The 57,671-nt window shown below is 27.7% G+C and carries 51 protein-coding genes (2 of these 51 cut by a window edge); 11 read left to right on the forward strand and 40 right to left on the reverse strand.

From position 1 onward, the window contains the following. The 4 genes from BRSU_RS08670 to BRSU_RS08685 form a co-directional block, all read right to left on the reverse strand. Window positions 1–1,241: the 5' portion of a methyl-accepting chemotaxis protein gene (locus BRSU_RS08670; RefSeq protein WP_048594942.1), read on the reverse strand. 709 nt of this gene lie to the left of the window's left edge; only the first 1,241 of its 1,950 coding nucleotides appear in the window; the start codon lies at window positions 1,239–1,241; the stop codon falls past the left edge of the window. Between the two features lie 186 nt (window positions 1,242–1,427). After that, window positions 1,428–3,380, reverse strand: a complete 1,953-nt coding sequence (locus BRSU_RS08675) for a methyl-accepting chemotaxis protein (protein ID WP_048594943.1) — start codon at window positions 3,378–3,380, stop codon at window positions 1,428–1,430. Between the two features lie 257 nt (window positions 3,381–3,637). Beyond that, the gene (locus BRSU_RS08680) at window positions 3,638–5,593 is read right to left on the reverse strand and encodes a methyl-accepting chemotaxis protein (RefSeq protein ID WP_048594944.1); all 1,956 of its coding nucleotides are present in this window, start codon (window positions 5,591–5,593) and stop codon (window positions 3,638–3,640) included. A gap of 317 nt (window positions 5,594–5,910) precedes the next feature. After that, window positions 5,911–7,314, reverse strand: a complete 1,404-nt coding sequence (locus BRSU_RS08685) for an MATE family efflux transporter (RefSeq protein ID WP_048594945.1) — start codon at window positions 7,312–7,314, stop codon at window positions 5,911–5,913. A 138-nt stretch (window positions 7,315–7,452) separates the two neighbouring features. Here BRSU_RS08685 and BRSU_RS08690 point away from each other — a divergent pair, with 138 nt between their 5' ends. Continuing rightward, window positions 7,453–8,973 (forward strand): bifunctional metallophosphatase/5'-nucleotidase, encoded by a 1,521-nt coding sequence (locus tag BRSU_RS08690; protein WP_048594946.1) that lies wholly within the window; start codon window positions 7,453–7,455, stop codon window positions 8,971–8,973. Window positions 8,974–9,034: 61 nt separating this feature from the next. On the opposite strand, the gene BRSU_RS08695 is transcribed toward BRSU_RS08690, so the two are convergent. The 6 genes from BRSU_RS08695 to BRSU_RS08720 all read right to left on the reverse strand — a co-directional run bounded on the left by BRSU_RS08695 (window position 9,035) and on the right by BRSU_RS08720 (window position 18,115). Then, complete coding sequence (locus BRSU_RS08695; protein WP_048594947.1) at window positions 9,035–9,466, reverse strand: rhodanese-like domain-containing protein; 432 nt, start codon at window positions 9,464–9,466, stop codon at window positions 9,035–9,037. Window positions 9,467–9,657: 191 nt separating this feature from the next. Next, window positions 9,658–11,673 carry an AAA family ATPase gene (locus tag BRSU_RS08700; RefSeq protein ID WP_048594948.1) on the reverse strand — a complete coding sequence of 672 codons (2,016 nt, stop codon included), beginning with the start codon at window positions 11,671–11,673 and terminating at the stop codon, window positions 9,658–9,660. 20 nt (window positions 11,674–11,693) lie between these two features. Next, window positions 11,694–12,197, reverse strand: a complete 504-nt coding sequence (locus BRSU_RS08705) for a helix-turn-helix transcriptional regulator (protein WP_048594949.1) — start codon at window positions 12,195–12,197, stop codon at window positions 11,694–11,696. A gap of 260 nt (window positions 12,198–12,457) precedes the next feature. Then, window positions 12,458–16,762: an acyl-CoA dehydratase activase gene (locus BRSU_RS08710; RefSeq protein ID WP_048594950.1), complete on the reverse strand. Its 4,305-nt coding sequence runs from the start codon at window positions 16,760–16,762 to the stop codon at window positions 12,458–12,460. A gap of 30 nt (window positions 16,763–16,792) precedes the next feature. Further along, entirely contained in the window at window positions 16,793–17,143 is a 351-nt protein-coding gene (locus BRSU_RS08715; protein WP_048594951.1) for an aspartate 1-decarboxylase, read from the reverse strand. 147 nt (window positions 17,144–17,290) lie between these two features. Beyond that, the gene (locus BRSU_RS08720) at window positions 17,291–18,115 is read right to left on the reverse strand and encodes a DUF2262 domain-containing protein (RefSeq protein WP_048594952.1); all 825 of its coding nucleotides are present in this window, start codon (window positions 18,113–18,115) and stop codon (window positions 17,291–17,293) included. A gap of 140 nt (window positions 18,116–18,255) precedes the next feature. Between BRSU_RS08720 and yedE the strand changes: the two genes are divergently transcribed. Together yedE and BRSU_RS08730 are read left to right on the forward strand one after the other, a co-directional pair. Continuing rightward, on the forward strand, window positions 18,256–19,341 hold the full coding sequence (yedE, locus tag BRSU_RS08725) for a YedE family putative selenium transporter (RefSeq protein ID WP_048594953.1): 1,086 nt from the start codon (window positions 18,256–18,258) through the stop codon (window positions 19,339–19,341). A 275-nt stretch (window positions 19,342–19,616) separates the two neighbouring features. Next, window positions 19,617–19,850, forward strand: coding sequence for a sulfurtransferase TusA family protein (locus tag BRSU_RS08730; RefSeq protein WP_014488491.1), 234 nt, complete (start codon window positions 19,617–19,619; stop codon window positions 19,848–19,850). A gap of 738 nt (window positions 19,851–20,588) precedes the next feature. Here BRSU_RS08730 and gatA read toward each other — a convergent pair. Both gatA and BRSU_RS08740 read right to left on the reverse strand, forming a co-directional pair. Further along, on the reverse strand, window positions 20,589–22,037 hold the full coding sequence (gene gatA / locus BRSU_RS08735; RefSeq protein ID WP_048594954.1) for an Asp-tRNA(Asn)/Glu-tRNA(Gln) amidotransferase subunit GatA: 1,449 nt from the start codon (window positions 22,035–22,037) through the stop codon (window positions 20,589–20,591). A gap of 170 nt (window positions 22,038–22,207) precedes the next feature. Beyond that, the gene (locus tag BRSU_RS08740; RefSeq protein WP_048594955.1) at window positions 22,208–23,104 is read right to left on the reverse strand and encodes a hypothetical protein; all 897 of its coding nucleotides are present in this window, start codon (window positions 23,102–23,104) and stop codon (window positions 22,208–22,210) included. A 236-nt stretch (window positions 23,105–23,340) separates the two neighbouring features. On the opposite strand from BRSU_RS08740, the gene rpsF reads away from it, so the two are divergent. The 4 genes from rpsF (at window position 23,341) to BRSU_RS08760 (ending at window position 26,408) form a co-directional block, all read left to right on the forward strand. Continuing rightward, entirely contained in the window at window positions 23,341–23,691 is a 351-nt protein-coding gene (rpsF, locus tag BRSU_RS08745; protein WP_014488495.1) for a 30S ribosomal protein S6, read from the forward strand. An 11-nt stretch (window positions 23,692–23,702) separates the two neighbouring features. Continuing rightward, window positions 23,703–24,134 carry a single-stranded DNA-binding protein gene (ssb, locus tag BRSU_RS08750; RefSeq protein ID WP_048594956.1) on the forward strand — a complete coding sequence of 144 codons (432 nt, stop codon included), beginning with the start codon at window positions 23,703–23,705 and terminating at the stop codon, window positions 24,132–24,134. Between the two features lie 36 nt (window positions 24,135–24,170). Next, window positions 24,171–24,509 carry a 30S ribosomal protein S18 gene (gene rpsR, locus BRSU_RS08755; protein WP_048594957.1) on the forward strand — a complete coding sequence of 113 codons (339 nt, stop codon included), beginning with the start codon at window positions 24,171–24,173 and terminating at the stop codon, window positions 24,507–24,509. A gap of 162 nt (window positions 24,510–24,671) precedes the next feature. Further along, complete coding sequence (locus BRSU_RS08760) at window positions 24,672–26,408, forward strand: protein-disulfide reductase DsbD family protein (RefSeq protein ID WP_048594958.1); 1,737 nt, start codon at window positions 24,672–24,674, stop codon at window positions 26,406–26,408. 339 nt (window positions 26,409–26,747) lie between these two features. On the opposite strand, the gene BRSU_RS08765 is transcribed toward BRSU_RS08760, so the two are convergent. The 3 genes from BRSU_RS08765 to BRSU_RS08775 all read right to left on the reverse strand — a co-directional run bounded on the left by BRSU_RS08765 (window position 26,748) and on the right by BRSU_RS08775 (window position 28,779). After that, the gene (locus BRSU_RS08765) at window positions 26,748–27,980 is read right to left on the reverse strand and encodes a hypothetical protein (protein WP_157031465.1); all 1,233 of its coding nucleotides are present in this window, start codon (window positions 27,978–27,980) and stop codon (window positions 26,748–26,750) included. A gap of 23 nt (window positions 27,981–28,003) precedes the next feature. Beyond that, window positions 28,004–28,255 carry a hypothetical protein gene (locus tag BRSU_RS08770; protein ID WP_048594960.1) on the reverse strand — a complete coding sequence of 84 codons (252 nt, stop codon included), beginning with the start codon at window positions 28,253–28,255 and terminating at the stop codon, window positions 28,004–28,006. Between the two features lie 62 nt (window positions 28,256–28,317). Further along, window positions 28,318–28,779, reverse strand: coding sequence for a P-loop NTPase fold protein (locus BRSU_RS08775; protein ID WP_048594961.1), 462 nt, complete (start codon window positions 28,777–28,779; stop codon window positions 28,318–28,320). Between the two features lie 571 nt (window positions 28,780–29,350). Here BRSU_RS08775 and BRSU_RS08780 point away from each other — a divergent pair. Then, window positions 29,351–30,931, forward strand: coding sequence for an ankyrin repeat domain-containing protein (locus tag BRSU_RS08780; protein ID WP_048594962.1), 1,581 nt, complete (start codon window positions 29,351–29,353; stop codon window positions 30,929–30,931). A gap of 70 nt (window positions 30,932–31,001) precedes the next feature. Here BRSU_RS08780 and rpiB read toward each other — a convergent pair whose 3' ends face one another. The 12 genes from rpiB to BRSU_RS14480 all read right to left on the reverse strand — a co-directional run bounded on the left by rpiB (window position 31,002) and on the right by BRSU_RS14480 (window position 42,330). After that, window positions 31,002–31,451, reverse strand: a complete 450-nt coding sequence (gene rpiB / locus BRSU_RS08785) for a ribose 5-phosphate isomerase B (RefSeq protein WP_048594963.1) — start codon at window positions 31,449–31,451, stop codon at window positions 31,002–31,004. Window positions 31,452–31,519: 68 nt separating this feature from the next. Then, window positions 31,520–32,227 carry an acyl-[acyl-carrier-protein] thioesterase gene (locus BRSU_RS08790; RefSeq protein WP_048594964.1) on the reverse strand — a complete coding sequence of 236 codons (708 nt, stop codon included), beginning with the start codon at window positions 32,225–32,227 and terminating at the stop codon, window positions 31,520–31,522. Window positions 32,228–32,770: 543 nt separating this feature from the next. Continuing rightward, a complete protein-coding gene (gene pgeF, locus BRSU_RS08795; protein WP_048594965.1) occupies window positions 32,771–33,484 on the reverse strand; it encodes a peptidoglycan editing factor PgeF in 714 nt (237 codons plus the stop codon). Then, window positions 33,477–33,713 carry a hypothetical protein gene (locus tag BRSU_RS08800; RefSeq protein WP_012670572.1) on the reverse strand — a complete coding sequence of 79 codons (237 nt, stop codon included), beginning with the start codon at window positions 33,711–33,713 and terminating at the stop codon, window positions 33,477–33,479. The genes pgeF and BRSU_RS08800 overlap by 8 nt, the downstream gene beginning before the upstream one ends. A gap of 147 nt (window positions 33,714–33,860) precedes the next feature. After that, on the reverse strand, window positions 33,861–34,949 hold the full coding sequence (leuB, locus tag BRSU_RS08805; RefSeq protein WP_048594966.1) for a 3-isopropylmalate dehydrogenase: 1,089 nt from the start codon (window positions 34,947–34,949) through the stop codon (window positions 33,861–33,863). Between the two features lie 5 nt (window positions 34,950–34,954). Beyond that, a complete protein-coding gene (leuD, locus tag BRSU_RS08810) occupies window positions 34,955–35,446 on the reverse strand; it encodes a 3-isopropylmalate dehydratase small subunit (RefSeq protein ID WP_041177399.1) in 492 nt (163 codons plus the stop codon). Between the two features lie 68 nt (window positions 35,447–35,514). After that, window positions 35,515–36,762: a 3-isopropylmalate dehydratase large subunit gene (gene leuC / locus BRSU_RS08815; protein WP_048594967.1), complete on the reverse strand. Its 1,248-nt coding sequence runs from the start codon at window positions 36,760–36,762 to the stop codon at window positions 35,515–35,517. A 148-nt stretch (window positions 36,763–36,910) separates the two neighbouring features. Continuing rightward, window positions 36,911–38,407 carry a 2-isopropylmalate synthase gene (locus tag BRSU_RS08820; protein ID WP_048594968.1) on the reverse strand — a complete coding sequence of 499 codons (1,497 nt, stop codon included), beginning with the start codon at window positions 38,405–38,407 and terminating at the stop codon, window positions 36,911–36,913. A gap of 413 nt (window positions 38,408–38,820) precedes the next feature. Further along, on the reverse strand, window positions 38,821–39,816 hold the full coding sequence (gene ilvC / locus BRSU_RS08825) for a ketol-acid reductoisomerase (RefSeq protein WP_012670577.1): 996 nt from the start codon (window positions 39,814–39,816) through the stop codon (window positions 38,821–38,823). 30 nt (window positions 39,817–39,846) lie between these two features. Next, the gene (gene ilvN / locus BRSU_RS08830) at window positions 39,847–40,374 is read right to left on the reverse strand and encodes an acetolactate synthase small subunit (protein ID WP_014488511.1); all 528 of its coding nucleotides are present in this window, start codon (window positions 40,372–40,374) and stop codon (window positions 39,847–39,849) included. An 18-nt stretch (window positions 40,375–40,392) separates the two neighbouring features. Next, window positions 40,393–42,066, reverse strand: coding sequence for a biosynthetic-type acetolactate synthase large subunit (ilvB, locus tag BRSU_RS08835; RefSeq protein ID WP_048594969.1), 1,674 nt, complete (start codon window positions 42,064–42,066; stop codon window positions 40,393–40,395). Window positions 42,067–42,189: 123 nt separating this feature from the next. Then, the gene (locus BRSU_RS14480; RefSeq protein ID WP_157031469.1) at window positions 42,190–42,330 is read right to left on the reverse strand and encodes a hypothetical protein; all 141 of its coding nucleotides are present in this window, start codon (window positions 42,328–42,330) and stop codon (window positions 42,190–42,192) included. A gap of 154 nt (window positions 42,331–42,484) precedes the next feature. On the opposite strand from BRSU_RS14480, the gene BRSU_RS08840 reads away from it, so the two are divergent. Both BRSU_RS08840 and BRSU_RS08845 read left to right on the forward strand, forming a co-directional pair. Continuing rightward, window positions 42,485–43,306, forward strand: coding sequence for a SanA/YdcF family protein (locus BRSU_RS08840; protein ID WP_048594970.1), 822 nt, complete (start codon window positions 42,485–42,487; stop codon window positions 43,304–43,306). 40 nt (window positions 43,307–43,346) lie between these two features. Further along, window positions 43,347–44,780 carry a sodium/glutamate symporter gene (locus BRSU_RS08845; protein WP_048594971.1) on the forward strand — a complete coding sequence of 478 codons (1,434 nt, stop codon included), beginning with the start codon at window positions 43,347–43,349 and terminating at the stop codon, window positions 44,778–44,780. Between the two features lie 83 nt (window positions 44,781–44,863). Here BRSU_RS08845 and BRSU_RS08850 read toward each other — a convergent pair whose 3' ends face one another. The 13 genes from BRSU_RS08850 to BRSU_RS08910 form a co-directional block, all read right to left on the reverse strand. Further along, window positions 44,864–45,355: a peptidylprolyl isomerase gene (locus BRSU_RS08850; RefSeq protein WP_048594972.1), complete on the reverse strand. Its 492-nt coding sequence runs from the start codon at window positions 45,353–45,355 to the stop codon at window positions 44,864–44,866. A gap of 34 nt (window positions 45,356–45,389) precedes the next feature. Next, window positions 45,390–45,965, reverse strand: coding sequence for a peptidylprolyl isomerase (locus BRSU_RS08855; protein ID WP_083997878.1), 576 nt, complete (start codon window positions 45,963–45,965; stop codon window positions 45,390–45,392). Window positions 45,966–46,044: 79 nt separating this feature from the next. Further along, complete coding sequence (locus tag BRSU_RS08860) at window positions 46,045–47,520, reverse strand: LysM peptidoglycan-binding domain-containing protein (protein WP_048594973.1); 1,476 nt, start codon at window positions 47,518–47,520, stop codon at window positions 46,045–46,047. Window positions 47,521–47,564: 44 nt separating this feature from the next. Further along, window positions 47,565–48,155 (reverse strand): hypothetical protein, encoded by a 591-nt coding sequence (locus tag BRSU_RS08865; RefSeq protein WP_048594974.1) that lies wholly within the window; start codon window positions 48,153–48,155, stop codon window positions 47,565–47,567. A 149-nt stretch (window positions 48,156–48,304) separates the two neighbouring features. Beyond that, on the reverse strand, window positions 48,305–48,796 hold the full coding sequence (locus BRSU_RS08870) for an META domain-containing protein (RefSeq protein WP_048594975.1): 492 nt from the start codon (window positions 48,794–48,796) through the stop codon (window positions 48,305–48,307). Window positions 48,797–48,934: 138 nt separating this feature from the next. Next, a complete protein-coding gene (locus BRSU_RS08875) occupies window positions 48,935–49,387 on the reverse strand; it encodes an ankyrin repeat domain-containing protein (protein ID WP_012670587.1) in 453 nt (150 codons plus the stop codon). Window positions 49,388–49,554: 167 nt separating this feature from the next. Continuing rightward, a complete protein-coding gene (locus BRSU_RS08880) occupies window positions 49,555–49,977 on the reverse strand; it encodes an ankyrin repeat domain-containing protein (RefSeq protein ID WP_048594976.1) in 423 nt (140 codons plus the stop codon). Window positions 49,978–50,023: 46 nt separating this feature from the next. After that, complete coding sequence (locus tag BRSU_RS08885) at window positions 50,024–50,404, reverse strand: ankyrin repeat domain-containing protein (RefSeq protein WP_048594977.1); 381 nt, start codon at window positions 50,402–50,404, stop codon at window positions 50,024–50,026. Between the two features lie 86 nt (window positions 50,405–50,490). Continuing rightward, window positions 50,491–50,946, reverse strand: coding sequence for an ankyrin repeat domain-containing protein (locus BRSU_RS08890; RefSeq protein ID WP_048594978.1), 456 nt, complete (start codon window positions 50,944–50,946; stop codon window positions 50,491–50,493). A 474-nt stretch (window positions 50,947–51,420) separates the two neighbouring features. Then, entirely contained in the window at window positions 51,421–51,585 is a 165-nt protein-coding gene (locus BRSU_RS08895; RefSeq protein ID WP_245158070.1) for an Imm17 family immunity protein, read from the reverse strand. Window positions 51,586–52,253: 668 nt separating this feature from the next. Next, window positions 52,254–53,357, reverse strand: coding sequence for a ribosome small subunit-dependent GTPase A (gene rsgA / locus BRSU_RS08900; protein ID WP_048594980.1), 1,104 nt, complete (start codon window positions 53,355–53,357; stop codon window positions 52,254–52,256). A 65-nt stretch (window positions 53,358–53,422) separates the two neighbouring features. Next, window positions 53,423–55,117: an alginate O-acetyltransferase AlgX-related protein gene (locus BRSU_RS08905; RefSeq protein WP_048594981.1), complete on the reverse strand. Its 1,695-nt coding sequence runs from the start codon at window positions 55,115–55,117 to the stop codon at window positions 53,423–53,425. Window positions 55,118–55,128: 11 nt separating this feature from the next. After that, on the reverse strand, window positions 55,129–56,541 hold the full coding sequence (locus tag BRSU_RS08910; protein ID WP_048594982.1) for an MBOAT family O-acyltransferase: 1,413 nt from the start codon (window positions 56,539–56,541) through the stop codon (window positions 55,129–55,131). Window positions 56,542–56,887: 346 nt separating this feature from the next. Between BRSU_RS08910 and BRSU_RS08915 the strand changes: the two genes are divergently transcribed. After that, a protein-coding gene (locus BRSU_RS08915) for an MFS transporter (protein WP_048594983.1) crosses the window boundary here: on the forward strand, window positions 56,888–57,671 show its 5' portion. The gene runs 377 nt beyond the window's last position; the window shows 784 of its 1,161 coding nt (coding positions 1–784); it begins with the start codon at window positions 56,888–56,890; its stop codon lies beyond the right edge, outside the window.

Genomic DNA, 57,671 nt, shown 5'->3' on the forward strand with positions numbered 1-57,671 from the left:
TGATTTGCTTCAGTAGAAACTTTTTCAGCAGCACTTTTTACCGTTCTAACAACTTTATTTAAATTATTAACTATATTATCTAAACTTTTAGCTATATCTCCCCACTCATCATTCATAGCAAGGAATTCTTTAGATATTCTAAATGATATATCTCCTTTAGAAATTTTCTGCATATCTTTAGATAAAGAAATTATTACATTCACAACTTTACTTCTAATTATAATTGGAATCATTATAGATGCTATAATAATAATAATAAAAGATATAATTATCATAACATTTCTTATAATATCACTTTCTTTGAAAATATCTTTACTTGAAGCCATTATTTCAAGTATCCAATATTGTCCATCTGACACCTCTAAAGGAACAAAATAATACGTTGCATCTCCTTTATAATAAGATGTATAATTTTCAAATGATACTGTACCACCGCTTGATACTTTCTCAAATACACTATAATCTTTGTAATGAGAATATAAATCATATATATTTTTACCTAAATTTTCTGTTTCTCCAGCATCATATAATACATTACCATAATGATCATATAATAATCCCTCTGAATTTACAAAAGGTTGTATATTTTTCATAGTAGGATTTAATGTTTCTATTTTTATATCAGCAGTTATAACACCTATAGGCTTATTTTGATACATTATAGGTATTGCCCAAGTATACATTTTTACTATATCATTGTTTCCAAGATCAAAGTCATATATACCAGATAAATACTCCCTAGCCTTTGATATAGGCTCTTTATAATAATCAGCATTTATATCACTAGCAGATAAAGCTCTTTCCTCAATATTATTTGCAGATGTTCTTGATATATAATAAGTTTGCTGCCCTTTTGTTAAAGGATAAATATTGCTATATGCCGCATCATTACCAACTATATTAGGTTCAAAAGCCAACATAACTCCGACTACAGTTTCAGGCAGAATGCTAAAAAAATTCTTAACTACAGCCTCATAAGAATTTCTATCTGTAATGCCAGAATTGTACATATTTTCTATTGTATATTTCAAACCAGTTATTTGATAAAGATCTTCTTTAACTACAGCAGTTAATTTATTTCCCTCTCCTTTAGCTACTTCCTCTAATATTTTATATGATAATTTACTGCTTGCATTTTGTACATAAATAATATTTACTATATTTGATATTGCTATCATTATTAATAATGGTATTAATATAATTAAACTAATCTTCACTTGAAGACTTACTCTTTTAAACATAAATAAACCTCTATAAAAATTAATTTTTTTTATTCACAAAATATAAAAAATATAATTTATCAACAATAATATTGACATAGTTAAACCAACTTCTATTAGGATTAAATAATCCCAATATTTTTATGCAAATATTATACATAATTTAGATATATATTTCAATTATAAATAATTTTTTTATAAGTTAAATTAATTTTTTAATTTAAAATACTCTATAGCCTTGATTAAATCTTTAGCCTCACTAAGTAGAGATTCGGAAGCAGAAGTAGCCTCAGATACTAAAGCTGCATTTTTTTGTACAGATGAATCCATATTATCAATAGCAGTATTAACTTGATCAATACCTTTTTCCTGCTCTTGTGATGCTGTATTAATCTTATCCATTATATTAGAAACATTATCCATCTTTTCTAATATTTCATTGAATATAGTTTGTGATTCTTGTACGCTGTTTGCTGCTAATTTTATCTTATCATTACTGTCTGTTATCAAAGAAGTAATGTTTTTTACTGATTCCTGAGTATTTTGAGCCAAATTTCTTACTTCGCTGGCTACCACAGCAAAACCTCTTCCCTGATCTCCAGCACGCGCTGCCTCTACTGAAGCATTAAGGGCAAGTATATTAGTTTGAAAAGCTATTCCTTCTATAAGTTTAGTAATATCCATTATTTTAGCACTTGATTCATAAACAGCATCCATTTTATTAACACTATCTTCTATTATTAGACCTGCTTTATTTACACATTCTTTAACATCCATTACCATAGATGTACTTTGTGATACGCCTTCTGCTGATTCTTTTATAGCACTAGCCATTTCATTCATAGACGCTGCTGTTTCTTCCAAACTAGAGGCTTGTGTTTCTGTCCTTTGAGATAAGTCATTATTTCCTATTAAAACCTCATTTGCAGCATTTGAAACTTGTTCTGCAGAATTTTTTACAATGGAAACTACATTTCCTAAATTTTTTAAAGTATTTTCTAATCCTCTTGCAATATCCCCCCATTCATCATTCAATTTTAAAAATCCATCTGAAATATGGAAAGATATATCTCCATTGGATATCCTAGTAATATCTCTTGCTGTATATCCTATTATTTTTGTTACTTTTTTCTTTATTATTAAAGGAACTATTATAGAACTTATTACAACTATTAATGCTGATATTATAAACATTATATTTCTTATAATATTAGAATCTTTTAATATAACATCATTAGGAGCAGTTATTTTCAATCCCCAATATTTTCCTTTAGATATTTCTACAGGAGTAAATGAGTATGTATAAAATTTTTTTAATGTTCCGCTAAAATTTTCAAATAATAAATTTTCGCCTCGTATTATTTTATTAAATACATCATGCTCTTTATAGTATGGATATATTTCATCAAGTGTTTTAGATATATAAGCAGCTTTATCACTATCATAAGCTATAGTTCCAACATTATCAAACAGCGTAATTGTTGATCCATCAAATGGATTTATTTTAGACAATAAATCATTAATGTAATTTACATTCACTTCCAAACATATTACTCCTATGACTCTATTTGATGTTTTTATTGGTACAGCCCAAGTATAGAATAAATCTTTATCATTGACAGGTGATTTATATACATCAGATATATATGTTTCTCCTGTGCTTAAAGTTTTTTTATATGTATCATTTTGAAAAATCTTTGTATCAAAATGTGAACTTCGAATTTTAGAGTTATCGTCTCTTGATAAATAATAATTAAAACGTCCATTTGCAGGACCATATTTTTCTGAATTTGTATAATCTGAATCATTGCCTATTGTATTAGGTTCAAATATTATAAGCAAACTATTAACTTTTTTAGGAAGTTCATCAAAAAAACTATATAAAAGTCTTTCATAAAATGCTCTGCTTAAAGTACCATCATTGTATAATCCTCTTATAACTCTTTCTAACCCAACAAGAGAATATAAATCTTCTTCCATATATGATAATAATTTAGCCGCTTCTCCTTTTGAACTTTCCTCTAATACCCTATAAGATAATTTTTTACTAGCTGATTTTACATAAGCGATATTTACCGCATTTGAAATAATAAGCATAATCAATAATGGTATCAATATAGCTAAACTAATTTTTATTTGAAGACTAAATTTCTTAACCATAAATTACACCTATAAATTTTTTTTACAAAATATATTATACATTTTTTATTTGCAATTTCAATAATAAAAAAAAATTATTTATCATTGTTCAAATTAAAAATATAGTTTACTGTATTTGAAGTTAAGATATTAAAATATTTTATACTATTAATTACAAAAAATTGATTTATAAACCAAATATAGAAATATGATTTTATCTTCATTTCAGTTCATTATTTATATAAAATTAATAATGAACTGGAAATCATATATTTTAATTAATCTTTTAAATTAAAATATGATATAGCTTTTAATAAATCATTAGCTTCACTTAATAAAGACTCTGATGCTGAAGTGGCTTCTGATACCAAAGCAGCATTTTTCTGTACAGAAGCATCCATATTACTGATTGCAATATTAACCTGATCTATTCCCTTCTCCTGTTCCTGAGCGGCAATATTGATTCTATCCATTATAGAAGAAGCTCTATCCATTTTTTCTAATATTTCATTGAATATACTTTGTGATTCTTGTACGCTGTTTGCTGCTAATTTTATTTTATCATTACTATCTGTAATTAACGAAGTAATGCTCTTTACAGACTCCTGAGTATTTTGAGCAAGATTTCTTACTTCACTGGCTACTACAGCAAACCCCCTTCCTTGATCTCCGGCACGTGCTGCCTCTACTGAAGCATTAAGTGCAAGTATATTAGTTTGAAAAGCTATTCCTTCTATAAGTTTAGTAATATCCATTATTTTAGAGCTAGATTCATAAACGTCATTCATTTTATTTACACTATCTTCTATTATCGTTCCAGCTTTATTCAAAGATTCCTTAGCATCTGATACCATAGAAGTGCTCTGGGCAACACTCTCAGCAGATTCCTTTATAGCACTAGCCATCTCATTCATAGATGCTGCTGTTTCTTCCAAACTAGAAGCTTGTGTTTCTGTTCTTTGGGATAAGTCATTATTTCCTATCAAAACTTCATTTGCTGCTGTAGAAACCTGCTCTGCCGAATGCTTTACTGTGTTTATTACATTATTAAAATTACTCATAGCTTTACCCCAGCCTCTTGCTATATCTCCCCATTCATCAGTTCTTTTTTCAAATCCTTTAGGTATTTCTATAGTTAAATCTCCGGTAGACATGGCAACTATATCTTTGGCTAAAAGTATTATTATATTTGACACTTTTTTCTTAATTATTATAGGTGTAATAATCAAAGAAACAATTAATATAAAAACTAATATTAATATCATTGTATTTCTAATATATCTTGTTTCTGCCTGTATAACTCTGCTTGGAGTAAGAATTTCTATACCCCAATTATATCCGTCAAGCATATTTATAGGAGATACAACATAAGTACCAACTTCATTAAACACTGTTGTAAAATGCTCAAAATTTAAAGATTCTCCAGAATGCACTTTTTCTATTATTCCTAAAGTCTTATACCATTCATAAACTTCATACCCATTTTTTCCTATACCATCAGATCTACCAGCATTATATACCAAATTACCTGCAGTATCAAAAAGTATTACTTTACTTTCTGCATAAGGTTTTATTTTTTCTATAGATTTGCCAAGACTTTGAGGTGTTACATCAGCAACAACAACTCCTATATTTTTTCCACTATTATCAAAAATAGGTACAGACCAAGTATATATATCAATATTATTTCCAGCTATATTATATGAATATAAAGGGGTTATATATGGTTTTAATGTAGTCTTAGCATTAACAAAATAATCAGCATTTAATTCAGAAGCAGCAAATTTCTGCTGTATTACATTACCATTATTTTTAGAAAGATATACTCCAAATTGTCCTTTTATATCCCTATAAAATTCATTATTAGTATAATCCGCATCATTATCTATCAAATCTTTATTAAATAGAAACCCCATAGCAATAATACTTGCTTCATCTTTTTTAACACAATTACTTACTACATTTAAGTAAGTATTTCTATCTCTTATACCTATATTATATAAATCTTCCAATGAAGATGCCAATTCATTTAAATAATTAAGTTCTATTTTTAATATATTTTGACCTCTGTAAGATTCTGCTTCCACTGATTTTTTAAGATAACTTAAAGATTTTGCTCTGTTAGCATTATTAACAAGAATTATATTTACAAGACTAGAGACTATAATCATAGCAAAAAAAATTGAAAGTATAAGCAAACTAATTCTAAATTGCAAACCAAATTTCTTAAACATAAAAATCTCCTAACAATTATTTAATATGTTTATATCAACTGAAATAATGATTACTGCACAATTATAATACTTTAATGATATTAAATATATTAACCCTAATTTATTAAAAGGCTACCATGAAAATAAAAAAAGTCAATATAATTAATTTAATTTATCATGAATAATTGTTAAATAAAAAATATTATTAATTTTAATTATTAATTTTTTAAATCACAAATGGACAGCTAATAACTAACAAATAAAAATGAAAAAATTGAATATATAGCAACAATTATATGTTCTAAACAAGATTTTTTATATACAAATAAAGTTATAAGCTATTTTGCATCGAGTTTGTCACTAGCAGTAGTAAGCAATTTTTTAAAAGAAATAGTAAATAATGTTACTGTTGTACAAACCGCCAAAAAATCAGCTATAGGCTCTGCTAAAAGCACTGCCATTACTTTATTCTCCATAAATATAGGCAATATAAATATAAGCGGTATCAATAATATTACCTTTCTTAATATGGCTAGGAATGCGGATATTTTAGCGTTCCCTAAAGCAACAAATGTTTGCTGACATGCAGTTTGTGCCCCAAATATTAATGAAGCTGCCATGTATATTTTTAAAGCCCAAATAGCATAATCTATTAATTCTTCATTGCTTGTAAATATTCTAACAAAAACATAAGGAAAAAATTCTGATATAAACCACATTAAAAAAGAAAAAGAAAGACAGCTTATTAAAAGTATCTTAAAAGCAGATTTTACCCTATTTAAATTATTTGCTCCATAATTATAACTTATAATAGGCTGAGCTCCTTGTGTGAGTCCCATTATAGGAAGAAAAGAAAACTGCATAATACTGCTTAATATTGTCATAGCACCAACAGCCAAATCACCGCCGTATTTCAAAAGTGAAGTGTTGAAAGATACAAATAAAATACTTTCTGTAAACTGCATTATAAATGGAGAAAATCCTAAAGCTAAGCATGGAAGTATTATATTAGGAGATATTTTTAAATTTTTTAATTTTAATTTTAATACAGTTCTTTTTGACGTCATAAAAGAAAGTATCCATAAGCATGATATAGCCTGAGATATAATGGTGGCAAGTGCCGCACCTCTAACATCCATATTAAATACAAATATAAATATAGGGTCTAATATTATATTAGTAATTGCTCCTATTAAAACAGTAAACATACTTGTTTTTGCCTTTCCCTGAGCAGTGATAAAAGCATTGAGTCCTAAAGCTAATTGAACAAATATAGTACCCATAGAATATATTCTTAAATATCTTAATGCATATATGATAGTATTTTCACTCGCACCGAAAACCATAAGAAGAGGTTTTGAAAATAATAATAATATTATAGTTAAAGTTACTGAAATAATTATTAATGTCATAGTACAGTTGCCTACTATCTCTTCTGCTTTATCATAATCCTGCTTTCCCATCATGATAGAAGCACGTGGAGAACCTCCCATACTGATAAGATATGCAAATGCAGACACAGCCATTATAACAGGCATTGTAACACCTACCCCTGTTAAAGCCTTTGCACCAATATCAGGAATATGTCCTATATACATTCTATCTACAACATTATATAGTACATTTATTATTTGTGCCGCTATTGCAGGAAGTGCCAACTGAAAAAGCAATTTTACTACAGGCTTATTTCCAAGCTCATTTGATTTTAAATTATTATTATCTAATACTGCTTCATTACTCATAATTATCTCATCTATTATTTTTTAATATACTTTACATTTTATATATCATAAACCTATTTATATTTTAGTCAAACTTTAAATTATTGACTTTAAAAGTTAATGTTATATCATTAAATTATTATATGTTAGGATGTTGAAATGAAAAACTTATATATATTATTAATTGTTTCTATTTTAATTTTATCATGTTCTAATAAAGCTAATGATCAAAAAGTATTTACAATAGTTCATATGAATGATACGCATTCAAAAGATAAAGAATTTATTACTGTTTCAAAAGAAGATGGAACTACAAACAGATACGGCGGTGCTGCCAGAAGAAAAACTTTTATTGATAATGTAAGAAAAGAAAATGAAAATGTTATAGTAATGCATGCAGGAGATACTATCACAGGAAGCGTATTTTCTATTGTTTATCAGGGTATGGATGAAACCGAACTTATGAATGATATGGGTATTGATGTATCAACACTTGGTAATCATGAATTTGATTTCGGAATAGAACAATTAAATAATATTATGAGCAATAGAAATTTCCCTACAATAGCATGCAATGTCAAAGTAAAAGCCACAGGTGAAAACTATGTTCCACCATATATAATAACAAATATTAAAGGCGTACATGTTGCTATAATAGGAGTTTTGCAAAGTGAAAAAATGAATATAATTCAGGGACTTGATTATATAGATATAGAAGAAGAGATATCATCTTTAAAAAATCTTTTAAAAGAAATACCATTAAATACCACAAATGATATAACAATTTTACTAAGTCATGCCGGATTCGACACTGACAAAAGAATAGCACAGGAAATACCAAATACTTTTAATATAATAGTAGGAGGACATACTCATACTCTATTAAAGAATCCTGTTATTATAGGAAAAACAACAATAGTTCAGGCAGGACAATACGGAGAGTATATAGGTACTATTGATGTAATATTCAAAAACGGTAAATATGCTTATCCTGAATATACACTCACTAGATTAGATGAAAATATAAAAGAAGATGAAACTATATTGGCAAAAATAGAAGAAATGCAGCTTGAAGTAGATAAAGAGTTTAATGTTGAAATAGCAAGACTTCCTTATGAATTAACTGATGAAAATGTTAGAAATAAATCCACTGCTTTAGGAAATTTCGTTTCTGATATAGTAGCTTCATCTCAAGATGGTATTGATATAGCATTAATAAATTCAGGTTCTTTAAGAGGACAGCTTCCAAGCGGAAAAGTAACATTGGGAAATATGTATGAGTTTTTCCCATTCGATAATTTAATAATACTTACAACTTTAAAAGGAAAAGATTTAAAAAATATATTAGAATTATCTGCTTCAAGAAAAGGAGAAGGTGCATTTTTACAAGTTTCAAAAGACTGCATTATTAATTTTGACAGCAATGGAAAACTTTTAGAATCATCTATCAAAGGAAGAACTATAAATGACAATGAAAAATATGTTGTTGCTGTTGCTGATTATATATTTAATGGAGGCGAAAAATATATTGATGAAAGTGGAAAGCCTTTATTTCAGTACGGAGAAAATACTATACATACAGGGCTTGATATAAGAGATTTAATAATAAAAACTTTGAAAGAATATCAAAATGTTCCTGAAAATGCTATTGAGAATACAGAACGTATAATATTTAAATGATTTTTTATATAAAAAAAGGGGCTGTAATAAACAGTCCCCATTTTTTAGTTTTAATTAATAGTTACTTTTTTAAAGCAGCATTTAATTCAGTATATCCTGCATCTTTAAGATAATTTACATTTTTAAATCCGTTATCAAGTAAATACTGAACTGTTTTTCCTGAACGTCCGCCGCTCTTACAATAGAAGAAATATTTTTTAGTTTTATCTAATGATAATATTTTTTTGCTGTAGCCTTTAGCTCTATAATCAATATTCATAGCACCTTTTATAGTTCCTGTTTCTTTAATTTCCTGAGGAGTTCTGACATCAACTAATATTATATTAGGATCAGCTTTCCATGATGATATAAAATCATTAAGAACTAGGCCGTTTTTATTAACAACTTTTACACTGTCAAGTTCGTACACAGCCTCATTAGTTTTTGCTGTTTGTGCATTACATACGATTGTTGTTAATAATAATGCGATAACAATAAAAAGATTTCTTTTCATAAGTATTACCCCTGTATAGTATTTATAATATTAGACGAATACAACATATAAAAGTTCCTTAAAATATAATTTTTTATTATTTTTTTAAGGAAAAATTTAATATTTTTGTATTTTTCATAGTTATTCAATGATTTAATAATAAAAAAAGGGCTGTAATGAACAGTCCCTTTATATTATAGCATCATTTTTTATTAATCTATTTCTCTAATAACCTTAAAGAAATTATCAATAGTTGATTGAGATATAAGTTTTTTTTCGTAATAGTCTATTATATTATTTTTGAACAAAGCAGAATCTAGAGCATCTTTATTATCTTTATCTATTTTATGAATTTGTTTATCATTATCATCGAATAAATCTTCTATTGTAATAAAATTAGAACTTATATCTTCAAGCTGAGTTATTCTTAAATTTGTTCCTTCTGCTAACTCTGTAAATTGATCTGCTGAGATATCGCTGTCAATTAATAGAATTGGTTTAGCAGAAAGCTTACATAATGAATCTATTATATCATTTTTCTTTCTTTCATCATTAGGTCTTCCAACGCCATTAATAGGCATGAATGCTGTATTTATTTCTCTATTTTCTATATGCTCCATTAATAATTTAAAAGCTGTAAGATAATTATAATCTGTAATACCCTCAACATATACTATTTTGGTATCCCTCATAATATCTATATGCTTAACTCCGAATGCATTGATAATTTTTTCTAATGTATCCACTTTACCGTAAGTAGCTGAGAAGTCATTTTCTATTTTTACGCCTATTCCATCTTGTTTTGGTTCTACTATTTTTAATTCATCTAAATAATGAATATCTGCAAAATAAGGAATTTGAGTAGATGTGATTATAGTAACACCATTATCTTTAGCAAACTCTTTTAAAAATTTTCTTAGCTCCTTTATTAAAGGAACTGATAAATGCTGTTCAGGCTCATCAATTATTATTATATCTCCTTTCTTTAATTCATTAGGATTTATTGTATTAAAAAATAAGCTGAAAAACCAATTGAATCCTTCTGATTCATTTTCTAAATTTGTAATACCATTTTTAGTTTCAAAGTATATTTTTATAAAGTATTCATCTAATGCTATTTTAAATTTATATTCATTATTTGATTTATATAATTCATTGAATTTTTTTGATACAGTGTTGTCGAAAAGTTTATTTATTTCATTTTCTGTCTGTTTTGCAAAAGCAACATCGGATAATATATTAGTATAGTTTTTTATTAAATTATTATACATCTCCATATTATCTGCGGCTTTGAATAATGAACGTAAAAAATGCGACTGAGTTATAATATTTCTAGTTTTATCATGATAATGTCCATTACTAGCATAACATCCTACAGTAAGTTCGCTGTTTTTTATATTTTCTCTATGAACATATATATTTATATTTACAGACTCGATTTCTGCTAAAATTTCTAATAAGTATTTTACATCATTTTTGTTAATCTGATTTTCATCAATATTGAATTCACGATATCCAGTATTTTTATTTTGTTCATATGATTCATCATCAAGCAAACTTATTAATAATTTTAATTTATCTATATTTTCATTTTCTTTGTATTTAGAAATTATATCCATTATTTTTGATACAGTATAATTTAATATATCTTCATAAGCATATTCTGTCTTTGATTTATTATCATATTTATAATTATATTCATAAACAAAGTATATACTACTGCCGTATTTTGAACTAACATTATTTGTAGAATTATATATATAATCCAGTATTTTTAATAAATAATTTTTACTTAAAATAATATCTGCATTGATTTTATTTTCTTCTAATTCCCATACAAGCTTATCTTTATATTCATCTTTTTCGCTATATCCAGTTTTTTTTATCCTAATAGTTTTACATTTACCTTTATATACAAGTCCACTGTCTGCTTCAATAAATATTTCTAACTCTGGCTTACAGCCTATAAAACCATCTATTTTAGGATTATCTTTTCTGCCGTTTATGCCGCCTTTAAATGATTTTTCTATTGCTGATAGTATATTACTTTTACCAGTGCCGTTTGCTCCTATTATGCTTATTAATGCCCCTTGCTCTATATCACCATTAAGATATAATCTGCCGTATTTTACTTCATCTTCTTTCTTTTCTGAATTATATTCTGCCTCCTTACTTACAATTACAGGATTAATGTTTCTGAAGTTTTTAATTGTTAAATATCTTTTCATAAGTTTTTCCCTAAATTTTATTACTTATCTTTATTTGATAATCTCATTCTAAAACCTTGAGATTTATATAAACTCATAAGAGGAGATATAAACTCATAATCTTCCTCAGATAATTTTTTATCCGGATCAGTAGAAAGTTTTTTGCATTTCATCAAATAATCTAATATAGGATCAAAAAAATTATCCTCTGTAAGCATATATATAAAATCCTCTTTTGTTTTATTTTCCGTCTTTAATAATGATTTTATCTTCATCCTTTTACCCTCCTCAGTATTATTTGTATTGCTGTTCTCAACAATATTATTCATTATATAATAAATAACATTATTATTTCCTATATTTTTACTGTTTTGTATATAATCAAAGAGATTTAATATTTTTGTGTCTATCGTACTTCTGTTGCCTTCTTCGTACATATCTATATATTTATATAAAGTAGGCCTTGATATTTTAAGATATTCTGCCAGATCAGATATTCTCAAATCTAAATCTCTTATTTTTTCTCTTAATAATTTGTTTTCCATTTTTATTTTTCTCTTTTATTTAATTAAAAATTAATATTCCATAGACATAATACAATTTTTCTGATAACTAAAATATAGTGTTCTTATAAAATCAATAATATATCTATAATATAAACTATTTACACAAAATGTCAATTATTAATTTACAAATAATGTAAAATATAAATTTACAAAAAGTGTAAATAACAAAAAGGTTCGCAAGAAGCATAAAACTAATTGCAAACCTTTTATATTTATTATTTTTTATTAATCACTAAAAATTATTTAGCATATTCTCCGATAGACTCTTTAACATAATTGATATTTGCTGCAGTATTCATACTATCTTTAGCAGAACGAACGAAGAACTCTAAACGATTTACAGTATTAACTTCGCTTGCTCCTGCATCCATATCTAAATAAAGAAGATTCAATTCAGGATATCTAGTTTTAAGTCTAGTTTCAATACCTCTAGCTATGATGTGATTAGCAATACAACCGAAAGGCTGAAGACAAAGTACATTGTTTACGCCCTCTTCAGCGAAAGTTGCTATTTCACCAGGTAAAAGCCAAGCCTCTCCAAACTGATTAGTCATAGCAGTAACTTTAGCAGCATTTTCAGCTATTTGTCTTATATGATGTGCAGGTCTAAATCCTTTGAATTTAGACATCATCTGATTTATAGAATCTATTCTCATATCAATAACTTTTTCGGATATTTTAGAACCGTAATATCCTAAGAATGATACATCTCTAGCATTAGTTTCTTTATTAACCTGTTCGCTTATAACTTTCTGTACAAAGAAATCAAATACAGGAGGAACTATAACCTCAACGCCTTTAGCCATAAGCCAATCGCAAACATCGCCATTAGCAAAGTTATTATATTTTACATAAATCTCACCTACTAATCCAGCTTTAGGAAGCATTAAATTATCATTAGTTTCAATAGCATTAAATTCTGCTATAGCCTGTTTTAATAATTTATCAGTAGGTTTAAGAGCGAAATCTTTAGGGTGTAATGCTATATATTTATTAGCAAGTGCCAAAGACTCACCTTTTTTAACCTCTCTAGCAGCACAGTAATAATACATTGTAGATATAGCATCAGCATAAGGCATAGCTATAATACCCTCTTTCATCAAGTCCATTTTTGAAAGCTCGAATCCAGGCTGATCATTTATAACTGTTAATCCAACTGTAACAACAGGAACATCAGGATAACCTGCATTTATTAATCCTCTTTTTATAAGAGAAGCATAATTACTAGCTCTGCATTGTCCGCCTGTTTGAGTAATGCCTGCAGCTATATTTTTAGGATCATATTTTCCGCTTTGAACTGCTCTTATAATATCACCTATTACTATTGTTGCAGGATAACATATATCTTGGTTTGCATATCTTAATCCTAATTCTACAGATTCAACATCAGGTTCAGGAAGTGGAATTGTATCATATCCGCTTCTTTGAAGTAAAGTTAAAATCATAGGATCATAGAAATGTCCGAATTTAGGTACAAGTATTGCACGTCTGTCATTTTTCTCATATCTTTTAATGATAGTTCTATTAGACTCTTCACTTGGTGCAAAGTCGCCTTTCATCTTCATACTTTCTATCATAGAACGTATTCTAAGTCTTATACTTCCAGGACTTGATATCTCATCTACTTTTACCAAAGTAGGACTCTTTCCATAAGCATTAAGTATAGATTTTATTTCATCTGAAGTAGTAGCATCAGGACCGCATCCGAAACTATTAATCTGAACTACTTCAAGCTTCATATCTTTTTGTTTGCAAGCCCATAAAGCAGCTTTAAACATTTTATTAGGGTAAGACCACTGAGTTAATACTTGAACATCAGCAAGAGATTCATCTATATCCAAACCATCTTCAGTAATAACATTAATACCAAATGAAGCAATAGTTTCAGGTATCTTATGATTGATTAATGGGTCAATATGATAAGGTCTGCTTACTATAAGTATAGTAGGAGTTTGAGTTTCTTTGGCATGTTCTATTATTTTTTTGCCTTCTGCTCTCAATTCCTCTTTAATTCTTACCTGCTCTTTTAAAGCCATTTTGAAAGCTCTGTCGAAATCTTTTTTATTTATTCCGAGAACTTTAACGAAATAAGCCTTACAGCCTTTATATAATAAATCTTCATTCAAGAAAGAAATTGTCGGAGCATCAAAAGGAATTCCATATTTAGTTAATGGACTTATAGAACTGTCTATTACATCAGGATATCCTGTAACTACCGGACAGTTATAACTATTAACACTTCCGTCATCTTCAGCTTTTTCTAATACTACAGATGGATAGAATATTCTGTCAACTTTAGACTCTATCAAATCATATATATGTCCATTAGCTATTTTAGCAGGGAAACATATATTGTCGCTCATAACAGTACCAGAACCTTTTTCAGCTATAGCCATGCTTGATGGTGAAGATAATTGTACTCTGTATCCGCATTCAACAAGTATAGTAGCCCAGAATGGGAAGTTTTGATACATATTAAGCACGCGAGGTATACCAATAGTACCTTTTATTTCATCTGAAGCAGGTGCTAAAGGTCTGTCGAATAATAAAGAAAGTTTTTTCTGAGTGATATCCATTCCGTAATTTCTTTCTTTATTTCCTTTATTAGTGAATATTCTTTCGCATTTATTGCCTGTGTAGAATGATTTATTATCTTTGAATTTTAATCTAGTAACAGTACAAAGGTTTTCGCAGCCTTTACAAGTAAGCTGTTTTCTTTCATAATCATTAGCTTCCTGTAAATTATCCAAACCTATAAATGTAGTATCTTCTTCTTTAGTATTGTATGTATCTAAAGCGAGTAATGCACAACCATAAGCTCCCATAAGTTCGGATATATCAGGACGAATAACTTTTTTATCTAAAAACTTTTCTACAGAACGAAGAACTGCAGCATTTTTGAAAGTACCGCCCTGAACAACTATATGATCGCCCAAAATAGAAGTATCAGTAATTTTTAATACTTTAGTAAAACAGTTTAAAGTAACACTCTTAGCAAGTCCTGCAGAAATATCAGCAACTGAAGAACCTTCTCTCAAAGACTGTTTTACTTTACTATTCATAAACACTGTACAGCGGCTTCCCAAATCGCAAGGTCTTGCAGATTCGCATGCAATATTAGCAAAGTCAGCAACTTTATAACCCATACCGCGTGCAAATGTTTCTATAAACGAACCGCATCCTGAAGAACAAGCCTCATTAATTTCAATATTTTCTATAATACCGTCTTTAATGAATATAGCTTTCATATCTTGTCCGCCTATATCAAGTATAAAGCTAACATCTTTATCGAAAGCCTTAGCACCTCTGTAATGTGCCATAGTTTCAACGATACCCTCGTCCATATTGAAAGCAGCTTTTATTAAATCTTCTCCGTAACCTGTAACTGCTGTTCTTGCTATATTGATTTTTATATTTTTCTCATCTAATTCTTTTTTAATCTCTGTAAGTCCTTCAGTAACAGCACCAACAGGATTACCATTATTATTTCTATAATGTCTTAATACTACTTGTCCGTCCTCATCAATAATAACGATTTTTGTAGTAGTAGAACCGGAGTCTATACCTAAGAATGTATTTTTACCATTAACAGTTGATACATCAGCAGATCTTACTTTATCTTTGCTATGCTCATCTGTCCATTCTTTGTATTCTTCCTGACTTGTAAATAAAGCTTCTCTTGTTTTTGAATTAGTGATTTTTACTTCTGCTGAAATATTTTCTACTAATTTATACAATTCAGAAACTTTTATTGTAGTTTGTTCTTCTTTTTCACCGAAAGCTGCACCTATTGCTGCAGTTAATTCAGGGTGATCAACTGTATACATATCGTCTTCCGAAGCATTAAGAAGAGCCAAGAATGTTTTTCTTAATTCAGGAAGGAATGTTAAAGGTCCGCCTGTAAATAATATTTTAGGCTTAATCTCGAAACCTTTAGCCAAAGTATTAACTGTTTGAACAGCAACAGCTTGGAATATACTTTTAGCAATATCAGCTTTAGGTATATCACGGCTTATAAGAGTTTGAACATCTGTTTTAGCAAATACTCCGCATCTGCTTGCCATAGGATATATAGAAGTAGATTTTTCAGCTAATACAGAAAGTTCTGAAGGCTGAACATTAAGAAGCGTAGCCATTTGATCTATGAATGCTCCTGTACCGCCTGCACAGTTACCATTCATTCTTATATCTGCTTTAAAGTTATCATCAAATACTATGATTTTAGCATCTTCTCCTCCTATATCTATCAAAGTTCTTCCATAAGGATAAATCTTTCTGATAGCTGTTGAAGAAGCGATTACCTCTTGAATAAAACTAATGCCTGTTTTCTCACAGACACCCATTCCTGCTGTACCTGTCATAGCAAGAGAAAGTTTTAAATCTCCATGCATAGCTTGTAAATTATCAAGTATAGACAATAATGTATCCTTTACATCAGCATTATGTCTGACATAAGTTTTGAATATCATATTGTCATTATCATATACAACCATCTTTGCGGTAGTTGAACCAATGTCAATACCTGCTTTGAAAATTTTTTCCATAATATCTCTCCTAAAAGTAAAACTATTTATTTATTCCAGTATCATATTGTACATATTAACAAATATTATTTTAGTTTTATGATTCTTTATATTTTCCTCCGGTATATGTCCGTAGGAAAGAACTATTATAGTATCATCTTTTTTAGCGTAGTGAACATTGTCGCCATTGATGCCTATAATACCAGTACCCCTTATTCCTTTAACAACTTCAGTTTCAAAGCGAATATCATTACTCAAATTAATAACAGATACCCTCTCCCCGTCCATTATATCCGATTTATCGAGCAAAGCTTCATCTATTGTTATTGAATCTCTAAAATTTAAATCTGTCCTTGTAACCGTAAGTCTATTTATCTTGGATTTTATGACACTTCTCATCATATATTAAAATCCATATAGTCTATTTTTTTACAAATATTTTACTTATTATATTAGAAAATGTCAATATTACAAATTTAAATATTTATTAATAATAGTTATTACATACGACAAGTATTTTTATAATAACAAAACATATTATACATATAATCAAAAAGGACTTATAAAAGCATTAAATAAATTTCCGCTCAAGTTTCCCTCTACAATTATATCCATTTTGAAAACATTTTTATTTCCTAATCTATAATTAACATAATCATCTTTTTCATGAACTATAATCTCTACAAAATCCATCTTGCTCATAAACTGTTTAATAAAAATTTCTTCATCAATAGTATTTCCTCCATTCTTAGAAGAAATATTATTACCCTCTCTTATAATTTTTCTTGCAGAATAATCTTTTACTTTTTTATCAAATTCTTCTTTGTTTAAAAATACATCTCTTAAAAATGAAACAGCCTTATTTTTATCGCTTTCATTAGAATCATCAAAGGCAGCAAGAATTTTTTTATTATTAACCCATTCAATATCTTTATCAAAAGAACCTACCATTCTATTATATAAGAAGCTTCCAAGAACTTCATCATTATAATAAATAGGAGTTAAATATTCTTTAAGCATTTTATTTAAATCTTCATCTTTATAATTATTATCTATAATATCTGCAAGCAAAAACTCGGCAAGCTCTTCACCCTGCTCTTTTTCGTATCTGACTTTTAATTTGACAATCGATTCTCTTTTTATTATCTTCTTATAATAATCTAATTCCTTTTCATAGATTTTCATTCTTACAACTATTTTTTTATTCTTTTCTATGTATCCTGTTTCAATATCCTTATATGCAATACACATAATAAGAACATTAATTTTATCATCATCTTCAGTTTTTGCCCCAAAAAAATCAGGAGAACCTATTATAAAAGCAACATCTTTATATTCTTCTGAAAACTCACTTTCTTTTTGCAAATAAAACATAATTAAAATCCATAATTGTATTATAAAATAATGATTTATTTTAAAACAAATAACAATTATTGTCAAAAAAAAATATACCATATTGATAATAAATATTTTTTATTATAAAATTACGCAAAAATATATTAAAGGAGTTGAAAATGAATAAAAACATTTTCACGAGCTCTATAGGAGTTATAATAGCTGGTGCTATTATAGGTGCTATAGCTGCTTGGCTCTCTGTAATGGGCAATCCTGCTAATATGGGTATATGTATTGCATGCTTTACCCGAGATTTAGCCGGAGCTGTCGGATTGCATAGAGCGGCTGCTGTACAATATATAAGGCCTGAATTAATAGGGCTTGTTATAGGTGCATCAGTTTCAGCAATACTCTCTAAAGAATTCGTTCCTAAGGGAGGAAGTTCGCCTATTATAAGATTCTGTTTGGGCTTCTTTGCTATGATCGGTGCTTTAGTTTTTCTAGGATGTCCTTGGAGAACTTTGCTTAGAGTAGCAGGCGGAGATATTAACGGAATATTTGGTTTAATAGGCATAATTATAGGCGGAGGAATCGGAGTTTTCTTTTGGAAACAAAATTTCTCTTTAGGTCAGCCAAAAGCTTATAAAAATAAGTTAGTAGGTTTCTTGCCTTTAGTTATATCAATAATGCTTTTGATTTTATTATTGAAACAAACTAAATTCTCTGAAGGCGGACCAATATTTTTCTCTGAATCAGGACCTGGAAGCATGAAAGCTCCTGTAATTGTGGGTTTAATAGCTTCAATAGTTATAGGCTTCATAGCTCAAAAATCAAGATTCTGTACTGTAGGCGGACTTAGAGACGGAATATTTATGAAAGATTTCCATATGACTAAAGGTGTTATAGCTTTTATAGTTGCTGCTTTTATAGTAAACATAATAACTAACAGATTTAGTTTTTCTATGGAAAATCAGCCAATAGCCCATACAAATATTTTATGGAATACTGTATCAATGATTCTTACAGGTTTAGCATTTACTTTAGGTACAGGATGCCCTGGAAGACAAATGATACAATCTGCGGAAGGTAATATGGACAGTTTTATATTCGTTATAGGTATGTTAGTTGGTGCTGGATTTGCTCATAACTTTAATTTAGCAAGTTCAACTTCAGGCCCTACTACTTATGGAATGGGAGCTGTTATTTTAGGTTTGGTATTTTGTATAATAATTGGTTTTACAATGAAAGAAAATACCGCTAATTGATATATTTCTTGTACAGCCGTGTGCTGCCGTAATATAAAGGGAAATATACCGCAACAAATTTTTGGAAGTAATATAATGAACTTTGCCTCTGCTTTGTATTCTTAAAACTTAATGAAGTTATGATAATACAAGGCAGAGGCAGAGATTCATAAAAAATTTAGATAAAAAATATAATGCTTATTATAATAATAAGAATTTTTCTAAATAAAACTTCCACAATTTTCAAAAAAACACTACAAATTACTCATTTTTTAATTAATCAAAAGGAAATTGCTATGCCGGATACTATAAAAGTAGATACTAGAGGAATGTCATGTTCTCAAGCCTCTTTTCAGGCTAAATGTGCCGCTATTAATAATACAGAATTAAATACTATTATAGAAGTTTTGGTAAGCGGACATTCAAGCTGTGAAAGCGTTATAAGAGGATGTAAAAAATACGGTTATGAAGGTACTTTCAAAAATATAGAAAATGAAGATATACTTGTAACCTTAACAAAAGTAAAGTAATATTTTAATTATAAATTATATATACCTAAACAAATATATTTTATAAATTTTATTGTTTGTGGGGCTTTGCCCACCATGAAGCGTACCCCAACTTCTTTTGTTGCCACAAAGAAGCAAAAAGGCTACATTTGGGTTTTAATTTAACAAATTATCTTACATGTAATACGATTTTAATATTATTTAGTACTAATTTTTTACACTTGCACTTTCACAAAGCGTATCAGAGTTTATCAAGGATATAGGTTCTTTGACGAAGTCCGCCTGTAGTGTGCGGCGGGAAAAAGTTGAATAAAAAAATTGACAAAGTGAAAAATTTTAGTATATACCTAAACAACTATATTTTATCAAAATAATTTTTTAAATTTAAAATATTTGCAGGGCTTTGCCCACCACTCTGTGTGCTTCGCAAGCACCCCACTTCTTTTGCGACGAAGGAAGTGCCTGTGGTATTGCCACAAAGAAGCTTATATCCTTGACAGGCTCGGATACGCTTTGCGAAAGGCTATATTTTATCTTAAATTTAATAAATTATCTTACATGTAAGACAATCTTAGTATGATTTTGTACTAATTTTATACTTGCACTTTTTGGTTCTTTTTGCGGCGGGAAAAAGAACAACATAAAAATTGACAAACTTAAGAATTTTTAGTATATACAAAAAATAGAACTTAAAAAATAATCGTATTAAATAAAAAAGGAGGCATTAAAGCCCCCTTTGTATTAAAAATGAAATTTCAATTATTTATTAGCTAATTCATGAGCATAAGCCATTCTAAACATATCAACTTCATTAAACTGTTTAGTAATGAATTGAATACCTATAGGCATATTATTTTTATCTGCTCCGCAAGGTATGCTCATAGCAGGAAGTCCTACCAAGTTAATATTAGAAACATAACTATCAGCCAAGAAACTTAAAGCACTGTCAGTTTGATCTCTTGTACCTAAAAGACCTGCAGTTACAGGAGAAGTAGGAGAAACAATAACATCAACATTTTTGAATGCATTATCGAAGTCCATTTGCATTAACTTTCTTACTTTTAATGCATGCTGATAATGGCTGTAGAAGAATCTTTTACCAGTCATTAAAGTACCGAATAATATTCTAGCTCTAGTTTCAAAAGCAAGTCCTACACTTCTTGAAGTATAGTAATATTCATCTAAATTGAAATCGCCTTTAGGGTGATATCCGTATCTTATACCGTCATATCTTCCCATATTAGAAGCTACTTCAACATCCATAACTGCTGTATAAACTCTTGAGCCATATTTTGCATTAGGTAAGCTAATCTCAACGATTTCAGCACCTTGATCTTTTAATTTGCCTATAGCATCCATAACATTTTCTTTAACATCATGAGATATTAAATCTGTGTCATAATACTCTTTAGCAAGTCCTATTTTCATTCCTTTAATATTACCGTCTAAAGCAGCAACATAATCAGGAACAGGTATATTTAAAGTAGTGGATTCTTTAGGATCGAAACCAGCTATAATTTTAGTCATTAAAGCAGCATCTTTAACATCTTTAGTTAATGGGCCAACTTGGTCTAAACTACTTGCCATAGCAATACATCCTAATCTAGGAACTCTTCCATAAGTAGGCTTAACACCAACTATGCCACAGAAAGAAGCTGGCTGTCTTATAGAACCGCCTGTATCACTTCCCAAAGCACCGAAAGCAAAATTAGCAGCAACCGCAGCAGCAGAACCGCCTGAAGAACCTCCAGGAACATGAGCTCTGTTTTTAGGGTTTCTAGTAACTCCATAGTTAGAAGTTTCTGTAGTACCTCCCATAGCAAACTCGTCCATATTAGTTCTGCCTATAATAATAGCACCATTATCTATTAATCTCTGAACTGTTGGAGCTGTATAAGGAGCTTTATAGCCTTCAAGCATTTTTGAAGAGGCTGTCATCAAATGATCTTTATAACATAAATTATCTTTGATAGCCAAAGGAACTCCAAGTAAAGGCAAATCTTCACCATTATTGATTCTTTCCTGTGCTTTTTTAGCCTGTTCTAATGCTTCTTCTTTGAAAATTTCAAGATATGCATATATTTTATCATCTCTTTTATTGTCTTCTTCTATTTTTTTAATAATAGAATCAACTAATGTAGGAGCATCTATTTCTTTATTTTTTAATTTTTCTCTTATTTGAATTATAGTCAATTCATTTAACTCCATAGTAAAAAACCTCTCATATTAAATAGAAATATAATAAAAGTTATTAATTTGAAAGATTATATCATAAATATATGTTTTTTGCAAAAAATAAATATATTTTTTAGACTATAATATAAAAAAATAGAGAGCCTGCAAGATACAGACTCTCTATTTATTAAAATCAATTATAATTACTGAGCATTATCAGTAGCTTGAGTATTATTCTCATCTGCATTTTCATCTTTAGGAGGATTAATTTCAGGTGGTATTCCTACAGGAACATCCGCAAAATCAAAATAATTTTCATAATATGATTTTTGGAATCTGTTAGCTATAGGCTGCATTCTAAAATTATCTACATAAGAAGCTACAAAGTTGATATTTTTACCGCCATAAGTAGCATAATAAACAGCTAAAGAAGTATTAGCAGCTTTATTGAAATAGTTACCATATCTCATAGAAGTAAAATCATCAAAAGTAGAATATCTGCTATTATGGAATCCGCCGTATTTCATATGGAATCCGCCTAAAGTTCTGCTAAATAAACCTCTAGACATTACATAACCAGGATGAGCATATTCATTACCCTCATTTCTTGATTTATATTGTTCTAAAGTATAATCACCTTCATAAACAGCACTTACAGCAAATAATTTATCCTCATGAAAGAAGAATTTATAAGCCCATTTAGTTTGTTTTCCAGCTAAAGTAGCATCATCATTAATATTATCAGCTCTAACTGTCATACATTTAAATTCATTAGTAACTATGAAGTTAAAGTATAAAATACCAGAATCTCTTGTGAAAAGCTCTGAAACATCATTAGTAGTGAATTTAACATTTATCCACTCCATAGTAGTAGGATTATACCATACTAAATCAGGATCTGGATATTTACTAACATAAAATGTACCGCTTATAGGTTCAGCAGCAGCTGAAGAGAAATTAGAAGCCATTAATATCTCATTAACTTCATCTGGAGTAATTCCATAAGGAACCATATCATGGAACATATATGGAATTGTTTCATAAGCAAAAGCAGAGATACTTACAGCTACAAACAAAAACATAACTAGTAATTTTTTCATTTTGTTCTCCAAGATTTTTATTATTCATTATTATACTATTATTGAATAATAAAATCAAATGCATTATGTTTACTTATAGATATTTTTTATGCTTTTAATAAACATAACTTAATAATAGAGTTATATATATTGACTTTTTGTAAAAAATAATTTATTATACTTTGATTAAAAATACATACTTCGCTTCTATGATAAGATAAAAATTCAGAGAAGCTTTGTCCAAGGAGTTAAAAACAATGAGAGAATATGAAATATTATTCGTAACAGAAATCAATGACGCTGTGCATCAAACTGCAAAAGATCATGTAAAAACTATTCTTCAAAACTATCATGCTGAAATATTTAATGAAGCTGATTACGGCATTCATAATTTAAGCTACCCTATTCGTAAAGTAAATCAGGGTAAATTTTACTATTATCATTTTAGATGCGATGGAAACAGCTTAGCAAGCATTGAAAAAGAATTACGTTATGAACTTAGCATATTAAGATTTATAATAGTTCGTTTAGATGAAATAATTCAGAAAAATAAAAAAGAAAACAATAAAGAAAATGTTAATAATGAAGAAGCTTCTAAAGAGGCTTAAGCAGGTTTATTATGGCAACAGATTTTAACAGTGTAACTTTAATAGGAAGACTTACAGCAGATCCTGTATCTAAATATTTACCTAGCGGAAGTGCTGTTGTAGAGTTTTCTATAGCAAATAACTACTATGTAAGCAGCAAAAATACTACTGAAGTTAATTATTTTGATGTAGTAGCTTTTGGAAAAATGGCTGAAACTGTAAGCAAATACCTTACAAAAGGTAAACAAGTTGCTATAATGGGTACTTTAAGACAAGAAAGATGGCAGGATAAAGATACTAATGCTGCAAGATCCAAAGTAAGAATCATTATGCAGTCTATGCAGATGCTTGGTGCTTCTTCTGTAAACGCTGCTGCTAGTATGGATACAGCATATTCACCTTCTGCTTCTGCTGGAAGTGTTGATTTAGGCAGTTTTGAAGATGATGATGAAGTGCCATTTTAATGATTGATAACAAGTATAATTTTTTAGGAGAAAACAATGGAATTAGAAAATACAGAAAATATAGAAAATAATAATAATAATAATGAAGAAGAAGTAAAAGCTAAAGGTGAAAAAAAGCCTCATTTCAATAAAGAAATTAATGAAAAAGACGGAAGAAAAAAATTCTTCAAGAAAAAAGTATGCTACTTCTGCAAAAACAATATTGATGTTTTAGATTATAAAGATATTAAATTATTAAAAAGATACGTTAAAGACAGCGGTAAAATCATACCTAAACGTTTAAACGGTACTTGCTCTAAACATCAAAGATTAGTTACTAAAGCTATTAAAAGAGCTAGAAATATAGCACTTTTACCTTATGAAACTAGATATTAATTTATAAACAATTAAGAATATTAACAGCCGTTATAATATAAATTATAGCGGCTGTTTTTTTATTTTAAATTTCATAAAATACATATATACTGTATTTACTAAAATAAAATATATTTGTTATATTTAACGAAGAAAACTAAATATGATAAAAAAGGATAATTGATGAATATAAGATTATTAAGGTATATAATAATTACAATTTTTATTGCAGCATATATTTCGCTTGCTCAAAATAATAATTTACTCAATTTAAACCAATTTGATTCATTAAATAAAAATCCTGAAATTAATTTTACTTTAGAAACTAATAATAACAAATTAACAGTAAAAGCAATAATACCAAATAATTATTATGCATATTTAGAATCAAGCATAGCAAATAAAATTTTATTCTTTGCAGACAATAAAGAAATAAATACAACTTATCCTAAAGGTGAAAAATATCATGATGATACTATAATAAAAGGCGAACAAGAGTTTATATTAAATAACATTGATATAAATAAAATCAACTTTATAAAAACAACTTATCAATTATGCTCAGCAAAAGACAATGTATGTTTGCAGCCTCAAAGTAAAGTAATATATGGAGAAGAAATTGATATACTAAATACTAATATAACAGATGAAAAACCAGAGAATGCTACTTCTATAGAAAACTATATAAAAGGAAGCGATAATATATTTATAACTTTAATTTTAATATTTGCAGCGGGACTTGCTTCTGTGCTTTTGCCTTGTACCTATCCCCTACTATCAATTACAGTGTCTATTTTAGGAACCACAACAGACGAAAAAAACAATAAAAAATCAAGCGTATTAGCTTCGCTTTTATTTGCATTGGGTGTAATAACAACATACACTCTTTTGGGTGCTGTAGTTTCTGTGGCTGGATTTGCTTTTCATAAAACAATTCTATTTGGAAGTATTGGATATAATCCTATTGTTTTAACTATATTAGTATTATTATTTTTATACTTTACATTTTCAATGGCAGGATTTTATGAGATTAAAGCTCCTTCATTTTTACAGTCTGCCAAAACAAATGCATACAGTAAAAAAAATCAATCAATATTCCATAAATATATAATGGGACTTCTTGCTGGAATAGTTGCTACTCCTTGTGCTGCTCCTATAATAGCGGTTATATTAGAAATAGGTTTTCTTAATCCTGTGTTCGCCACTCTATACATGGCTGTTTATGCTTTGGGTTTCGCTTCTGTATTATTCATTCTTGGTACATTTGCTTCAATACTTACAAAAATGCCTAAGGCTGGAACTTGGATGGTATATGTTAAATATATTTTCACTTTCCTAATGATGATAATAAGTTTCTATTATGCTAATATACTTTACGGCGTAATTGGATTTAATAAAATAAGTTATATACTTGCTTCAGCTACAATATTAGTATTTGCAGTATTAGTTTACATAATAAAAAACAAATCTGCTATGTTAAGTGCATTAGAGATAAAAATATTTGTTTCTGTAGTAATTATATCAATAGCTTTAGGATCAACTTACGGATTCATAAAACAAAAGAATGAAGTTTCAAATCATATAACATACAGTGAAGCATTAGAGCTTTCAAAACAAAACAACAAACCGATACTAATAGATTTCTCTGCTGTTTGGTGTGCGAATTGTTATGAGCTTAAAGAGAAAGTATTCGTAAATGAAGAACTAAAAAAAATCATAGATGATAATTTAATTTTTACTGAAGTTGATGTTGATAAATACAAAAATATTTCTGATGAGTATAATGTTAAATGGCTTCCTTGGATAATAGTAATTGACAGCGACAAGAACATATTATACACAAAGAATTCATTTTCAAGTTTCGATGACAAAATGGCTTTGAGTATAAAAGAAGAGTTAGAGAAAGTAATTAATAAATAAATTTTATATATATATCTTAAAAACTATATATTGTCAAAAATAAATTTATTAAATTTAAAATATTTGCAAGGCTTTGCCCTTACGAAGTACACAGCGTGCAGCACCCCAGTTCTTTTATTGGTATAAAAGAACCTATATCCTTGACAAGCTCGGATACGCTTCGCGAACAACTGCATTTAATGAAGTATACATCTCGAAGCGGCCTATCGAGAAAAACCAAAAGCCTTTACATCAAGTAGGATAACCCAAACATTCTGGTAATATACAAAAATACTAACCCGAATTTATATTGAATATAGAACGCAGTCTAAAGCCTTTTAATCTGAAATAATAACATAGTTAAATATCTGAATTAATATAATTAATATTATTATAAAATCTTATTCTTTCTCTTAATTCCTTTACTCTATTCAATAAATATTTATCATATGTTACTATACTATCTAAAAATGGTATTAAATTATTTACCATATCTTTTAATTCTTTAGCATTATAATCATATATTTTATATTCTTGAAAAGCATTATAAATAATAGTTTCTGAATTCAAAAAAAACAAAAATATTCTTATTGAAAAAACATCTTTTGGAATAAGTTTTAAATTTTGAGATAAGAATAACAAATGTACTATTGCATAATTATATTGTCCAAAGTCAGAAAAAAAATAATATTTGTTATGATTATTAAAATTTTCTAAAACATTATAGAATTCTCCTGGAACTTCTTTTATTTTCTTTTCATACAAATTATTTAATAATTTTCTTTCATAATTTATTAAAACATCATTATTATTACGGGATATAATATCATTACGAGATAGAAAATGGAAAAAATTATTATGCTCATATTCATTTTTTATAAGAAAAATACCATTAACATCTACCTTGTTCCAATAATTATATAATGCATTTTTTAAAATTTCTAAATATCTATATTTATTATCATCAATTATATCATAATAATAAAAATAAACTTTAGAATATATATCGAAACAATCTGAATCCATAAAATTATCAATTTCTTTTTCTATAATATTAAAAACAATATCTATATTTTCTTTGATAATTTCAGAATTTTCATAGCCTTCACTAATTATTTTATAAGATTTTAAATATTTTTTATTTAAATAAATATGATTTTTATATTCTAAAAACAATTCTTTATAATTTAATATTCCGCATTCTATATATTTATAAAAATAATATAAAATATATTTTTTTGTTTCATTTCTTATAACATACTGTTTTTCTATATTTGAAATTAATTCTTTAAATTTAGAGAAATATTCTTGGTTAATATTATTATTTATATTTTGGTTTTTCTCTGTTTTCATCTTCATAGAACCTTTTTCTATAGCATTTTTTATTATTATTTCAGTAATAATTTCTGAATGATATTTATCATATTCTTCTTTACTTATAAAAACATTATTATTTATTATATTTTTATCATATACTATTAGAACAATTGCAAATATTTTTAATATTTCTAAAAATAATTCTTCATTATTCCTTAATTTATATTCTTCTTCCTCTATAAATCTATTTATTTCATTAAAAAAATATTTTGACATATCAAAGAATTTTTTAAAAGTCCTTATATTATAACATTCCATTTCCATAAATATATTAATAATATTAGGTATGCATTGCTTATAAAAAAATTATTACTAATATAATAATTTTCTATGTCTTTATCATCTATTAAATTTTTTATTATATATATTTCTAAAAATAATTTAAAATTATTTTTATCTATGCTGTGTAATTTTATAGTATGTCTTATAATCTTTTCTTTTATTTTATTATATTCTTCATTATTAATTAATACTTCTTCATTACAAATCAATAAGACTTTTACATTATTTGATACAAAACTATCATAAATAGAATATAGTAAATCTTCTATATTTATTTTTTTAGATATCTTTCTAAATCATCGATAACAATTAATGTATTTTGAAAATTATCAATTTCCTTATATATATCTTTACCTATATTAAAAATAGAAGATAAAACACTATTTATTAAATTAACTTTAAAAGCTTTTAATGTTTCAAGTAATGCTTTACCTCCATTATTAGCTATAGTTTTTATAATATTTAACTTATTATTTGATGAATTACCTAATATTTTTAATAAAAACAAGTCATTAATTATTTCTTCTACATTAGATTTCCCAGCAACAGAAATATATAATGGTTCATTAAATTTTAATTCCTCTTTTATGTATCCCAAATAATTTTTTACATAATATGTTTTACCAGTTCCCCACTCACCTGTGAGCATTATCCCATAGTCTGTATTTTCTTCAGCTAAATAATTTTTTATTGTGTTTTCTATATCTTTAAAATAGTTATTTTCATTAGACATTTGATTCACCCTCATAAACTTATAACCAACTATATACACCCTAAAATATAAACAAGGGCTAAAAGTCCGCATCATAAACTTAATAAAAATTTTTTGGTTCTTTTTCTTATTACAAATAAAAATTGTTCGCTTTAAGGCCTGTCAAGTAAACCTGCCAGACGCTCACAATTTTCATTAAAAAGAAATGGTTTTTCGCGTAGCGTGTCCGAGCAAAGCGAGGACATAAGGTACTTTTTTTACTAAACAAAAAAGTACACAAAAACGGTTTGCCTTCTTTCCAAAGAACTAACCTTCAATAATATTTTTATTTTATTAATTGTTTAAATTATAAATAAAACCCTTAAATTATCAACCCACTATATATCCCCTAATTAGGTAAACAAATACTAATAGACAGCATTATAAATTTAATATGAGTTAGTCAAACTAGATGTGCATCGACAAAGTTCCGCTATGATGTCGTAATATATGATAGCAAAAAGAACAACATAAAAATTGACAATTTAAAAATATATTAGTATAATGCCTAAAATATTTTAAATACAGTCTGTAAAAAGTTAAAGGAAAGTTTATGAAAAAAATTATATTAATGTCAGCTTTAAGCATTCTAATAAGCTGCAATAATAACAAATCTAATAATACACAAAACAATACAACAGCAAACATAACAATCACTAACAATATCACCCAAAATACAAATCAAATTATAAGTCAGCAAATAACTCCAGCAAGAAAGAAAAAAATAGAATTAAAAAATATATATCCTATCAAACCATATACAGAAGCAGAAATTGATGAGATATTATACAAAACTATTGACTCAGAATTAGCAGATTATGGAATATCCGATAATTCAAAAAAAGAAAGAAGAGAAGAAGAAAAACAAAGAATGCAGAATATTAAAGATTTACTTTTGGAAGGTATAAATAGCGAAGATGAAGATGGAAACAGTATATTGACTTTAATGCAGAAACTTGATTATAGAAATTATGCTTATAATAATTTAGTTATATGGCTTGTTGAACATGGCATTAGTTTAGATGATACTGAAATACTAAATTATAATTATACTGATGAGATTATAGATTATTTATTAGATAGCGGAGTTAATTTTGATTATAAAACAGTACAGGATAAAATTAACTCAGAAAATAATAATTATAATTTAATATCAAAATTAATTAGAAAATTAGAATCTGCAGGTTATTATTTTTCTGATATAGATTATAAATTACAAAGCGACTTATTATTTCAGTCTATTTCAGCTGATAATTTGGATTTAGTAATATTATTTTTAAAACTTGGTGCTGATATCAATTCCATAAACAGAATGAGTGATGGTTATGTTGGAACTCCTTTAATGTATAGTGCCTATTATGAAAAGTATGATATTATGGATTATTTAAAAGAGAACAATGCTGATATTACTATTCACTGCTTTCAAGATACAGAAGAATTAGAAAGTATTCATACTGATGATCCTCATATATCTTTTGTATTGATGGAAAATTTTCCTGTTTTAAGTCCTACAAATTTAATTAATACTGTTATCACTGGAAATAATAATGAAGATTTGATGATAAGAATATTAAATAAAATATCTCAAACTTTTAAATTTGCAGATACCAGCTATATTTATTCGCCTGCCTCACAAACTGAATTTACAAATAATAATGAAAAATATATTTTAATACAAAGTCATATATTAAATGAAGAATATGTAGAAAATCTTATATCAATGGAAAAATATGTATATGATTTTGAAGTAAATGATAAATATTTTAATTATGTAACTATATGGAAAAGAGATAAAAACGATGAAAATAAAGCACAATTTATAACAGGTTTTTATCCAATGCCAAATGGTGACTACTCACAAACTTATGATATTGCTTCATCAGGAAATTACGTTACAATAGAAGCAATAGATGATGGAGTATATTATTATACATTCATAATAGAAAATAATGATTTTTATTTAGATAAATTTTCTTTTTCTAAGTATAATATATCAGATATGAAACAACAAAAAGAAGAACATTATTATAATTACAAAACAGATGCCTCTAAATTTAATAACACAAGCAGAATAAAAGCTATTGATTTAGAAAGAAGTTTCTTTACTAAGTTAATAGAAGAATATAATAAATAAAAAATAATAAAGGGCTTTAAGTCAATAAAAAACTCAAAGCCCTTTATATTAAAATAAATTATAGTTTAAATTAAATTTCCTCGCCGTTCTCTATTTTCATAATAAGACCAACTCTTTTAGCATGTCTTCCGCCTTCAAACTCAGCATCAAGCCATTCTTTAACTATCATCTTAGCCAAATCAACGCCAACTACCCTAGCACCAAAAGCTATTATGTTAGAATTATTATGCAGTTTAGAAAGCTTAGCAGAATAAGGCTCACTGCAAACAGCAGCTCTTATACCTTTTACTTTATTAGCAGCAAGTGAAATACCTATACCTGTGCCGCATATTAAAACGCCGCCTTCATATCTTCCGCTTGCAACTTCTTCAGCAACTTTCTTCCCATATATAGGATAATCAACACTTTCTGTACTATGAGTGCCAAAATCAGTAACATTATGTCCTAATTCCTCTAAATATTTTATTATCTCTTTTTTTAATTCGATAGCTGAATGATCACAGCCTATAGCAATTTTCATAGTTTTTATTTCCTTTTTTTATTATTTTTATTATTAAAATCAATTTATATAAAACTGACTAAAATTAATTATAAACTATAAGAGAACTCTAGTATAGCATAAGTCTTATTGTCTTCGCTGTCAAACTTTAATAAAACTTTATCATCAATTACAGCTTTCTTTACAATTATAGTATCTCCCAATGCAGCAGGTACTCTATATTCAATCCTTATTCTTTTATAATAATCATCAACATAATCTATTGCCATATCAATATATCTTGCATTATTCACATGATTATTATCATCTATAAAATATTTTTTTACTTTAAATCTGTCAACTTCTTTTAATAAATTATTGTCAACTTTTATTTTTCTAGGTAAATAATTCATTTCCTGCTTCTCATCAAATTTGAAATTTTCTATAAATGATGAAGGTACTCTAATTAAATTACCATTAGATAAATCTACAAATCCTCCTATAGCATAGCAAATAGCAAGTTCATTATAATTTTCATCATATATTACTGTATTTCTATAACCATAAGCCTCATTACATTCATATACATAAGTTCTTACTATAACTTTATCGCTATACTTTGGAAGTTTATATATATCAACTTGCCTAGATACCAAAAACATACTTACATTATTTTCATTAAAATATTTTGTAAGATCTTCTTCCGAATCTAATTGAAAAAAAGAACAGTCTTGCATAAGATCAAATATTGATGATGTTTTTAAAAGCCCGTCTTTATCAATCTGACTCGTCCCCACAATTGTTTTCATTTCATACATAAATAATACCTTTCTTAAATTTAATTAATATAATTTAAATATTATAATACTAAAATTATAATTGTCAAAGCTATTAAATCATGACAATTTCATATATATAGCACGGTTAGCTGATTTCTTATATAATGAAAATTCTATTATTTAATACATTATTTTATATATAAAAATTTAATCGTGCGTTGATAGTGCTTTAAATTTAAAAAACTCTAGGGTGGGCATCTATAATTCATATTTAAGTTATAAAAATAAATAAAATTATGAACTAAAAATAAATCATTAAATATTAAGGGTGGGGAGTGAAAGTAAAATTTAAAATCTACTTACATACCCCGCCCTTTAGATTCATAGATTTATTTTATATTTGAAATATATTTATCTTTATTAATTTACAAAGAAAAAAGAAAACCCGCCCAAGATTTAGTTAGGCTAAATATTAAATTTACCGCACGATTAGTATTGTTTTATAATAATGAAATTCTAAAAATAAAAAGATTTTTAATTATTATATTTATTCAACGTGCGATTTAGAAATTAAAAAAGAATTTATAAGATTACACCAAGAGTAAGCATTCTCCCAACCTGAACTCCATCACGTCTGTAAGAATAACAAATTTCATCATAAGTATTTATATTAGAAATTTCAATATTATTTTCTAATATACCGCATTGAATCATTTGGTCTTTGATCTCTAAACCATTATCAATATGCCATTTATTGTTAATCATAGCTTTATTTTTGAAATGCACAGCAACCTCATCGCCTACTTCATAATCTTTTTCGGCTATATAAGGCCCTATATAAGCATACATTTTTGAAGGATTAGCATTATACTCTTTTTTCATTAATTCTATAGTCTTTGCTGTAATATTTTGAACAGTTCCTCTCCAGCCTGAATGAATCGCTGCCATAGATTTACTTTCATCGCAATAAAGTATTATAGGAACACAATCAGCTGTTTGAACAATTAAAGGAGTGTTTTGAAGATTAGTTATCAAAGCATCAGTATCTTCAACTAATTTATTTCTGCTTCCAAATAAATGAATATTAGATTCATCTATTTTAACTATATTATCTTTATGAATTTGATGCATAAAGATAGCTTTATTTATATCAAAATTAATATGTTTAAAAAAATCTTTTTCAGTGTTTTCTCTATATTCTAAAGTAATATCATGAGCATTGATATTTCCCTTAGATAGTATAGCTATATATATTTTTTTATTATCATTTTCAAACGGATAAAAAATATTATTCATTCTTCAATCTTCTAATCTCTTCTTCTAACTCTTTTACTTTTATAGTCAATTCTTTAGTTTCGTTTCTAGACTGCTCCATTATATTTTCATATAAAGTAAAAAATTTCTTAGCGTATTCTAATTTCTGCTTCAATTCATTTATCTCTTCTTTATAGATATCTATTTTAGAAGAAAGCAGTTTATTATCTTCCTGCAATTCCAAAATGATCTCTTTGTCAGTATATTCCACTTCTACAAACCCTCTTCTATTTATTTAATATATAATATCTATTATGTACATTATAAATGAATTGTCAAGTAAAATTGAACAATATTATGAAGTAATTAACAAGAGGTTTAAAATGTTTTATACCTCTTGTTAATAAAAATTATATAATTATATATTAGATACTATTATATCACCCATCTCAGAACATCTCACCTGTTTATATAAGTAAGTCATCATATTGTGCTTAGGCATTATATCTGCAGTTCTGTAACCATCATCTATAGCCTTATAAACAGCTTTTTCTACATCTTCAGCCTCTTTTTCCATTTTAAAAGAATATCTAAGCATCATAGCAAGAGAAAGTATTGTTCCTATAGGATTAACTAAATCTTTACCTGCTATATCTGGAGCTGAACCATGTATAGGCTCATATAATCCCACAGATCCGTCAGAAAGACTAGCAGAAGGAGCCATACCAATAGAACCGCTTATAACACTGGCCTCATCAGAAAGTATATCTCCAAACATATTTTCTGTTACTATAACTCCAAATTGTGAAGGATTTGAAGCTATTTGCATAGCGGCATTATCAACATACATATCATTATATTTAACATCACTATATTCTTTAGCTAAATTGTTCATAACTTCACGCCATAATTTAGAAGTATGAAGTACATTAGCCTTATCAACAGAAGTTAAAGGTCTTTTTGAATTTCTAGCTAATTCAAAAGCAACTTTTCCTATTCTATGAATTTCTGTTTCTGTATAAAGCATAAGATCAGTAGCCTGTCTAACTCCATCAACTACTTCAAATTTATGCTCTCCAAAATATACTCCTCCAGTAAGCTCTCTCACCATAATAAAATCAACCATATCTTTACATATAGTTTCTTTAAGAGGAGAAGCATATTCTAAAGACTTTAATATTTTAGTAGGTCTTATATTAGCATATAATCCCATTCCCTTACGAAGTTTTAATAATCCTCTTTCAGGTCTGTTTTCAGGAGCAACATTATCCCATTTAGGTCCTCCTACAGAACCAAGAAGTACTGAATCGGACTTAATACATTTCTCTAAATTTTCATCTGTTAGAGGAACTCCATATTTATCAATAGAACATCCGCCCATATCAACATATTCTAAATTAAATTTGTGAGAATATTTTTCAGCTACTCTATTAAGTACATCAATAGCTTTTTCTACTACTTCAGGACCTACTCCATCACCCTTAATAACAACAATATTCTTTTCCATGATAATTACCCCTTAGAATTTTTTATAGAATTTAAAAGCCCATTAGAATTAATAATATTTTTTATAAACTCAGGAAAAGGCTCTGCTTTATAACTTTCATTTTTAGTAATGTTTTTTATTATACCATTGTCAAAATCTACTTCAACCTCATCGCCGGCATTTATTTTCTTGCTTGCCTCATCGCATTCCAATATAGCAAGTCCTATATTAATTGAATTTCTATAAAATATTCTAGCAAAAGATGATGCTATAACACATGATATTCCAGATTCTTTAATGGCAATAGGAGCATGCTCTCTTGAAGAACCGCATCCGAAATTATCTCCTCCAACCATTATATCACCTGTTTTCACCTTGCTTACAAAATCTTTATCAATATCTTCCATACAATGTGCTGCTAACTCTTTATGATTTGCAGTATTTAAATATCTTGCTGGAATAATAACATCTGTATCAACATTATCACCATATTTATGAACGAAACCTTTAGCTTTCATACTATCTCCCATTAAAATATAATATTAACTTTGTTTTATTTATATAAAAATCTTAATTTACCATTTTATCATTTAGGCTCTGTTATATATCCTGTTATAGCACTATATGCAGCAGTAGCAGGACTAGCCAAATATACTTTTGAAGTTTTATCTCCCATTCTTCCAACAAAGTTTCTATTAGTTGTAGTAACAGCAACTTCATCATGAGCAAGTATTCCCATATATCCGCCCAAACAAGGTCCGCATGTAGGTGTAGATACCGCACAACCTGCATCAATAAATATATCCATATAACCTAATTTGATACATTCTTTATAAACTTTCTGAGTGGCTGGAATAACTATACATCTCACACCCTTAGCTACTTTTTTGCCTTTCAAAATATTAGCAGCTGTTGCCATATCAGATAATCTTCCATTAGTACAAGAACCTATAACCACCTGATCAACTTTTATATTCTTTAATTCTTTAGCTTCTTTTGTATTCTCCGGTAAATGAGGACATGCCACTGTAGGCTCTACCAAAGATAAATCAATATCATACTCTTTTTCATAAACTGCATCATCATCAGCTTTGAAAACAGTGTAATCTCTTTTTACTATATCTTTTAAGTATTCTATTGTTTGATCATCAACTTCAAATATTCCGTTTTTAGCTCCTGCCTCAATAGCCATGTTAGCAATACAAGCTCTATCATCCATAGTAAGAGATGAAACTCCTTCACCTCTAAACTCCATTGACTTATATAATGCTCCGTCAACTCCTATCATACCTATAATATGAAGTATAACATCTTTACCTGATACATTAGGTTTTAATTTTCCTTTAAGATTGAATTTAATGGCAGAAGGAACTTTAAACCAAACCTGTCCTGTAGCCATAGCAGCAGCCATATCAGTACTTCCTACTCCTGTAGAAAAAGCTCCGAAAGCTCCGTAAGTACAAGTATGAGAGTCTGCCCCTATTATAACTTCACCAGGAGCCACTAATCCTTTTTCAGGTAAAAGTGCATGCTCAACTCCCATATCTCCAACATCATAATAATTAGAAATATCATATTTATTAGCAAAATCTCTGCATTGTTTGCATTGCTCTGCAGCTTTGATATCTTTGTTAGGAGCAAAGTGATCCATAACCAAAGCTATTTTTTCTTTATCAAAAACTTTATCAAAACCATACTTTTCAAATTCATTTATAGCAACAGGACTTGTAATATCATTTCCTAAAACTAAATCAGTTTTAACCATGATAAGTTCGCCTGCCTCTACTTTTTCAACGCCCGCATGAGCAGCTAAAATTTTCTGAGTAATAGTCATATTCGTATCCTTAAATTAATTTGCAGATAAAAAACATCAATATTTATACTTATTTTTTAAGTTTTATCATTTTAATAAAAAATGGCTCATAATTATATCATAAAAAAGGGCTTTTACAACTTATTATATGCAAAGCCCTAAAAATATATTATAACTTATTCAATCCATTAACATAAGCTTTCAAACTAGCTTCAATAATATCTGTGCTTACTGCTCTTCCTATAACAGTTTTATCATTAGAAGCTAATCTTACAATAACCTCTCCCAAAGCATCTTCACCTTCAGTAATAGCATTAATACTATAATTAACCAATTTAGCTTTATTAGAAGTAATAGAATCTATAGCACCGAATGCAGCATCAATAGGACCGTTTCCTTTTCCTATTCCCTCAACAATATTCTCCTGATTATCCATAATAGATACAGTAGCCAAAGAAGATATTGAATTACCGTCATTGACAACGAATCCATTTAATGTATAAGTAGGATTTTCCGAATCATTATTACCTATCAATAATGCTTCTATATCTGAATCAGTAACTATTTTTTTCTTATCAGCCAAAGCCTTAAACTCTATAAACTTATCCTCTAAAGACTTATCATCAATATCATAACCTAAAGATTCGATTCTATCTTTAAAAGCATGCTTTCCTGAATGCTTACCTAATACCATTTTATTTTGAGGTATTCCTATATCTTCAACATTCATAATCTCATAAGTAGAACGTTCTTTCAAAACCCCATGTTGGTGAATACCTGCCTCATGAGCGAAAGCATTAGCACCTACTATAGCTTTATTAGGAGCAACTACCATACCTGAAATTGTAGATAATAATTTTGAAATCTTATAAATTCTTTTAGTATTAATATCAGTATAAGCATTATAAAAATCTTTTCTAGTTTTAATGCCCATTACAATTTCTTCCAAACTAGCATTACCAGCACGCTCACCTATACCATTAATAGTACATTCTACCTGAGTAGCTCCAGCCAAAACAGCAGATAAAGAATTAGCAGTGCCAAGTCCTAAGTCATCATGACAATGCACAGATATATCAACATTTTCTATACCTTTCACATTATCTTTTAAATACTTTATCAAATCAGCCATTTCTAATGGAGTAGTATAACCAACAGTATCAGGAATATTTATTGTAGTAGCACCGTTTTCTATTGCAGTAGAATAAGCCTGAGCCAAAAATTCCCTATCACTTCTTGATGCATCTTCAGCAGAAAATTCTATAAACTCAAATTTAGTTTTAGCATAAGAAACAGATTCTTTTATAGTTTCCAATACCTGCTCTCTGGTCATCTCTAGTTTATACTTTAAATGTATATCGCTAGTAGCTATAAATGTATGAAGCATAGGATGTTTTGCCTCAGCAAGTGATTCATAAGCTCTGTCTATATCTTTCTTATTACATCTTGCCAAACTAGCCAATTTAGCATTCTCTACAACTTTACTAACTTCTCTTATAGCATTGAAGTCATCATCTGAACATATAGCAAATCCAGCTTCTATAACATCAACACCTAATTTATCCAATTCAGCTGCCATTTCTAATTTTTCAGCCAAATTCATAGTACAACCAGGAGATTGTTCTCCATCTCTTAAAGTAGTATCAAAAATCTTAATCTTTCTCATTGTTAAAACCCTTATAAAATAAACACCTGTATAATTAAATACTTTTATTGATTTTTGTAATAGAATAAAGTTATATTTTTATTTTGATATATGGGGCTTTGTCCACCGCTCTGCGTGCTATAGGCAAGACCCCCACTTCTTTTGCCGACGCTCTCAAGGCACCTACTCGGTGTTGCCACAGACGAAGCCCGCCTCGCTGTGCGTGCCTTCGGCAGGCGAGAAGCAAAAAGGCAATATTTATATCAAAAAAGCATAGTTAATATTTTTTACTTGCACTTTCGCCACAGGCGTACTTCGTATGGTTCTTTTTGCGGCGGGAAAAAGAACAATAAAAAAATTACAAACTTAAAAATTTTAAATATAGATCTCCAATATTAAAGTATTTAATTATAACAATAGAGTGTGAATAAAAATTACTTTTTAATCCAACTCATCATCTTTCTCAATTCAGCACCGACTTTCTCTAATTTATGCTCGCTTTCTAATTTTTTAGTAGCATTAAATTTAGCTTTGCGGCCTGCACTAAACTCTTGAATAAACTCACTAGCAAAAGTACCGTCTTGTATCTCTCTTAATACTTTTTTCATTTCTTTTCTAGTTTCTTCAGTGATCATTCTTCTTCCAGTTCTGTAATCGCCGTATTCAGCAGTATTTGAAATAGAATATCTCATCATAGCAAATCCGCCTGAATATATTAAATCAACAATCAATTTCATTTCATGTATACATTCAAAATAAGCCATTTCTGGTTCATAACCTGCTTCTACTAAAGTATCGAATCCAGCTTTCATCAATTCAGTAACACCGCCGCATAATACAGCTTGTTCACCGAAAAGGTCAGTTTCAGTTTCTTCTCTAAATGTAGTTTCTAATATACCAGCACGTCCGGCACCTATTCCTGAAGCATAAGCTAAAGCATAATCTTTTGCTCTTCCGCTGAAATCCTGATAAACAGCTATTAAACTAGGTACTCCTCTTCCTTCTAAATACTGACTTCTTACAGTATGTCCAGGTCCTTTTGGTGCTACCATTATAACGTCTATATTTTTAGCAGGAACTACAAATTGGAAATGAATATTAAATCCATGAGCATACATTAATACATTACCTTCTTTCATATGAGGAGCAACTTGAGTATTATATATATCAGCTGAAACCTCATCAGGAACAAGCATCATTACTATATCAGCAAGCTTAGCAGCTTCTTCAACTTCCATTACTTTAAATCCAGCTTCTTCTGCTTTTTTGCAGTTTGCACTGTCTTTTCTAAGTCCTACAATTACATTCATTCCGCTATCTTTTAAGTTCTGAGCATGAGCATGTCCTTGGCTGCCGTATCCCATTATAGCTATAGTTTTACCGTCTAGTAAACCTAGATTACAATCAGCATCATAATATTTTTTTATCATTTTAATTCTCCTTTAACTTATTATTATTTATTAAAATTCAAAATTATTGATTATATTCATATCAGGTACTTCATCGCCTAATTGTATTGAAGTTACTCCTGTTCTTGAAAGCTCTAAAATATTGAAATCTTTCAATGCTTCTAAATAGCCGTCTATTACTGTAACAGAAGCAGTAATTTCAACTATCATGCTTTTTTTCCCTATATCAAGTATAACTCCGCTATGTGCATTAGTTATATCGCAGGCTTTTCTTCTATTGCTGTCATCAATTTCTATTTTTACTAATAATAAATCTCTTATTATACTATTAGTATGATCTATTAAATGAACAGAGTGAACTTCTATAAGTTTATAAGTCTGCTTTATAATATGTGATATTTGTGTATCATCGCCTTCAGTAACTATAGTCATTCTTGATATGCTAGGAACACAAGTTACAGAACAAGTAATGGTTTCTATATTAAAACCTTTTTGGCTGAATAATAAAGTTATTCTATTTAATACACCTGAACTGTTATCTACAAATAAAACTAAAACCCTTCTTTGTTTCTTATCCATTTTTTACTCCTACTATTTTTAATCTACTATTATATCATCTATAGTACCGCCGGCTGGAATCATAGGTAAAACTTTCAAATCTTTATCTATAACACATTCTATCCATACAGGACAATTACATTTCAAAGCCTCTTCAAAAGCTGTTTCAAATTCTTTTATAGTTTCGCATCTGAAACCTTTAGCACCGAAACCTTCAGCAACTTTAACATAATCCATTTTTTTATTTATATCTGTGCTGGAATATCTTTTATCATAAAATATAGTCTGCCATTGCCTAACCATACCTAATGTACTATTATTTAATATTATTGTTATAACAGGAAGATTATATTCAACAGCAGTAGATACTTCATTCAAATTCATATAGAAAGAGCCGTCTCCTGTTATATGTATTACTCTTCTATCCGGCTTGGCAACCTGAACGCCTAAAGCAGCACCATATCCGAATCCCATAGTACCCAAACCGCCGCTTGTTATAAAACTTCTTGGCTTGGTATGTCTTATATATTGAACTGCCCACATTTGATGCTGTCCTACATCTGTAACATAAATAGCTTCATCTTTAGTTTTATCCCCTATTATATCCATAACTTTACTTGGATAAATACCGTCTTTCTTGGTGTTTCTGTCTGAATCTTCTTTAATCTCTTTAGCTCTTAAATCTGCCAAATACTTTACCCATTCATCATCTTCCACTCTTTTTACAAGTTTATTAAATCTATCCAATACATCATTCAAGTCGCCTATTATACTATAATCAACATGAACATTCTTGTTTATTTCGCTCTTATCAATATCTATATGAACCTTTTTAGCAACTCCTCCGAATTTAGAAGTATTCAAAGCAACTCTATCACTGAATCTAGTTCCAACGGCAAGTATCAAGTCTGCTTCATTCATCACCTTATTAGCTGTAGCAGAACCATGCATTCCCAAAAGACCTATATTTAATTTTTCATTATAACCTAATACTCCAGCTCCCATTAATGTATGAACTGAAGGTATATTGGAGTTAATCATAAACTCTCTTAATTTATTGCTTGAATTCTTAGCACCACCTCCGAAATATATAATAGGTCTTTTTGATTCATTTATTAATTTTGCTACTTCTTCTATAGTTTTTTCATCTTCAGCACTTATTTTAACATGCTTAGGAACAAATTTTTCTTTTCTTTCGTATTCTGTTTCTGTAAATGTGAAATTTTTTGGTATATCTATTAAAACAGGCCCTTTTCTTCCTGTATTAGCTATAACAAATGCCTTTCTTATTATATTTGCTAAATCATTAATATCTCTTACAACAAAATTATGTTTAGTAATAGGCATTGTAATACCAGCAATATAAACCTCCTGAAATGAATCTTTACCTATTAAACTTTCAGGTACATTTGCAGTTATAGCAATTAAAGGAACGCTGTCCATATATGCTGTTGCCAATGGTGTTACCAAATTAGTAGCACCTGGTCCGCTTGTAGCAATTACAACTCCAGTTTTTCCGCTTGCTCTTGCATAGCCATCTGCTGCATGACAAGCTCCTGTTTCATCTGTAGGCATTATATGTTTAATTTTATCTCTATATTTATAGATAGCATCATATATAAATAAAGCTGCTCCTCCTGGATAGCCAAATACAGTATCAACATTTTCCTCTATTAGAACTTCCATTATTATATCAGAACCGTTTAACTTCATTAAATAACTCCTTATATTTTATAGCCTTTTTTAATTTTCTTACTAGTATTTCTACTTATAGAAATTTTATTTTTAAATGTATTCAATCAAATAATGTATTTTATAAAAATATAGATTATAATATTACAGGATAATAAGAAGAATTGAGAGGAGAATATTTAAGAAGACAATAGTTTTTGAAGATTTATTTTGTTTGTAAAAATTAGAAGCGGATGCTGTATCATCAAAAACAGCATTCATACCATTAACAGATGATGTATTCATCTTTATTCTCCTTTTAATATTTGCTAGATATTATAATATTTTTGAGTAATATTGCAATACTTAAAATCAATTTTTTCTCAACTTTTATTATTAATAGTAATTGACAATATAAATTATTTTAGTATACTATCAAAACAACTATGTTGCAGGTTTTATGAAGATATTAAAAAATAGATACAAAAATAAAATATTACATATACAAAACAATAAAAGAATAATTGAAAATAGAATAGAAAATAAAAGCGGTATATATAAATTTATAAATTATATACTGCTAATTTTTATTTCTCTTTTTTATTTTCTTCCTGAAATTATTATTCTATCTCTCATATCTGCAGTAATACTATATTCATCTGTTTCACTTTATTCAAAAAAATATATATATTCTTCAATAGAAGAAATACCATATAATGATGTTGCATTGGTATTAGGAACCAGCAAATATATGAATAACGGTCAAATAAATATGTATTTCAAATTCAGAATGGATGCCGCTTATGAATTGTATAAAAGCGGAAAAGTGAAATATATACTTGTAAGCGGAGACAACAGATATAAATCATACAATGAACCTAGACAAATGCGTCTTGATTTAATAAAGTTAGGAGTAAATAAAAAGCATATCTTTTTAGACTTTGCAGGATTTAGAACAAGAGATTCTATCATAAGAGCTAATAAAGTTTTTGAACTTACAAATTTCACTATAGTTTCTCAGCCTTTTCACAATGAAAGAGCAATACTAATAGCAAGACAAAAAAATATTAATGCAATAGCGTATAATGCCAATAATGTTAGAAAACTTTACAGAATAAGACAGTTTCCAAGAGAATTAGGTGCAAGAGCTTTGATGTTTCTTGATATACTATTTAATAAACCGCCAAAATTTTATGGAGATATCATAAAAATAGAAGAAAGAGAAGATGCTATAATAGATAAAAGTAATAAACTCGATAAATCAAAAATCAAAAAATTATAAATATCACAAAAATAAAAACATTTATTTTTAAGGAAACAATATGACATCTAAACTATTAACTGAATTATTGCAGTCATTATCTTTATTATCGGTACTGCTACTTATAGGGGTTTTTTTAAGGGCTAAAATAAAGCTCTTTCAAAAATTATATTTGCCAGCTTCTGTGATAGGAGGATTTATTGGGCTTTTAATATCTCCTGAAATATTAGGTAAATTCTCAAACTATTCAATATCTTTAGAATGGGTAAAAACTTATTCGCTTCTTCCCGGTATATTATCAATACCTATATTTGCTGCTATTCCTTTGGGTATGTTCTTAAACGAAACAAAAAGTATAAAATCACTTTACCCTACAAAAGTTTTAATAGCATTCGGTATATTTCAATGTGCAAGTATGTTTCAGTCTGCTATAGGATATACCACTAATATACTATTTACAAAAATAAATCCTGATATAAATATGTATAGAACTTTCGGTTATGAACTTTCAGCCGGATTTGCCGGAGGCCATGGACTTGCTGCTGCTACAGGAAAATTACTTGAAGGTTTTGGTATACCTCAATGGGAAATAGCTCAGGGAGTTGCTCTCACTACTGCCACAATAGGACTTGTAGGCGGAATGATATTTGGAATCATATTTATTAATATTGCTGTAAGAAAAAATAAAACAAATGTCATAAAAAGAATAGTTAATGAAAATTATGATAATCAGAATATAAACAAAATAGATAGAAACATGGAAGTTGGATACAACAATGATATAAGCAAGCAGGCTAGTTTGGGAAGAGAAACTTTTTTGAGCAGCTCTATAGAAACTATAACTTTTCATTTGGCTGTAATATTTGCCGTATGCGGAATTGCTTTTATAGTTTTGAACTTCATTAAAAAGTTAAAAGTACCTGGATTAGATGTTCTTCCTGTTTGGACTTATTCTATGATTATAATGTTTGCTTTAAATATGATAATAAAAAAATTAAAATTATCTTGGATGGTAGATGCTAAGGTAAAAGCAAAAATAATAGGTACATTAAGCGACTTTGCTATAGTATCAGCAATAACAAGTCTTCCAATAAAAGCAATAATACATTATATAGCACCTATAATAGTTATGTGCATTGCTGGTTTTGTATTTACTTATTTGATAGTATTTATATTTAATAATATGCTATTTAAAGATGATTATGCTTTTGAAAGAGCTATAATTTCATGGGGTACTTTGACAGGAGTTTTAATAACAGGAATGACTCTTTTAAAAATATGCGATCCTGAATATAAAAGCCCAGCACTTACAGAGTTTTCTCTAGGATTTTCTTTGATGTCCGTTACAGGTTTATTAGTAGTGCCTATACTTAATACAGTTTTGGCTGTAGGTTCAACTTGGGATAATCTTATAACAGCATTAATAACTTCAGCTATTTATTTGATTATAGCATTTGCTGTTTACTTTATTCATAAAAAGTCGGTTAAGCAATAATAAAATAATTAAAAAATTATAAAATAAAAAAAGACGAAACTCAATATTGGGCTTCGTCTTTATTGTTTTTAAGTTATTAAATATTATTCTACTTCTTTAACATAAACTTTGTTCATAGTAGAATTTTCCATAGGGTTGTCATTATGATCTCTTTTTAATGACACTATTTTATCAGCAACATCCATACCGCTAACAACATTTCCCCAAACTGTATACTGTCCATCCAAATGAGGAGCATCAGCTACACAGATAAAGAACTGAGAACCGGCACTGTCTGGATGCTGACTTCTAGCCATAGAACATATACCTCTTTTATGAGGCTTATCGCTAAATTCAGCAGGGATATTGAATCCCGGACCACCTGTACCATGCAAATGTCTTTTTGTTGCATCTTTACTTACAGGGTCTCCGCCTTGTATCATAAATCTAGGTATTACTCTATGAAATCTTATTCCATCATAAAAACCTTCATTAGCAAGCTTTTTTATAGCTTCAACATGTTTAGGTGCTATTTCAGGATAGAATTCTATTTCTATAGTACCATAATCTGTTTCAATAAATAAATGTTCTCTCATTTTAATTTCCTATTTTTCCTTTATAAAAAATAAATTAATTAACTGTTTTTACATAAACTCTATTCATTTTAGCAGGCTCTAAAGGATTATCATTAGCATCTCTTTTTAATGACACTATTTTATCAGCAACATCCATACCGCTAACAACTTCTCCCCATACTGTATATTGTCCGTCTAAGAAAGGACTATCAGCTACACAGATAAAGAACTGAGAACCAGCACTATTTATGCTTGCACCTCTAGCCATAGAACATATACCTCTTTTATGAGAAACATCATTGAACTCTGCCGGTATAACGAAATTAGGTCCGCCTGTACCATGTAAAGATCTGTTAGGCTGTTTGCTTAAAGGATCTCCGCCTTGAATCATAAAACCAGGTATAACTCTGTGAAATAATGTTCCATTATAAAAACCTTCATTAGCAAGTTTTTTTATAGCTTCAACATGTTTTGGTGCTTTTTCAGGAAAGAAAGCTATTTCTATAGTACCAAAATTTGTTTCTATAAACAAATGCTCTTTTGAAGCCTTCGGCTTTTGTGCTATAAGTACAGTTCCGAATATAATCACACCCAACAATGAAATAATAATTATTTTTAATTTTTTACCCAAAATATCTACCTCTTAATTATAATTAACTTCAATAATATTCGTAATTATTTTTTATAAATTAAATTTATATAAATTTTTATTATTGATTTCCTTCTTCTGCTGCTGTATCATCAGTAACTGTTGTATCATCAACCATTTCTGCATTTTCGTCAGTAACTGTTGTATCATCTTCAGTCATTTCTGCATTTTCATCAGTAGCTGCTGTATCTTCAGTCATTTCTGCATTTTCATCAGTAGCTGCTGTATCTTCAGTCATTTCTGTATTTTCATCAGCAGTGTCAGTTTGTTCATCTATAACAGTTTCTTCTGTCTGCTCTGCTTGTGCTTCCATAGCTTCTTCATCTTCTATAATTATATTACCTTCTATTTGATTAGTAGAGAAAGTAGTTATATTTCCATAGGTTTGATTAGTATCATAAGTTCCTTGTCTTGTTTCACCTTTAAGACTAGGTATAACTAATCTTTGACCAGATCTTATAACATTAGGATCTTTTATAGTATCTTTATTAGCTTCATATATTTTTCTCCATAAATTACCATTGCCATAAATAAAATCATAAGAAGCTATACGCCATAAAGAATCTGTATTAGCTCTTCTAGACTGAACTATATAATACTGAGGGAATACTGTTCCATCTGATACAACTACTACTTGTTCTTCTTCAGGAGAAACTATATCTCCAGATGTACTTTCCATTGAATTAACTAAGCTGATAACATTTTTAGAATGCATTAAAGAATCTGTATAATTATTAGCTATCAAAGTTTCACCTGCTGAAGATAATGATTTTAAAGCTTCAGTATACAAGTTAGGTTTGCTATTATTATAGCCGTCTTGTTTAGCTTTATCCATAGAATCCTGAGCTTTAGCATAAGCTAATGGAGCTTCTAACATATCAAGCATATTCATAGCTTCTCTTGATTTTGTCAAAGAGTTAGTATAATCTCCGCTGCTTAATGCATTTTTAGATTCATCTCTTAAATTTGTTATTTGTGTATCATTATTATCACCATTAGTTAATACTGATTCACTTATTAAATATTCTCTTCTTAAATCTATAGCAAGAACATTGTAGCCTAATTCAGATTTTTCAGCTGATTTATTATATTCAAGCATAGTATTAGTATAATCAGTGCTGTTAGTTGATGCTTCAAGCATACTATGTGCAGAATTAAGATCAGTAACAGATTCTTCATATAAAGAAGTTGTCAATTCATTAGTATCACCGCCAACTCCTTTAAAAAGACTCAATTTTCTTTCTGCATCTCTTTGACTATTCAAAACATATTCATAAACACCATATCTTAATATGATCTTATCAGAATATTCTTTACTTTGTTTTGAATACTCTATACTTTGATTATAATCTCCTACACTATGAGCATCTATAGCCATTTCTCTATATCTTTGTGCTAATTTATAATCATCGCTTTCCTTTATACTAGCGGGCAAATCTGCTGGTAATTCAGGAGGTAAAACTAACTCATTTGTTTCCTGTGCATACAAAAAACAAGAAAATATTAATAAGATAAATAAAAATAATCCCTTTTTCATATTTTTTCTCCATTAATCTTTTTTATAAATTAAAGTAAAATTATTTACTTAGAATATGATCTTTCTAATTCTTCAACCTGCCTAATTTTATCTTCAGCTTCTTTTATTCCTCTTGTACTTTCATCATATCTTATTTTAGTTGTGAAATAGGCTTTATGATGATATTTCTTAGCATTTAAAAAACAACTTACGGCTTCTTCATAATTGTTAGTACTTAAAGCTGACAATGCATTTATATAATTAAGTTCTGCAAATTCATAATTTTCTTTATCTACTCTATATGCTTTTACCTCTTTAGAATACACTCTTTCTAAAGATATTTCATTTTTTAAAACTTCAGCATACTGAGGTAATCCGTCATTTAATACTGTTTGATATGAATTTGATGCAGTTGTAAGAAGCTCTTTTACTTTTGCTGAATCTTTATTTTCATCTATAAGGATCATAGCTTCTGAATAATTTGCTTCTGCTATATCAAATTGTTCTTGAGAATAGTTTTTCAAATCATATTTTATAGCTTTATCTCTCAAAGTAGTTGCATCTTTATATTCTTTTAAAGGCATACTTTCTGAACATGATACAACAATAATCAAACAAAATACTAGTGGCATAAAAATATATTTCTTTAATTTCATAATCACTCCAAATATTTTATCTAAAAAACAGAAATATACATTTATATTATACTACTAAACATAAAAGTCAATAGTATATTAAAAATTTAAAATAAAAAAGCAAGATAATATGAAATATTATCTTGCTCTAATAATATAGATAGTGTTAATTAATTAGCATTTTCACTTGCTACTTCTACATTACCTTTGAAAGTATAAATCAAATTAGTACCTGAAGTTGTAGTAATAGTTAATACATCGCCATCTAAAGAGATAGTATCAGCACCATTTAATATTTGTAAATATTCTGTTTCTACAGCCATATCTTCTTCTGGTCCCATCATTTTAGTAGAAGCTAAAGCATTTAATTTTAATTTGTTACCGTCTAATGAGAACTCAGTAAAATAGTTATTAACAGCTGATTTTCCGCCTAACATATTAGTATCAGAAAAAGCTATAGTAACTTCTTTACCTTCATACATATTAGTAAGAGAATACTCTTTTCCTAATAAATCATCAACTGTAATTACTGTAGCAGTAGCTGCTGGAGCTTCTATAGCGGTAGTTGTGTTTTCTGCAGTAGTATTAGAAGTATTACCGCCGCATGATACTGCAAATAGTGTTCCCATAACAATAAGAACTAATGACAATATTTTTCTCATGTTTTCTTTTTTCCTTTACAAAATTTTTTTAAATTTGCAAAGCATTATATTATGATTAAAATTTATTATCAATGTTACATATAGTAATTTTAATAAAAATTGATATTTTTTTTACATTTTATAATTAAAACTTTAAAATTATTTACCGCCTGCAGCTCTTAAAAGGCTAACTACATTTTTATGATTCTCTTCTGAAGCATAACTCAAAGCTGTTTTATCTTTTCTATCTTTAACATTAACTTTAGCGCCTGCATCAATTAAAAGCCTTACAACATTAATATGTCCATTTTCTGATGCTTTACTTATTGCTGTTCTGCCATCTTTGTTTTGAAGATTTAAACTGCATCTATACTGAACCAATAATTCAATAATTTTTAGATGTCCATTTTCAGAAGCTTTTATTAAGGCATTATCTCCTTTAGAATCCTGCTCGTTTATATTTGCACCGCCTCTAAGAAGTTCTCTTACTTTTTTTATATCCCCATTTTCTGCTGCATTTACTAAATCTACATTACTTTTAGGAAATGCACTATTACAAATAAATAATGATAGAATTATAAAAAATAAAAATATTTTATTATTTAATTTCATAAAAAACTCCTATGTTAAAAAATAAGAAAAATACATTTAGATAAAAATATCATAATTATTAAATCGTCATTTTTTTATTTTTACACAAATATTTTTTAAAAAAATTAAATAATTTTACATAACAATTTAATGATTAAATTCAATATAATAAATAAAATTAATTATAACTACTTTTTCAATATAGAAACAATATCTTTATGCCCTCTCTCTGAAGCATAGTCTAAAGCAGTTTTTCCATATTTATCTTTAATGCTTTTATCCGCTCCGGCATTCACTAGCATAAGAACTATTTCTGTATGACCTTTATATGAAGCTCTGCTCAAAGCTGTTCTATTTCTAACATTTGATGCATTCAAATTGACTTTCTTTTCTATCAAGACTTTAACAACTTCAGCAAGTCCCTCTTCTGCAGCCTCTATCAAAGGAGTTTCTCCCATCCTATCTTTAGTATTAATATCAGCTCCTGAATTTATGAGTGCTATTGCTGTTTTAGTATCTCTTTTTTCCAATGCATCCATTAAAGGTGTTCTTTTCTGCTGAGAAAATAAAGATGCAATAATTATAATCAATAAAAATATAATTTTCTTCATATATACTATCTTCCTTACAAAACAAAATAAAATAAATACATTAATTTTATTTTGCACCTGACGCTTTTAATATTTTTACTATATTCTGATGCCCTCTTTGACTAGCATAACTTAATGCTGTTTTTCCATATTTATCCTTCATATTAATATTTGATCCTGCTTCTACAAGCATAGAAACTATTTCAGCATGTCCTTTGCTTGATGCTCTCATTAGAGCTGTTCTCTTATTATTATTAACATCATTCAAATTAACTTTTTTACTTATGAATAATTTAACTACCTCAGGAAGTCCCTCTTCTGCAGCCTCTATTAATGGAGTTTCTCCTCGTCTATCTCTTGTATTAAGATCAACTCCGGAGTTTATTAACTCTATAGCTCTTTTAGTATCTTTTCTCTCCAAAACCTCCATTAATGGTGTCATCTTCATTTGAGCAAAAACACTGATGCTAATTATAAAAATTAAAAATAAAAATTTTTTTCATAAATATATCTCCTTAATTAAATATGTTAACTTTATTTTGCACCTGCAGATTTTAATATTTTTACTATATTCTGATGTCCTCTTTGATTGGCATAAGTTAATGCAGTTCTTCCTCTATTATCCTTAATATTCAAATCCGCCCCTGCTTCTATAAGTACCTTTACTATATTGGCATAACCTTTAGAAGAAGCTCTCATCAATGCTGTTCTTGCCAATTTACTTTTGAGATTCAGATTTACTTTATTTTCTATCAGTAATTTTACTATCTCTATATGTCCACCTTCTGATGCTTCTATTAAGGCATTTTCGCCTACTCTATCCTGCTGATTTATGTTAGCTCCGCTATTGATTAATTCTTTAACTTTGTTAATATCTCCTCTGCCTGCTGCATCAATAATTGCTATATTACTTTTTGAAAATGCATTCAGACAAAATATTAATAACAAAACAAATGAAAATATTAATATTTTATAATTAAAATTTTCCATAAAAAATCTCCGTATAATATGGAATATATATATCATAAAAATAGTATAATAAATATAATAGATATTGTCAATTTTTTGTAAATAAAATTTATTTAAATTTTACACTTTATGTATTATATAAGATTTATGTAAACTAAATTTATACATAAAATGAATTTTATAATAAGTTTTTTATTATTCATTACTGATTGTAAAGAAAGCAAATATAGTAAACATAATATTTAAATATTTTTTTATAAAAGAATATAATTTGAAATATATATATATAAATTAACTTAATAATTTTATTGATTAGTGATTTTATAATTATTTCTTATTTTAACATTCATCTTTTTATTATTGCTAGTGATAAACTCTCCGATTATTATATGACAATTTTATTTGTATTATTCATAATCATAAATTAATTTATAATTTACTAATCAGTTATCAGCTGCTCGTTTATCACTTTAAACTACTTCTTATTTTTGGAGTTCATTTCTTTATTATCCAATCCATTATGAATAATATTATTATTATAGTTCCTATAATACCAGTAACTATTCTGACTCCGCTCTCCCCAAACATTTCATATATAAACATCATAAATCTTGAACCGACAGGTTCCAAAAGCCAATTCCATTTAAAAATCGCAGCCAAAAGAAATAAAAGTCCTACTAATATTCCAAATAAATGATGATTTTTTTTATATAACTTATTAAACTCTCCATGATTAATAATTATATTATATTTTTAATATAAAAGCAAAATTATTTGAGTTTTTATAACGCACGGTAAGTAAAACATATATATGATTATAATTGCAATTATAATCAATATACTTAATAATATAATAATATTATGCGTGCGGTCAGAAATCAATAAATTTAAATAAAACTTGGGTGGGCAGCTAAAAAATCTAATTAAAATAATAAGCAAATACAAATCAAAAATTACAAAATAAATTTTTAAGCCTAAAGGGTGGATATGAAAATAATTTTTAAAATTTAATTACACTTGCCAAGCCTTTAAGATTTATTACTATAATTTGAATTTCTATTGTATTAATTAATTTTAAAAACATAATCAGAAATTAAAACGTTTATTAGATTTAAAATATTTTCAACGCACATATAGTGAAATTTTGTAATATAATAAAAATTGGGGATGTCCTGCTAACTAAAAAAACTCTTTTTTTGCTAAATTACACATTAATTTTTAATTGTTTTTCTTGACTTAATTTACTGAATTTCACACTTAAATTTTAACAAATTTAAATTATATAGAACAGCCTCTTATTTTTTAATAAAAACAATTATAAAAATAAATTATTTTTTATTTTTTACATTCATTTTCTTATAATTATTTCTATGCTTTGTGATTTTCTTTAATGCCATTTTTCTATCTTTTTTTATCTCTATAGAACTTTTCTGCAATTCTCTATTTTCATTAAGCAGAGTTATATAGGCATCGTATCTTTCATAAGGTATTTCATCATTTTCAAGAAGTTCCAATATATAACAATCTGGCTCATGTTGATGCGTACAATCTTTAAACTTACATTTTTTAGCGTACTCTTCCAAATCTTCAAAAGTTTTCTTTATACCTTTATCATCTTCCCATAAACCAAGATTTCTTAAACCCGGAGTATCTATAACTACACCTCCGCTGTCCAATACTAAAAGCTCTCTATGTGTTGTAGTATGCATTCCTTTAAAATCGTATTCTCTTACTTCCTGAGTTTTCATCTTCTCATCTTTTAAAAGATAATTAATAATAGTGGATTTACCAGCACCGGATGCACCTATAAAAACTGATGAAGTATCTTTCTTAATATATTTTAAAAATGTATCTGCATTCTTTCCAGTTTTTGAACTGTAGGCAAATGCTATTTCATTAGGATAAGTTTCTTTTATAGCTGCTAATAATTCTTTATATTCTGCATCTTCATACAAATCTATTTTACTAATTGCAATTATTGGTTTAATTCCTGAAGTATGAACAACTGACAAATATCTTGCTATGGCTGACATCGGCATTTCATTATCAATACCAACTATAATAAAAGCATAATCAATATTGCTTACTATAGCCTGGATATCATTTTTTTTAACATTAGCTTTTCTGTATAAAATATTTTTTCTAGTGAGTATAGTATCAATAAAAGCATTATTATCCGACTTTTTCATTAATACCCAATCGCCAACTACTGGAAGTTCGCTTTGTATTTCAGAATTATATCTTATCTTTCCTTTGATTCTTGCTAAAAACTCACCCTCATCAGAAAATAAAGTATAATATCTTTTATTAATCCTTATCACTCTTGCTGGTACAAGTTCTTCATTATTAATTTCTTCTAAAGAATTAACATTTAAACTTTTAAGTGCCAATTTCTCAAAATATTCATCAAAGCCAATATCTTTTATTTTCAATATTTTTTATCCCCAAAATTTAATATTACTATTATATAATACTAAATATAAAAATATTTGTCAATTTAATTGTTAGTTACTACTGAATTAGTTTCTAAATTTTTATTTATTTTTTCTATTATTGTAGTGTTTGGAACAATATTAAACAAAAAATTTTTTAAATCTCTTTCAACAGTTTCAAAAACTACTATATCAGGTTTATCATTTATAATATCATCGTTATTATTTATATGATTCCTATGTATAATAAAAGATTTATAAAAATATGAAGCCATATAATCATACATAGCAATTAAAAATGAATCCCTAATAAACAAAATATTTTTATTTCTATTATTATCAGAAATTGTTACAGAATTAAAATGCTTATCTCCTTTCAAGATAGAATAATTTTTTATATTGTAATTACTAATCATATAAGTATTATCGTCTGAAAACAATTTAACAGAATTTGCCATTATCGCTAAATCCCCAGAAATTTTACCTGAATTTAAAATCATTAAATTACTTAATGGAATAACATTAATATTTATTTTTTTCATAAATTCAGAATATCCTATATAACCTCCCAAATTATTCCAATGTGTATCATATTTATAATATAGTTGATATTTATCTTTATATTTTATTAACTCTTCTTTAGGATACACTATTTTAATATCAGTATTTTCCATATATTTAATAAACTGATCTGTAGAAGTTAATGTTCTCTTCCTTTTAATATAATTAGGCATATATTCAGAATAAATTATCTCCTTATCAGGACATATCATTAATATAAAATCTATATTGCTTTTCTTTAATTCATTTCTAAAATTCAATAAATTGTTTTTTACTAAATCTAATTCTTCATCTGTATAATAGCTACAGTCTAAACCAATATATTTATTAATAGCATTAAAATGATAATCTTTAAATAATAACCAGTTATCCTTACCCAATATTACTCTATCTGAAATAATATTTTGGAATATTTTTATATCGATAATATTCTTTAACTGTATTAATTCATTCCTAAAAGGAATATAATCATAAAAATAGTTTTCATATAGTTTAGGATATGTATCTAAGTTATTTATATCTATGATTGGTTTTGAAGAGAGAACTCTATTTTCATAATTTGTATGGTCAAATTTATCATAAAATATTTTATATATAATATTTGGCATTATCAAAAAACATAGAAATATTATTAATGTATATAGATATCTATTCCTAAATAATTTGATATGATAAATTAATGAAATAAAATCTAAAATTATAAAACGAAATTTATAAATTAAAACTAATAATAAAGATATTAATAATATAATAATTACAAAAATAGTATATTTAACTCGTAATATATATTTTATATTATCTATTTTTTCATCTTCTAATTTATTATAACTAACTAAAGTACCAAAAGGAGTACCATCATCCTCATTCATTTTTATTTCTTTTATATAATTAGGCAAACTATTAATATTTAAATAAACTCCATATATATCACTGTTTCTAAATACCTTACTATAATAGTTTATTCTAAAATTATAAACATAGTTTGTAAGCATATTATTTGTAAATATATATTCTTTAATATCATTTATTTCTAAATCATTAGTATACAAAGAATTATTTTTTAATGTTTCTTCTACATTCAATGAAATATCAGATAAATATCCTATCCTTTCAAACCTACCTAATATAAAAAGTATAAAAAATACTGCTAAAATTATACATATAATAAACAAATTAATTTTGATCAATTTCTTTTTCATAAACTACTCTTTTAAAATCTAAAGTAAATAAATGGATTGTAAGTGCCATTAACTAAATACATAATACAAATGAATAAAAGTATGAATTGAATTATGCTCTCTAATACATAAACTCTGCTTGAAAATACAGCTTTTTTAATTTTTGGAAATAAGTTTTGAAATAATCCGCAAAATAATATACCAAATATAAAACATACTTGTGTCTGAGGATAAAAGAAATATCTAATTGTAAAAATACTTTCTTTATAACTAAACATTAATTTATATAAATCTAAAGCATGATTTAAATCATTAGCTCTAAATAATACCCAGCCAAGTACAAATACCAATATTACATATATATGATTTATAAATATAAACTTATTTTTCTCTAACAATTTACATAAAAATATACGCTCTATTATTAAAAACAATCCATGCCATAAGCCCCAAAGAATAAAATTAAAACTAGCCCCATGCCATAAACCTGTAGCAAAAAATACAATAAATAGATTTAAATAAGTAAAATACTTTCCCTTTCTATTTCCGCCTAAAGGTATATATAAATATTCCTTAAACCAAGTTGATAAAGATATATGCCATCTTCTCCAAAACTCCTGCACTGACTTTGATATGTATGGATAATTGAAATTCTCTAAAAATTTAAAACCAAACATATGACCTAAACCTATAGCCATATCTGAATAACCTGAAAAATCATAGTATATTTGAAGTGTATAAAGAATAGCTGCTATCCATGCTAAAGCTGTACCTATATCACCTATAGACTGCTTTAATATTTCATCACAAGATAAAGCAAACATATTAGCTAGTATCACTTTCTTTGACAGTCCGTAAATGAACCTTTTTATTCCATAGCTGATATTTTCTAAAGTTTCTGTTCTATTTATTATTTGAGTATCTATATCATGATACTTCACTATAGGACCTGCTATCAATTGCGGAAAAAATGATATATATAATGCCAAATTTATAATATTTTTCTGTGCTTTATTATGCTCTCTATAAACATCTATAACATAAGATAAAGCCTGAAAAGTATAAAATGATATACCTATTGGAAGAACTATGTTTTTTAATGAAATTACTTCTTTGCCTGATATTGAATTAATTATTGATATTGCAAAATCGGTATATTTAAAATAGCCTAATATTGATAAGTTAACTATTACACATAAGGCTAGATATATTTTCTTTTTTAATTTATCATTTTTTTCTATTGAGTTATCTATCAATAAAGCAAAAATATAATTAATGATTATAGAAGAAAACATTATTAATGTATAACTAACTCCTCCCCATGCATAAAATATAATGCTAGCTATTAACAATAATACATTTCTAAATTTTTTATCGATGATATAATAAAAACAGAATACTAAAGGCAGAAAAAGCCATAAAAAAATCATAGAGCTAAATAACATAATAACTCCATGACTATAAATTTTTTATTTAAAAATATTTTTTTATTGGAAGTGAAAAAATGTAATGAACTATTTAGTGCGGTGCGGTGCGGTGCGGTGCGGTGCGGTGCGGTGCGGTGCGGTGCGGTGCGGTGCGGTGCGGTGCGGTTACCTGCATTATAACATTCTCCTAATTTTAGTTATTAGTAATTTTTAGAATAATATTATATTTTTTATTTAAAGTCAAACATAAAAATATTTGTCAATTTTATTATTATGCTAAATAAAAAAAGATTTATTATATAAAAACTATTCAATAAAAAATTATTTGTATTATAATATTAAAATAACTTTACGGATATTTAATATGGTTAATTTACTCCTTGCTATTATATATTTATCTTTTATAAGTTTAGGACTTCCGGATGCACTTCTTGGTTCAGCTTGGCCTACTATTCATAAAGAATTGAATGTGCCAATTTCCTATGCTGGTATAATATCAATTATCATATCAGCAGGCACTATAATTTCTAGTTTGCAAAGCGACAGACTTACTAAAAAATTTGGTACTGGAAAAATAACTGCATTCAGTGTAGCAATGACGGCTATAGCACTTTTTGGATTTTCTATTACTCATTCATATTTATTTCTTTGCGTTTGGGCTATACCTTATGGATTAGGTGCAGGAAGTGTAGATGCTTCTTTAAATAATTATGTAGCACTTCATTATGAAAGCAAACATATGAGCTGGCTTCATTGTATGTGGGGAATAGGTGCAACAATTGGACCATATATAATGGGATACGCTATTACTAATAATAATTGGAATGCAGGTTACAGATATATATCAATAATTCAGATTGTACTCACTGCTATTTTATTTTTGAGCCTTCCTTTATGGAAGAAAAATGATGAAGAAAATAAAGAAAAAATAAGTACAAAAGTTTTAAGCTTAAAAGAAATAATAAAAATACCTGGTGCAAGAGAAATTATGATATGCTTTTTTTGTTATTGTGCACTTGAAGCTACAACAGGATTATGGGCAAGCAGTTATTTAAATATATACAAAGGAGTGGATATAAAAACTGCGGCTTCATTTGGAAGTTTATTTTATATAGGAATTACTGTTGGAAGAGCTATATCTGGATTTA

This window comes from Brachyspira suanatina (genome assembly GCF_001049755.1).
Lineage (GTDB): Bacteria > Spirochaetota > Brachyspiria > Brachyspirales > Brachyspiraceae > Brachyspira > Brachyspira suanatina.

Excerpts from the sequence above, each read along its gene's own strand:
- BRSU_RS08675 (WP_048594943.1), bottom strand. The coding sequence starts at position 3,380 with ATGGTTAAGAAATTTAGTCTTCAAATAAAAATTAGTTTAGCTATATTG.
- BRSU_RS08680 (WP_048594944.1), bottom strand. The coding sequence starts at position 5,593 with ATGTTTAAGAAATTTGGTTTGCAATTTAGAATTAGTTTGCTTATACTT.
- BRSU_RS08685 (WP_048594945.1), bottom strand. The coding sequence starts at position 7,314 with ATGAGTAATGAAGCAGTATTAGATAATAATAATTTAAAATCAAATGAG.
- BRSU_RS08690 (WP_048594946.1), top strand. The coding sequence starts at position 7,453 with ATGAAAAACTTATATATATTATTAATTGTTTCTATTTTAATTTTATCA.
- BRSU_RS08695 (WP_048594947.1), bottom strand. The coding sequence starts at position 9,466 with ATGAAAAGAAATCTTTTTATTGTTATCGCATTATTATTAACAACAATC.
- BRSU_RS08700 (WP_048594948.1), bottom strand. The coding sequence starts at position 11,673 with ATGAAAAGATATTTAACAATTAAAAACTTCAGAAACATTAATCCTGTA.
- BRSU_RS08705 (WP_048594949.1), bottom strand. The coding sequence starts at position 12,197 with ATGGAAAACAAATTATTAAGAGAAAAAATAAGAGATTTAGATTTGAGA.
- BRSU_RS08710 (WP_048594950.1), bottom strand. The coding sequence starts at position 16,762 with ATGGAAAAAATTTTCAAAGCAGGTATTGACATTGGTTCAACTACCGCA.
- BRSU_RS08715 (WP_048594951.1), bottom strand. The coding sequence starts at position 17,143 with ATGATGAGAAGTGTCATAAAATCCAAGATAAATAGACTTACGGTTACA.
- BRSU_RS08720 (WP_048594952.1), bottom strand. The coding sequence starts at position 18,115 with ATGTTTTATTTGCAAAAAGAAAGTGAGTTTTCAGAAGAATATAAAGAT.
- yedE (WP_048594953.1), top strand. The coding sequence starts at position 18,256 with ATGAATAAAAACATTTTCACGAGCTCTATAGGAGTTATAATAGCTGGT.
- BRSU_RS08730 (WP_014488491.1), top strand. The coding sequence starts at position 19,617 with ATGCCGGATACTATAAAAGTAGATACTAGAGGAATGTCATGTTCTCAA.
- gatA (WP_048594954.1), bottom strand. The coding sequence starts at position 22,037 with ATGGAGTTAAATGAATTGACTATAATTCAAATAAGAGAAAAATTAAAA.
- BRSU_RS08740 (WP_048594955.1), bottom strand. The coding sequence starts at position 23,104 with ATGAAAAAATTACTAGTTATGTTTTTGTTTGTAGCTGTAAGTATCTCT.
- rpsF (WP_014488495.1), top strand. The coding sequence starts at position 23,341 with ATGAGAGAATATGAAATATTATTCGTAACAGAAATCAATGACGCTGTG.
- ssb (WP_048594956.1), top strand. The coding sequence starts at position 23,703 with ATGGCAACAGATTTTAACAGTGTAACTTTAATAGGAAGACTTACAGCA.
- rpsR (WP_048594957.1), top strand. The coding sequence starts at position 24,171 with ATGGAATTAGAAAATACAGAAAATATAGAAAATAATAATAATAATAAT.
- BRSU_RS08760 (WP_048594958.1), top strand. The coding sequence starts at position 24,672 with ATGAATATAAGATTATTAAGGTATATAATAATTACAATTTTTATTGCA.
- BRSU_RS08765 (WP_157031465.1), bottom strand. The coding sequence starts at position 27,980 with ATGTCAAAATATTTTTTTAATGAAATAAATAGATTTATAGAGGAAGAA.
- BRSU_RS08775 (WP_048594961.1), bottom strand. The coding sequence starts at position 28,779 with ATGTCTAATGAAAATAACTATTTTAAAGATATAGAAAACACAATAAAA.
- BRSU_RS08780 (WP_048594962.1), top strand. The coding sequence starts at position 29,351 with ATGAAAAAAATTATATTAATGTCAGCTTTAAGCATTCTAATAAGCTGC.
- rpiB (WP_048594963.1), bottom strand. The coding sequence starts at position 31,451 with ATGAAAATTGCTATAGGCTGTGATCATTCAGCTATCGAATTAAAAAAA.
- BRSU_RS08790 (WP_048594964.1), bottom strand. The coding sequence starts at position 32,227 with ATGTATGAAATGAAAACAATTGTGGGGACGAGTCAGATTGATAAAGAC.
- pgeF (WP_048594965.1), bottom strand. The coding sequence starts at position 33,484 with ATGAATAATATTTTTTATCCGTTTGAAAATGATAATAAAAAAATATAT.
- leuB (WP_048594966.1), bottom strand. The coding sequence starts at position 34,949 with ATGGAAAAGAATATTGTTGTTATTAAGGGTGATGGAGTAGGTCCTGAA.
- leuD (WP_041177399.1), bottom strand. The coding sequence starts at position 35,446 with ATGAAAGCTAAAGGTTTCGTTCATAAATATGGTGATAATGTTGATACA.
- leuC (WP_048594967.1), bottom strand. The coding sequence starts at position 36,762 with ATGACTATTACTCAGAAAATTTTAGCTGCTCATGCGGGCGTTGAAAAA.
- BRSU_RS08820 (WP_048594968.1), bottom strand. The coding sequence starts at position 38,407 with ATGAGAAAGATTAAGATTTTTGATACTACTTTAAGAGATGGAGAACAA.
- ilvC (WP_012670577.1), bottom strand. The coding sequence starts at position 39,816 with ATGATAAAAAAATATTATGATGCTGATTGTAATCTAGGTTTACTAGAC.
- ilvN (WP_014488511.1), bottom strand. The coding sequence starts at position 40,374 with ATGGATAAGAAACAAAGAAGGGTTTTAGTTTTATTTGTAGATAACAGT.
- ilvB (WP_048594969.1), bottom strand. The coding sequence starts at position 42,066 with ATGAAGTTAAACGGTTCTGATATAATAATGGAAGTTCTAATAGAGGAA.
- BRSU_RS14480 (WP_157031469.1), bottom strand. The coding sequence starts at position 42,330 with ATGAATACATCATCTGTTAATGGTATGAATGCTGTTTTTGATGATACA.
- BRSU_RS08840 (WP_048594970.1), top strand. The coding sequence starts at position 42,485 with ATGAAGATATTAAAAAATAGATACAAAAATAAAATATTACATATACAA.
- BRSU_RS08845 (WP_048594971.1), top strand. The coding sequence starts at position 43,347 with ATGACATCTAAACTATTAACTGAATTATTGCAGTCATTATCTTTATTA.
- BRSU_RS08850 (WP_048594972.1), bottom strand. The coding sequence starts at position 45,355 with ATGAGAGAACATTTATTTATTGAAACAGATTATGGTACTATAGAAATA.
- BRSU_RS08860 (WP_048594973.1), bottom strand. The coding sequence starts at position 47,520 with ATGAAAAAGGGATTATTTTTATTTATCTTATTAATATTTTCTTGTTTT.
- BRSU_RS08865 (WP_048594974.1), bottom strand. The coding sequence starts at position 48,155 with ATGAAATTAAAGAAATATATTTTTATGCCACTAGTATTTTGTTTGATT.
- BRSU_RS08870 (WP_048594975.1), bottom strand. The coding sequence starts at position 48,796 with ATGAGAAAAATATTGTCATTAGTTCTTATTGTTATGGGAACACTATTT.
- BRSU_RS08875 (WP_012670587.1), bottom strand. The coding sequence starts at position 49,387 with ATGAAATTAAATAATAAAATATTTTTATTTTTTATAATTCTATCATTA.
- BRSU_RS08880 (WP_048594976.1), bottom strand. The coding sequence starts at position 49,977 with ATGAAGAAAATTATATTTTTATTGATTATAATTATTGCATCTTTATTT.
- BRSU_RS08885 (WP_048594977.1), bottom strand. The coding sequence starts at position 50,404 with ATGAAGATGACACCATTAATGGAGGTTTTGGAGAGAAAAGATACTAAA.
- BRSU_RS08890 (WP_048594978.1), bottom strand. The coding sequence starts at position 50,946 with ATGGAAAATTTTAATTATAAAATATTAATATTTTCATTTGTTTTGTTA.
- BRSU_RS08905 (WP_048594981.1), bottom strand. The coding sequence starts at position 55,117 with ATGAAAAAGAAATTGATCAAAATTAATTTGTTTATTATATGTATAATT.
- BRSU_RS08910 (WP_048594982.1), bottom strand. The coding sequence starts at position 56,541 with ATGTTATTTAGCTCTATGATTTTTTTATGGCTTTTTCTGCCTTTAGTA.